Origin of the sequence: Acidovorax sp. 59 (assembly GCF_002754175.1) — a bacterium.
Lineage (GTDB): Bacteria > Pseudomonadota > Gammaproteobacteria > Burkholderiales > Burkholderiaceae_C > Acidovorax > Acidovorax delafieldii.
Map to the genome: position 1 here is coordinate 4,262,189 of NZ_PEET01000001.1, position 55,081 is coordinate 4,317,269.

Annotated in this window: 56 protein-coding genes (2 of these 56 cut by a window edge); 29 read left to right on the forward strand and 27 right to left on the reverse strand. The window is 67.2% G+C overall.

The window, feature by feature from the left end; genetic code table 11:
- The 5 genes from CLU87_RS19495 to CLU87_RS19515 all read left to right on the forward strand — a co-directional run.
- Positions 1 to 70 carry the end of a TSUP family transporter gene (locus tag CLU87_RS19495; protein WP_015012153.1) on the forward strand. The gene continues 689 nt to the left of window position 1, outside the view, so only the last 70 of its 759 coding nucleotides appear in the window; its start codon lies off the left edge, out of view; the stop codon is at positions 68 to 70.
- A gap of 261 nt (positions 71 to 331) precedes the next feature.
- Positions 332 to 1,096 (forward strand): ABC transporter substrate-binding protein, encoded by a 765-nt coding sequence (locus tag CLU87_RS19500; protein ID WP_056057476.1) that lies wholly within the window; start codon positions 332 to 334, stop codon positions 1,094 to 1,096.
- Positions 1,097 to 1,223: 127 nt separating this feature from the next.
- Positions 1,224 to 2,006 carry an amino acid ABC transporter permease gene (locus tag CLU87_RS19505; RefSeq protein WP_056057473.1) on the forward strand — a complete coding sequence of 261 codons (783 nt, stop codon included), beginning with the start codon at positions 1,224 to 1,226 and terminating at the stop codon, positions 2,004 to 2,006.
- A complete protein-coding gene (locus CLU87_RS19510; RefSeq protein ID WP_099731500.1) occupies positions 2,003 to 2,755 on the forward strand; it encodes an amino acid ABC transporter ATP-binding protein in 753 nt (250 codons plus the stop codon). The genes CLU87_RS19505 and CLU87_RS19510 overlap by 4 nt, the downstream gene beginning before the upstream one ends.
- An 88-nt stretch (positions 2,756 to 2,843) precedes the next feature.
- Positions 2,844 to 3,731 carry a DMT family transporter gene (locus tag CLU87_RS19515; RefSeq protein ID WP_099731501.1) on the forward strand — a complete coding sequence of 296 codons (888 nt, stop codon included), beginning with the start codon at positions 2,844 to 2,846 and terminating at the stop codon, positions 3,729 to 3,731.
- Between the two features lie 85 nt (positions 3,732 to 3,816).
- On the opposite strand, the gene mrdA is transcribed toward CLU87_RS19515, so the two are convergent.
- The 4 genes from mrdA to CLU87_RS19535 all read right to left on the reverse strand — a co-directional run bounded on the left by mrdA (position 3,817) and on the right by CLU87_RS19535 (position 8,600).
- Positions 3,817 to 5,757 carry a penicillin-binding protein 2 gene (mrdA, locus tag CLU87_RS19520; RefSeq protein WP_099731502.1) on the reverse strand — a complete coding sequence of 647 codons (1,941 nt, stop codon included), beginning with the start codon at positions 5,755 to 5,757 and terminating at the stop codon, positions 3,817 to 3,819.
- A gap of 181 nt (positions 5,758 to 5,938) precedes the next feature.
- On the reverse strand, positions 5,939 to 6,457 hold the full coding sequence (gene mreD, locus CLU87_RS19525; protein WP_056057460.1) for a rod shape-determining protein MreD: 519 nt from the start codon (positions 6,455 to 6,457) through the stop codon (positions 5,939 to 5,941).
- 43 nt (positions 6,458 to 6,500) lie between these two features.
- Complete coding sequence (gene mreC, locus CLU87_RS19530) at positions 6,501 to 7,424, reverse strand: rod shape-determining protein MreC (protein ID WP_099731503.1); 924 nt, start codon at positions 7,422 to 7,424, stop codon at positions 6,501 to 6,503.
- 132 nt (positions 7,425 to 7,556) lie between these two features.
- Positions 7,557 to 8,600, reverse strand: coding sequence for a rod shape-determining protein (locus tag CLU87_RS19535; RefSeq protein ID WP_008907364.1), 1,044 nt, complete (start codon positions 8,598 to 8,600; stop codon positions 7,557 to 7,559).
- Between the two features lie 207 nt (positions 8,601 to 8,807).
- Here CLU87_RS19535 and gatC point away from each other — a divergent pair, with 207 nt between their 5' ends.
- Genes gatC through gatB form a run of 3 tightly spaced genes read left to right on the forward strand, consistent with a single transcriptional unit; the run spans position 8,808 to position 12,063 of the window.
- Positions 8,808 to 9,107, forward strand: a complete 300-nt coding sequence (gatC, locus tag CLU87_RS19540; RefSeq protein WP_008907365.1) for an Asp-tRNA(Asn)/Glu-tRNA(Gln) amidotransferase subunit GatC — start codon at positions 8,808 to 8,810, stop codon at positions 9,105 to 9,107.
- 12 nt (positions 9,108 to 9,119) lie between these two features.
- Positions 9,120 to 10,613, forward strand: coding sequence for an Asp-tRNA(Asn)/Glu-tRNA(Gln) amidotransferase subunit GatA (gene gatA, locus CLU87_RS19545; protein WP_099731504.1), 1,494 nt, complete (start codon positions 9,120 to 9,122; stop codon positions 10,611 to 10,613).
- Position 10,614: 1 nt separating this feature from the next.
- Positions 10,615 to 12,063 (forward strand): Asp-tRNA(Asn)/Glu-tRNA(Gln) amidotransferase subunit GatB, encoded by a 1,449-nt coding sequence (gene gatB / locus CLU87_RS19550; protein ID WP_099731505.1) that lies wholly within the window; start codon positions 10,615 to 10,617, stop codon positions 12,061 to 12,063.
- 130 nt (positions 12,064 to 12,193) lie between these two features.
- Here the strand turns inward: gatB and CLU87_RS19555 are convergent, their stop codons facing one another.
- Together CLU87_RS19555 and pyrE are read right to left on the reverse strand one after the other, a co-directional pair.
- Complete coding sequence (locus CLU87_RS19555; RefSeq protein ID WP_056057449.1) at positions 12,194 to 12,871, reverse strand: DUF4124 domain-containing protein; 678 nt, start codon at positions 12,869 to 12,871, stop codon at positions 12,194 to 12,196.
- 26 nt (positions 12,872 to 12,897) lie between these two features.
- Positions 12,898 to 13,596 carry an orotate phosphoribosyltransferase gene (gene pyrE / locus CLU87_RS19560; RefSeq protein ID WP_056057447.1) on the reverse strand — a complete coding sequence of 233 codons (699 nt, stop codon included), beginning with the start codon at positions 13,594 to 13,596 and terminating at the stop codon, positions 12,898 to 12,900.
- Positions 13,597 to 13,606: 10 nt separating this feature from the next.
- Between pyrE and CLU87_RS19565 the strand changes: the two genes are divergently transcribed.
- The 8 genes from CLU87_RS19565 (at position 13,607) to CLU87_RS19600 (ending at position 21,863) form a co-directional block, all read left to right on the forward strand.
- Entirely contained in the window at positions 13,607 to 14,410 is an 804-nt protein-coding gene (locus tag CLU87_RS19565; protein WP_056057754.1) for an exodeoxyribonuclease III, read from the forward strand.
- Between the two features lie 25 nt (positions 14,411 to 14,435).
- Positions 14,436 to 16,343: a GspE/PulE family protein gene (locus tag CLU87_RS19570; protein WP_056057444.1), complete on the forward strand. Its 1,908-nt coding sequence runs from the start codon at positions 14,436 to 14,438 to the stop codon at positions 16,341 to 16,343.
- A 194-nt stretch (positions 16,344 to 16,537) separates the two neighbouring features.
- Positions 16,538 to 17,086: a molybdopterin-dependent oxidoreductase gene (locus CLU87_RS19575; protein WP_143227300.1), complete on the forward strand. Its 549-nt coding sequence runs from the start codon at positions 16,538 to 16,540 to the stop codon at positions 17,084 to 17,086.
- Entirely contained in the window at positions 17,067 to 18,713 is a 1,647-nt protein-coding gene (locus CLU87_RS19580; protein ID WP_056057438.1) for a diguanylate cyclase, read from the forward strand. The genes CLU87_RS19575 and CLU87_RS19580 overlap by 20 nt, the downstream gene beginning before the upstream one ends.
- A 23-nt stretch (positions 18,714 to 18,736) precedes the next feature.
- Positions 18,737 to 19,099, forward strand: coding sequence for a response regulator (locus CLU87_RS19585; protein ID WP_233193823.1), 363 nt, complete (start codon positions 18,737 to 18,739; stop codon positions 19,097 to 19,099).
- A 1-nt stretch (position 19,100) separates the two neighbouring features.
- Positions 19,101 to 19,715 (forward strand): chemotaxis protein CheC, encoded by a 615-nt coding sequence (locus CLU87_RS19590; RefSeq protein ID WP_099731508.1) that lies wholly within the window; start codon positions 19,101 to 19,103, stop codon positions 19,713 to 19,715.
- A 161-nt stretch (positions 19,716 to 19,876) separates the two neighbouring features.
- On the forward strand, positions 19,877 to 20,515 hold the full coding sequence (locus CLU87_RS19595) for an MBL fold metallo-hydrolase (RefSeq protein ID WP_056057330.1): 639 nt from the start codon (positions 19,877 to 19,879) through the stop codon (positions 20,513 to 20,515).
- A 244-nt stretch (positions 20,516 to 20,759) separates the two neighbouring features.
- Complete coding sequence (locus CLU87_RS19600; RefSeq protein ID WP_099731509.1) at positions 20,760 to 21,863, forward strand: GGDEF domain-containing protein; 1,104 nt, start codon at positions 20,760 to 20,762, stop codon at positions 21,861 to 21,863.
- Positions 21,864 to 21,891: 28 nt separating this feature from the next.
- On the opposite strand, the gene CLU87_RS19605 is transcribed toward CLU87_RS19600, so the two are convergent.
- Complete coding sequence (locus CLU87_RS19605; protein WP_099731510.1) at positions 21,892 to 22,743, reverse strand: M48 family metallopeptidase; 852 nt, start codon at positions 22,741 to 22,743, stop codon at positions 21,892 to 21,894.
- Between the two features lie 130 nt (positions 22,744 to 22,873).
- Between CLU87_RS19605 and CLU87_RS19610 the strand changes: the two genes are divergently transcribed.
- From CLU87_RS19610 to CLU87_RS19620, 3 genes are all read left to right on the forward strand, one after another.
- Entirely contained in the window at positions 22,874 to 24,268 is a 1,395-nt protein-coding gene (locus tag CLU87_RS19610) for an AmpG family muropeptide MFS transporter (RefSeq protein WP_056057321.1), read from the forward strand.
- A 150-nt stretch (positions 24,269 to 24,418) separates the two neighbouring features.
- Positions 24,419 to 25,141, forward strand: a complete 723-nt coding sequence (locus tag CLU87_RS19615) for a response regulator (RefSeq protein WP_056057318.1) — start codon at positions 24,419 to 24,421, stop codon at positions 25,139 to 25,141.
- Positions 25,142 to 25,182: 41 nt separating this feature from the next.
- Positions 25,183 to 26,439 (forward strand): ATP-binding protein, encoded by a 1,257-nt coding sequence (locus CLU87_RS19620; protein WP_099731511.1) that lies wholly within the window; start codon positions 25,183 to 25,185, stop codon positions 26,437 to 26,439.
- 23 nt (positions 26,440 to 26,462) lie between these two features.
- On the opposite strand, the gene CLU87_RS19625 is transcribed toward CLU87_RS19620, so the two are convergent.
- Positions 26,463 to 27,707, reverse strand: a complete 1,245-nt coding sequence (locus CLU87_RS19625; RefSeq protein WP_099731512.1) for a YbfB/YjiJ family MFS transporter — start codon at positions 27,705 to 27,707, stop codon at positions 26,463 to 26,465.
- 72 nt (positions 27,708 to 27,779) lie between these two features.
- Between CLU87_RS19625 and CLU87_RS19630 the strand changes: the two genes are divergently transcribed.
- On the forward strand, positions 27,780 to 28,664 hold the full coding sequence (locus CLU87_RS19630) for a LysR substrate-binding domain-containing protein (RefSeq protein ID WP_099731513.1): 885 nt from the start codon (positions 27,780 to 27,782) through the stop codon (positions 28,662 to 28,664).
- 32 nt (positions 28,665 to 28,696) lie between these two features.
- The gene (locus CLU87_RS19635) at positions 28,697 to 29,818 is read left to right on the forward strand and encodes a nitronate monooxygenase family protein (protein ID WP_099731514.1); all 1,122 of its coding nucleotides are present in this window, start codon (positions 28,697 to 28,699) and stop codon (positions 29,816 to 29,818) included.
- Positions 29,819 to 30,023: 205 nt separating this feature from the next.
- On the opposite strand, the gene CLU87_RS19640 is transcribed toward CLU87_RS19635, so the two are convergent.
- From CLU87_RS19640 to radA, 7 genes are read right to left on the reverse strand one after another with little or no spacing between them, the layout of a single operon-like run.
- A complete protein-coding gene (locus CLU87_RS19640; RefSeq protein ID WP_099731515.1) occupies positions 30,024 to 30,998 on the reverse strand; it encodes a glycosyltransferase in 975 nt (324 codons plus the stop codon).
- Between the two features lie 12 nt (positions 30,999 to 31,010).
- Entirely contained in the window at positions 31,011 to 32,294 is a 1,284-nt protein-coding gene (locus tag CLU87_RS19645) for an O-antigen ligase (protein WP_099731516.1), read from the reverse strand.
- Entirely contained in the window at positions 32,291 to 33,106 is an 816-nt protein-coding gene (locus tag CLU87_RS19650) for a glycosyltransferase family 2 protein (protein WP_099731517.1), read from the reverse strand. The genes CLU87_RS19645 and CLU87_RS19650 overlap by 4 nt, the downstream gene beginning before the upstream one ends.
- A gap of 3 nt (positions 33,107 to 33,109) precedes the next feature.
- Positions 33,110 to 33,316, reverse strand: coding sequence for a zinc-finger domain-containing protein (locus tag CLU87_RS19655; RefSeq protein ID WP_056057299.1), 207 nt, complete (start codon positions 33,314 to 33,316; stop codon positions 33,110 to 33,112).
- Between the two features lie 5 nt (positions 33,317 to 33,321).
- Positions 33,322 to 34,260 (reverse strand): branched-chain amino acid transaminase, encoded by a 939-nt coding sequence (locus tag CLU87_RS19660; RefSeq protein WP_056057294.1) that lies wholly within the window; start codon positions 34,258 to 34,260, stop codon positions 33,322 to 33,324.
- Between the two features lie 39 nt (positions 34,261 to 34,299).
- On the reverse strand, positions 34,300 to 34,734 hold the full coding sequence (locus tag CLU87_RS19665) for a hypothetical protein (protein ID WP_056057291.1): 435 nt from the start codon (positions 34,732 to 34,734) through the stop codon (positions 34,300 to 34,302).
- A gap of 49 nt (positions 34,735 to 34,783) precedes the next feature.
- Entirely contained in the window at positions 34,784 to 36,163 is a 1,380-nt protein-coding gene (radA, locus tag CLU87_RS19670; RefSeq protein ID WP_056057287.1) for a DNA repair protein RadA, read from the reverse strand.
- A gap of 113 nt (positions 36,164 to 36,276) precedes the next feature.
- On the opposite strand from radA, the gene hpaI reads away from it, so the two are divergent.
- The 3 genes from hpaI to CLU87_RS19685 all read left to right on the forward strand — a co-directional run bounded on the left by hpaI (position 36,277) and on the right by CLU87_RS19685 (position 38,819).
- On the forward strand, positions 36,277 to 37,107 hold the full coding sequence (hpaI, locus tag CLU87_RS19675; protein WP_099731518.1) for a 4-hydroxy-2-oxoheptanedioate aldolase: 831 nt from the start codon (positions 36,277 to 36,279) through the stop codon (positions 37,105 to 37,107).
- A gap of 34 nt (positions 37,108 to 37,141) precedes the next feature.
- Entirely contained in the window at positions 37,142 to 38,119 is a 978-nt protein-coding gene (locus tag CLU87_RS19680; RefSeq protein WP_099731519.1) for a 2-dehydropantoate 2-reductase, read from the forward strand.
- A 76-nt stretch (positions 38,120 to 38,195) separates the two neighbouring features.
- A complete protein-coding gene (locus CLU87_RS19685; RefSeq protein ID WP_099731520.1) occupies positions 38,196 to 38,819 on the forward strand; it encodes a glutathione S-transferase family protein in 624 nt (207 codons plus the stop codon).
- A 75-nt stretch (positions 38,820 to 38,894) separates the two neighbouring features.
- Here CLU87_RS19685 and CLU87_RS19690 read toward each other — a convergent pair whose 3' ends face one another.
- Positions 38,895 to 40,475, reverse strand: a complete 1,581-nt coding sequence (locus tag CLU87_RS19690) for an ABC transporter substrate-binding protein (protein ID WP_099731521.1) — start codon at positions 40,473 to 40,475, stop codon at positions 38,895 to 38,897.
- Between the two features lie 88 nt (positions 40,476 to 40,563).
- Positions 40,564 to 41,172: a LysE/ArgO family amino acid transporter gene (locus tag CLU87_RS19695; protein ID WP_099731522.1), complete on the reverse strand. Its 609-nt coding sequence runs from the start codon at positions 41,170 to 41,172 to the stop codon at positions 40,564 to 40,566.
- A gap of 77 nt (positions 41,173 to 41,249) precedes the next feature.
- Here CLU87_RS19695 and CLU87_RS19700 point away from each other — a divergent pair, with 77 nt between their 5' ends.
- The gene (locus tag CLU87_RS19700) at positions 41,250 to 42,137 is read left to right on the forward strand and encodes a LysR family transcriptional regulator ArgP (protein ID WP_099731523.1); all 888 of its coding nucleotides are present in this window, start codon (positions 41,250 to 41,252) and stop codon (positions 42,135 to 42,137) included.
- A gap of 37 nt (positions 42,138 to 42,174) precedes the next feature.
- Here the strand turns inward: CLU87_RS19700 and CLU87_RS19705 are convergent, their stop codons facing one another.
- Complete coding sequence (locus tag CLU87_RS19705) at positions 42,175 to 42,984, reverse strand: siderophore-interacting protein (RefSeq protein WP_099731524.1); 810 nt, start codon at positions 42,982 to 42,984, stop codon at positions 42,175 to 42,177.
- Between the two features lie 71 nt (positions 42,985 to 43,055).
- On the opposite strand from CLU87_RS19705, the gene CLU87_RS19710 reads away from it, so the two are divergent.
- Positions 43,056 to 43,547: a MarR family winged helix-turn-helix transcriptional regulator gene (locus tag CLU87_RS19710; protein ID WP_099731525.1), complete on the forward strand. Its 492-nt coding sequence runs from the start codon at positions 43,056 to 43,058 to the stop codon at positions 43,545 to 43,547.
- Positions 43,548 to 43,639: 92 nt separating this feature from the next.
- Here the strand turns inward: CLU87_RS19710 and CLU87_RS19715 are convergent, their stop codons facing one another.
- Positions 43,640 to 44,509: a hypothetical protein gene (locus CLU87_RS19715; protein WP_099731526.1), complete on the reverse strand. Its 870-nt coding sequence runs from the start codon at positions 44,507 to 44,509 to the stop codon at positions 43,640 to 43,642.
- Between the two features lie 135 nt (positions 44,510 to 44,644).
- Positions 44,645 to 45,760, reverse strand: coding sequence for an alanine racemase (gene alr / locus CLU87_RS19720; protein WP_099731527.1), 1,116 nt, complete (start codon positions 45,758 to 45,760; stop codon positions 44,645 to 44,647).
- Positions 45,761 to 45,913: 153 nt separating this feature from the next.
- Here alr and lplT point away from each other — a divergent pair, with 153 nt between their 5' ends.
- The 3 genes from lplT (at position 45,914) to CLU87_RS19735 (ending at position 48,883) form a co-directional block, all read left to right on the forward strand.
- The gene (lplT, locus tag CLU87_RS19725; RefSeq protein ID WP_056057261.1) at positions 45,914 to 47,218 is read left to right on the forward strand and encodes a lysophospholipid transporter LplT; all 1,305 of its coding nucleotides are present in this window, start codon (positions 45,914 to 45,916) and stop codon (positions 47,216 to 47,218) included.
- 201 nt (positions 47,219 to 47,419) lie between these two features.
- Positions 47,420 to 48,319 (forward strand): DMT family transporter, encoded by a 900-nt coding sequence (locus tag CLU87_RS19730; protein WP_099731528.1) that lies wholly within the window; start codon positions 47,420 to 47,422, stop codon positions 48,317 to 48,319.
- 75 nt (positions 48,320 to 48,394) lie between these two features.
- Positions 48,395 to 48,883: a glutathione peroxidase gene (locus CLU87_RS19735; RefSeq protein ID WP_099731529.1), complete on the forward strand. Its 489-nt coding sequence runs from the start codon at positions 48,395 to 48,397 to the stop codon at positions 48,881 to 48,883.
- Between the two features lie 220 nt (positions 48,884 to 49,103).
- Here the strand turns inward: CLU87_RS19735 and CLU87_RS23205 are convergent, their stop codons facing one another.
- The 7 genes from CLU87_RS23205 to glcF form a co-directional block, all read right to left on the reverse strand.
- The gene (locus CLU87_RS23205) at positions 49,104 to 49,679 is read right to left on the reverse strand and encodes a hypothetical protein (protein ID WP_143227301.1); all 576 of its coding nucleotides are present in this window, start codon (positions 49,677 to 49,679) and stop codon (positions 49,104 to 49,106) included.
- 340 nt (positions 49,680 to 50,019) lie between these two features.
- A complete protein-coding gene (locus CLU87_RS19740; RefSeq protein WP_099731530.1) occupies positions 50,020 to 50,754 on the reverse strand; it encodes a YafY family protein in 735 nt (244 codons plus the stop codon).
- Between the two features lie 59 nt (positions 50,755 to 50,813).
- Complete coding sequence (locus tag CLU87_RS19745; protein ID WP_099731531.1) at positions 50,814 to 51,458, reverse strand: glutathione S-transferase family protein; 645 nt, start codon at positions 51,456 to 51,458, stop codon at positions 50,814 to 50,816.
- Positions 51,459 to 51,480: 22 nt separating this feature from the next.
- Positions 51,481 to 51,972: a GyrI-like domain-containing protein gene (locus CLU87_RS19750; protein WP_099731532.1), complete on the reverse strand. Its 492-nt coding sequence runs from the start codon at positions 51,970 to 51,972 to the stop codon at positions 51,481 to 51,483.
- A 234-nt stretch (positions 51,973 to 52,206) separates the two neighbouring features.
- A complete protein-coding gene (locus tag CLU87_RS19755) occupies positions 52,207 to 53,160 on the reverse strand; it encodes a ProQ/FINO family protein (protein ID WP_199170851.1) in 954 nt (317 codons plus the stop codon).
- A 92-nt stretch (positions 53,161 to 53,252) separates the two neighbouring features.
- Entirely contained in the window at positions 53,253 to 53,900 is a 648-nt protein-coding gene (locus tag CLU87_RS19760) for a cold shock domain-containing protein (RefSeq protein ID WP_233193824.1), read from the reverse strand.
- Between the two features lie 40 nt (positions 53,901 to 53,940).
- Positions 53,941 to 55,081, reverse strand: partial view of a glycolate oxidase subunit GlcF gene (gene glcF / locus CLU87_RS19765; protein WP_099731534.1) — the 3' portion only. 113 nt of this gene lie beyond the right edge of the window; the window shows 1,141 of its 1,254 coding nt (coding positions 114-1,254); its start codon lies off the right edge, out of view — the gene reads right to left on this strand; it ends in the stop codon at positions 53,941 to 53,943.

Genomic DNA, 55,081 nt, shown 5'->3' on the forward strand with positions numbered 1-55,081 from the left:
GCGGGGCATCTTCATCGTGGTGGTGAGCACCCTGATCCTGAAGACGGGGTACGACGCTTTTCTGCGGTAGGCCTGCACGTCCCCCACCAGATGTCGGTTGCCAGGGTGGCACCCAACTTGCAACGCCCTGCAAGGCCTACCACCAGGGCGCTCCGAGGTCATCGGGGTTGCCCTGCATGGCCCGAATGTGAACGCGCGTCCTATAATTTCCGCACGTTTCCGTTTGATGACGAGGCCCATCGCCAATGGCGATGTCCGCATCCACCCGCTCCGGCCTGCCTACCCGCAGGCCGGATTTTTTGTACCTGAACCACCCCCACAGGAACCTGTCATGCAATTTTTCAAGTCTGCCGTTGTCACCGCCGTGGCGCTGTGCGCTGCCCTCGCCGTCCAGGCCCGCACGCTGGACGAAGTCAAGAAGGATGGCAAGATCATCGTGGCCACCGAGGGCCAGTTCGCTCCCTTCAACTATTTCGAAGGCACCAAGCTGACGGGTTTTGAGGTGGAAGTGGCGGAGCTGGTGGTCAAGAAGATGGGCCTGAAGCTCGAATGGAAGACCCTGGGCTTTGACGCCCTGCTGACCGGCCTGGGCCAGAACCGCTGGGACGCCGTGATTGCCTCCCACGGCGTGACCGACGAGCGCTCCAAGGCCGTGACCTTTGCCAACCCCCATTACTGCTCGGGCGGCATCATCGTGGCCATGGACGACAAGATCCGCAACGCCAAGGACCTGACCGGCAAGGTCGTGGCCGTGCAAACCGGCACCAGCTACCTGGAGCAGGTCAAGAAGGTCAGCGGCGTGAAGGAAGTGAAGAACTTCCCGCAAGACACCGACGCCCAGCGTGCCCTGATCTCCAAGCGCGTGGACGCCTGGGTCAGCGACAAGTTCGTGGCCAAGGAAGCCGCTGCCAAGAACGCCAAAGCCGGCTTCAAGCTGGGCGACATGCTGTTCATCGAGCGCATCGCCCCCGCCATGGCCAAGGGCAACACCGGCCTGGCCGATGCCTGGAACAAGGCGTTCACCGAAGTGCTGGCCGATGGCAGCTACGCCGCCGTCTCCAAGAAGTATTTCAACGAAGACGTGCGCTGCAACTGATGTGATGGCACATGGGGTGCGCAGAGGGCTCGGGCCTGCTGCGCACCCTTTGCCGTTTCTGGTGGCGGGTGCATGATCGCCCTGCCCCAGTCCGATTTCCAACCAAGACCTTCTGGTCGTCTGATCCATGCTTCTCGCTCTTTGGCCACAAAGCTGGTCCCGACAGCAGCGCAGCAATGCCACGCTGGTCGCTGCACTGGTGGTGATGGTGCTGGCCCTCTCGTTGCTAGGCCAATTGCTGTCGTTCTTCCCTGACCCCATCGGCCCCAATGCCCAGGCGTTTTCTGAAGGTGCGCGCACCACGCTGTGGCTCACGCTGGTCAGCGGTGCCGTGGGCCTGGTGCTGGGCACAGCTGCGGCGCTGGCTCGCACCGCCCGCTGGACGCCCGTGCGCTGGATTGCTGGCGTGTACATCTGGGCCATTCGCGGCACACCGCTCTTGGTGCAGATCCTGTTTGTGTACTTTGCGCTGCCGGTGCTGGTGCCAGGGCTGAACCTGCCCGACTTTGCCGCCGCCGTCGTGGCGTTGGGACTCAATGTGGGCGCCTACAACGCCGAAGCGCTGCGCGCGGGCCTGCTGGCCGTGCCACGCGGGCAGACCGAGGCCGCCCGGGCGCTGGGCCTGGGCCGCATGCATGTGTTCATGGACGTGGTGTTTCCGCAGGCGTTCAAAATTTCATTGCCGCCGCTGGTGAGCAACTTTGTGGCGCTGCTCAAGGACTCTTCTCTGGCCTACGCCATCGGCGTGGTGGAGCTGACCAACGTGGGCAACCGCATCCAGTCGGCCACGTTCCAGCCCATCGCCACGCTGACCACGGTGGCCATCACCTACCTGCTGCTGACCACACTGGTCACACAGATCTCCAACGCCGTCGAGTACCGCTTTGACGTGGAGGGCCGCAACCAATGAACTCCAACGTTCCACCCAAGCCCTACATCGTGGCCGAGCGCGTGTGCAAGTCGTTTGGCGCGCACCAGGTGCTCAAGGACGTGTCCACCGTGTTCCACACCGGCGAGGTGACGGTGATCATTGGCGCCTCGGGCTCGGGCAAGAGCACCCTGTTGCGCGCCATCAACCGCCTGGAGCCCCACGACAGCGGGCGCATCACCATCGACGGCGTGGAGGTGTGCGACGACCTCACCACCCTGCAGCGCCAGCGCTGCGAGGTGGGCATGGTGTTTCAGCAGTTCAACCTGTTCGGCCACATGAGCGTGCTGGACAACGTGACGCTGGCGCCCCGCCGCATTCGCCGCACCCCGCGCACCCAGGCCAATGACGAGGCCATGCAGCTGCTGCGCCGCGTGGGCATGCAGGACCATGCGCACAAGTACCCCTGGCAGCTGTCGGGCGGGCAGCAGCAGCGGGTGGCCATTGCACGGGCGCTGGCCATGGCTCCAAAGGTGATGCTGTTTGACGAGCCCACCTCGGCGCTCGACCCCGAGATGGTCAAGGAAGTGCTGGACGTGATGCGTGGCCTGGCCCGTGGTGGCATGACCATGATCGTGGTGACCCACGAAATGGGCTTTGCGCGCGAGGTGGCCGACCGGGTGATGTTCTTCGACCAGGGTCGCATCGCGCACGATGCGCCGCCGCAGGAGTTCTTCAGCAACCCGGCCAACGACCGCATCCGCGCGTTCCTGGGCCAGGTCAGCCACTGAGCCCCGTCCGCACCGGACTGCACTGCAACGCAGAGGCCGCCGGGCAACCGGCGGCCCTTTTTTCTTTTTGGTATTTAGGAATTTGTCGATGCGTACTGAACGCTGGGGCCTGATAGCCCTGCTGGCTGTGACCGTGGTGTGGGGCACCACCTTCCCGGCGATGAAACTGCTCTCGGCGCACCTCGACGCACTGCAGATCATCTGGCTGCGGTTTGTGATCGCACTGCTGGTGCTGGCGCCGCTGTGGCGCGGCATGCTGCGCCACGAGCGGCGCTGGGGCTGCGCGCTGGGGTTGCTGCTGTTCCTGGCGTTCTGGCTGCAGATCGAGGGCCTCGCACGCACCAGCAGCAACCGCAATGCCTTTGTCACCGGGCTCAACGTGCTGGTGGTGCCGCTGATCGCGATGGCAGCACTGGGGCGGCGCTACGGCTGGCGGTTGTGGGGCGCCTGCGTGATGGCGCTGGCAGGCATGGCGCTGATGTTCCACGAGAACGAGCCCTGGAACCTGGGCGATACGCTGACGCTGGCCAGCACCGTGTTCTATGCGCTGTACATCCTGGCGCTGGAGGAATGCGCGCGCCGCACGGCCGCACAGCCCCTGCGGGCCACCCGCATGGCCGCCGCACAGGCCACAGTGATGGCACTGGCCTCCACTGCGCTGTTGCTGGTGCAAAGCGGCAACATGGACTGGCTGCACTCGGCCGCCCAGCTGCCGGTGAACGCCTTGCTGGCCTTGCTGTACCTGGGCCTGCTGGCCAGCGTGGTGGTGGTGACGCTGCAGGCCTGGGGCCAGCAGCGCGTGGACGCCATGCGCAGCGCCATCGTGTTCGGGCTGGAGCCGGTGTTTGCCGCACTCACGGCGTGGATGTTGCTGGGCGAGCAGCTGGGCTGGGCCGGGCTGAGCGGGGCGGCGCTGATTGTGGCAGCGCTGGTGTTCAGCCAGCTCCAGCCGTCACCGCGCGCCGCCGGTGCCTAGCAGGCGCTTTTGAAGCAAAAACAGCTTGTAGCGCTAGTCGATATTGCGTCAACAGCTATTAATTCAATAGCAATCCAGTGCCAGATCAAGGAGTGACCAACGGCACCTCGCTGGCCTTGCGGGGCTTGCCCATGGGCGCACTGGCCAGGCCCTTTTGTACGGCGGCGATGTCTTCTTCGCTGGGGTACTCGCCCAGCAGCCAATAGTCAAACACGCGCCGCGCAATCGGGGCGGCGTGGGCAGCCCCAAAGCCTGCGTTCTCCACAATGGCGGCCAGGGCGATGGTGGGGTTCTCGGCCGGGGCAAAGGCCGCAAACAGCGAGTGATCGCGCTGGTGCTCCTCCAGCGCCTTGGCGTTGTACTTCACGTTCTGGCCCATGGTCACGGCCTGGGCGGTGCCCGTCTTGCCGGCCGAGGTGTAGGGCGCGCCCATGAACACCCGCGTGCCTGTGCCGCCCTTGTTCACCGCCACCAGGGCATTGCGCACCAGCTCCACGTTTTTGGCCTGGTAGCCCAGGTTGATGCCAGGGGGCTGCACGATCTCGGTGATGGCGCCGGTGACCGCATTCTTCACCGCCTTGGCCATGTGGGGGCGATAGCGGATGCCCCCGTTGGCCAGCGTGGCCTCGGCCAGTGCCAGCTGCAGCATCGTGAAGTTGTTGTAGCCCTGCCCAATGCCCAGCGACACCGTTTCGCCCGGGAACCAGCGTTTCATGTCGGCGCGTTTGTAGGTGTTGCGCTTCCACTCGGTGCTGGGCAGCGTGCCCCGCACTTCGCCGTTGAGGTCGATGCCCGTGGACTGGCCGAAACCCAGCGGCTTCATGAAGTCGTGGATGGCATCCACACCCATGTCCACGGCCAGCGAATAAAAGTAGGTGTTGCTGGAGAACTGGATGGCGCGGTGCATGTCCACGCCCCCCAGCCCGCCCTCGTGGCTGCGGAAGGTGTGGCCGCCGAAGGTGTAGAACCCGGGGTCGTTCACCACCAGGCTGGGCGAGCGCTTGTTCAGCTGCAACGCCGCCAGCGCCATGAAGGGCTTGTAGGTGGAGCCGGGCGGGTAGGTGCCGCGCAGGGCGCGGTTGAGCAGCGGCTTGTCGATGGACTCATTGAGCGCGGCCCAGTTTTCGGCATCAATGCCTTCGACAAACAGATTGGGGTCGAAGGTGGGCTTGCTCACCAGCGCCAGGATTTCGCCATTGCGCGGGTCGATCGCCACCAGCGCTCCGCGGCGGCTGCCATACAGCTCTTCGATGAGTTTTTGCAGCTTGATGTCGATGGACAGCATCACGCTGTCGCCGGGGGTGGCGGCGTGGCTGGAGAGCTTGCGCACGGCACGGCCACCCGCCGAGGTTTCCATCTGCTCCACACCGGTCGCGCCATGCAGGGCCGACTCGAAACTGTGCTCGATGCCGAGCTTGCCGATGTACTCCGTGCCCCGGTAGTTGGCCTCGTCCTCCGAGTCCTGGATGCGGGCCTTCTCGGTCTGGTTGATGCGCCCGATGTAGCCAATCGCATGGCTGGCCACGTCGCCCAGCGGGTAGTTGCGAAACAGCCGCGCCTTGATGTCCACACCCGGAAAGCGGTAGCGCTGGGCGGTGAAACGCGCCACCTCCTGATCCGTCAGGCGGGTGCGGATGGGCAGGGATTCGAAGTTGCGCGACTCTTCCATGAGCCGCTTGAAGCGGCGGCGGTCACGCGCCTGGATGTCCACCACCTTGGACAGGGCATCGATGGTCTCGTCCAGCACGCCGGCACGCGAGGGCGTGATCTCCAGCGTGTAGGCCGAATAGTTGGTGGCCAGCACCACGCCGTTGCGGTCCAGGATGAGCCCCCGGTTGGGCACAATGGGCACCACGGCCGTGCGGTTGCTCTCCGCCTGGGCTGCCAGGTCCTCATGGCGCACCACCTGCAGGTACACCAGGCGCGCCGCGACCAGGCAGAACGCCGCCATCACCACCAGGCCCACCACCAAGGCGCGCACCCGGAACCGCGAGGCGTCGGCTTCGCTGCTGCGCACCTCGGTCATGGCCTCACCCCTGAAAACACGGCCCAGAAGCTGGCTGCCTGTGTGACTGGCGCGGCCCAGGCCAGGGGACGCCGAGCAAGGGTCACCCCGCCGCGAGCGCGTCGCCGACCTTCCCGCAGCGCACAGCACTGCGAGAGAAGGGGGAGACAGCGCGGTCGCTCAGGGGGTTGTTGCCTCATGTTCACAACGGCCGGTTCTGGTCTTTGTCGGGCGGGCGGCGCTGGGGCGCCAGCAGCACCCAGCTGGCCAGGGGCCACAGCAGCGCCTCCAGGAACGGGGCCAGAAAGCTCCAGAACCCCGGGAAAATTCCGCCCGCCGCCATGCGCAGCAGCAGCTCGATGGCATGGGCAACGGCAAACAGCGGAAACACCTGCAGCGCTTGCGACGGCACACTGAACCACAGCAAACGGCGGTGGATGGCGATGGCTCCGAACGACAGCACAGTGTAGGACAGCGCATGCTGGCCCAGCAGCGCAGACTGGCTCACGTCCATGCACAGGCCCAGCACAAAGGCCGCCCCCATGCCAATGCGCAGCGGCTGGTGCACGCCCCAGAACACCAGCAGCACCATCAGCAGATCAGGCATCCACACCACGCGGCCCAGCGGCAGCATGTTGATGGCCAGACCCGCAGCCAGACTGGCCCAGATGAACACCGGGTTCACCGGCATCAGCAGGGGCTCACCCCGCGGCATGATCATCGCGGGCCTCCTTGTGTCGGGGTCATCGGGGCAAGGCGGCGGCTCATTTGCGGCCCCCGCGTTTGTTCGCGGGCGCGGCGGGGGCCGCATCCGGGCGAGGCAATTCGTTGTCGGCCAGGGGCTTGAGCACCACCACATGGCGCGCACCCTGCACCTGCGCCAAAGGCACGCAGTAGATGCGCGCAAACGCGGAGTCGGCACGGCGCTCCACCTTCACCACGCGCGCCACGGGCAGGCCCGGCGCATACAGGCCGTCCACGCCGCTGGTGGTCAGCAGGTCGTCTTCGCGGATGTCCGCGTTGGCGGGCATGAAGCGCAGCTCCATGCCACCACCATGGCCCGCCACCGGGTCGCCATAGGCCACGCCACGCACGCCGGTGCGGATGTTCAGCACCGGAATCGCCTGGTCACGGTCCACCAGCAGCGTGACTTCGCTGACCAGCGGAAACACACGGGTGACCTGGCCCAGCACACCAGCCTCGTCCATCACCGGAGCGCCCAGCTCCACGCCGCCCAGCTGCCCCCGGTCCAGCACCACACGGCGCGTGTAGGGGTCTGCGGTGTCGTAGATGACTTCGGCCGCCTGTGCGGGGGTCTGGAGCCGGTCGCGCAGCTCCAGCAGTTTGCGCAGCCGCTGGTTTTCCATGGCCAGCTGGTCGGCTTGGTTGGCGCGCTGGCCCATCACGGTCATCTTCTTGCGGGCGGCATCCAGGTCTTCTTGCGCGGTTTGCAACGACTGGAAATAGCTGCGCCCGTGGCTGGCGAACTCCACCGGCTGCAGCATGAGCCACTGCACCGGGTACAGCACCGTGGCCACGGCCTGACGGAAGGGGCCGGTAATCTGGAAGCGTACGTCGGCCACCATGAGGAACAGCGCCAGCGCACTGAACACGGCCAAACGCGACAGGGCCGAAGGGCCCTGTTTGAAGAAAGGGGGAGCGCTGCGCTCCAGAGTACCCAAGGGCATGGTGCGCAGCGGTCAGGATCTGCCGCGGGGAGCGTGCTCCACGGGCGGGTGCTCAGAAACAAGCATTGGAGCAGGTGCAGTCATGCAATTCAGAGCGCAAAAAAAGTGCCTGCAGCATACAGGCCTGCCGACTTACTCGCTCGTGAAAATGCTGCCCAGGCGGTCCATGCGCTCCAGGGCGATGCCGCAGCCGCGCACCACGCAAGTCAGCGGGTCTTCGGCCACCAGCACGGGCAGGCCGGTTTCTTCGGCCAGCAGGCGGTCCAGGTCGCGCAGCAGCGCGCCGCCGCCGGTGAGCATCATGCCGCGGTCGGCAATGTCGGCGCCCAGCTCGGGGGGGGTTTGTTCCAGCGCGTTCTTCACGGCCGAGACGATCTGGTTCAGCGGGTCGGTCAGGGCTTCCAGCACTTCGTTGGACGAAATGGTGAAGCTGCGTGGCACGCCTTCGGACAGGTTGCGGCCCTTGACTTCCATCTCGCGCACCTCAGAGCCCGGGAAGGCCGAGCCGATGTTCTTCTTGATGGCTTCGGCGGTGGGCTCGCCGATCAGCATGCCGTAGTTGCGGCGGATGTAGCTGATGATGGCTTCGTCGAACTTGTCGCCACCGACGCGCACACTGCCCTTGTAGACCATGCCGCCCAGCGAGATCACGCCCACTTCGGTGGTGCCGCCACCGATGTCCACGACCATGGAGCCGCTGGCTTCCGACACCGGCAGGCCCGCGCCAATACCGGCGGCCATGGGCTCTTCGATCAGGTAGACCGCCGTGGCGCCCGCGGCCTCGGCCGCATCCTTGATGGCGCGGCGCTCGACCTGGGTGGAGCCGCAGGGCACGCAGATGATGATGCGCGGGCTGGGGGTGAACAGCGTGCGCGGGTGCACCATCTTGATGAACTGCTTGATCATCTGCTCGGTGATCACGAAGTCGGCGATCACGCCGTCCTTCATCGGGCGGATGGCTTCGATGTTGCCGGGCACCTTGCCCAGCATGGCCTTGGCCTCGTGGCCTACGGCCTGGATGACTTTCTTGCCATGGGGCCCGCCTTCGTGGCGGATGGCGACAACGGAGGGCTCGTCGAGCACGATGCCTTTGTCGCGGGCGAAGATGAGGGTGTTGGCTGTGCCAAGGTCAATGGCCAGGTCGGTGGAGAAATACCGACGGAAAGCTCCGAACATTCAAAAATCCTCTCGGGCACGGCATGCGCGTCGGCCTGCCATCGCCAGGTATTCAGGGGGGTGTTTATGGGCTTTTTTCACGCAATTGACTCCCATTCCAGGAGCTTTGCGGCAAAGCCGGGATAATACCCCATCCCCTGTGAATAACTCCCTCCGGCGCAGCCCGGATCACAGCTTTACTTCTGGTTTCTCTAGATTCTCCTCCCTATGGCACTGACCCCCCAGGACATCGGCCGCATTGCCAACTTGGCGCGGCTTGAGCTGACGCCCTCCGAAAGTGAGCGCATGCTCACGCAGCTCAATGGCTTCTTTGACATCGTGGAACAGATGCGGGCTGTGGATACCTCGGGCGTCACGCCCCTGGCCCACCCCGTCGCAGCTATCCAGGACGTGGCCCTGCGGCTGCGCGAGGACGTGGCCAGCGAGCCCAACCAGCGTGAAGCCAACCAGCAAAGCGCCCCCGCCGTCGAACGAGGCCTGTTCCTCGTGCCCAAAGTGATCGAGTAAGAGCCCCGCCGCATGACTTCCACCGCATTGCATGACCTGGGCGTGGCCCAGCTGGCCACCGAGCTGCGCGAGCGCCGCGTCTCGGCCGTCGAGGCCGCCCAGCATTTCCTCGCCCGCGCGCAGGCCCACCAGAACCTGGGCGCCTACGTGGCCGTGAACCCGGACATCACCCTGGCCCAGGCCCGCGCCCAGGACGCCGCCATTGCCGCAGGCACCGCCGGCCCGCTGGCGGGCGTGCCAATCGCGCACAAGGACATCTTTGTCACCAAAGGTTTCCCCAGCACCGCAGGCTCGAAGATGCTCGCGGGTTACCAGTCGCCCTTTGATGCCACCGTGGTCACCAAGCTGGCCGACTCTGGCGCCGTGACGCTGGGCAAGCTCAACTGCGACGAGTTCGCCATGGGCTCGGCCAACGAGAACTCCGCCGTCGCCCCCATGGGCTTTGACGCCCCCGCCCCGGTGCGCAACCCCTGGGCCACAGACCGTATCCCCGGCGGCTCGTCCGGCGGCAGCGCCGTGGCCGTGGCCGCGCGCCTGGCCCCGGCCGTCACCGGCACCGACACCGGCGGCTCCATCCGCCAGCCCGCGTCGTTCTGTGGCATCACCGGCATCAAGCCCACCTATGGCCGCGCCAGTCGTTACGGGATGATCGCGTTTGCCTCCAGCCTCGACCAGGCCGGCCCCATGGCCCGCTCGGCCGAAGACTGCGCGCTGTTGCTGTCCGCCATGTGCGGCCCGGACCCGGACCGCGACTCCACCAGCCTGGACGTGCCCGCAGAGAACTTCAGCGCCAAGCTCAACGACAGCATCGATGGCCTGCGCATCGGCGTCCCGGCCGAGTTCTTTGGCGAAGGCCTGGCGCCCGATGTGCGCGCCGCCGTAGATGGTGCCCTGAAGGAATACGAGAAGCTCGGCGCCAAGCTCGTGCCCATCAGCCTGCCGCGCACGCAGCTGTCCATTCCGGTCTACTACATCATTGCTCCGGCCGAGGCGTCGTCCAACCTCTCCCGCTTTGACGGCGTGAAGTTTGGCCACCGCGCCAAGGACTACACCGACCTGGTGGACATGTACAAGAAGACTCGCGCCGAAGGTTTTGGCGACGAGGTCAAGCGCCGCATCATGATCGGTGCCTATGTGCTGAGCCATGGCTACTACGACGCCTACTACCTGCAGGCGCAGAAGATCCGCCGCATGATCGCCGACGACTTCCAGAACGCGTTCAAGAGCTGTGACGTCATCGCCGGCCCCGTGGCCCCCACGGTGGCCTGGAAGCTGGGCGACCACGGCAACGACCCGCTGGCAGACTACCTAGCCGACATCTTCACCCTGCCCGGCTCGCTGGCCGGCCTGCCCGGCATGAGCGTGCCCGCCGGTTTTGGCGAGGGCGGCATGCCCGTCGGCCTGCAGCTGCTGGGCAACTACTTCCAGGAAGCCCGCCTTCTGAACGCTGCGCACCGCCTGCAGCAAGCCACCGACTTCCACCTCCGCCGTCCGGAGGGCTTCTGACATGACCGCCAAACTGATCCATGGCTACGAAGTCGTCATCGGCTTCGAAACCCACACCCAGCTCGCAACCCAGAGCAAGATCTTCAGCCGTGCTCCCACCGCCTTTGGCGCCGAGCCCAACACGCAAGCTTGCGCAGTGGACCTGGCCCTGCCCGGCACCTTGCCGGTGATGAACCGCGAAGCCGTGGCCTGCGCTATCAAATTGGGACTGGCCCTCGGCTCCCACATTGCGCCCGTGAGCATTTTCGCGCGCAAGAACTACTTCTACCCCGATCTGCCCAAGGGTTACCAGATCAGCCAGTTCGAGATCCCGGTGGTGCAGGGCGGCGAGGTCGAGTTCTTTCTGGGCGACGAGAAGAAGACCGTGCGACTGGTGCGCGCCCACCTCGAAGAAGACGCCGGCAAATCGCTGCATGAAGACTTCATCGGCCAGAGTGGTATCGACCTGAACCGCGCGGGCACGCCGCTCCTGGAGATCGTGACCGAACCCGACATGCGCTCGTCCGAAGAGGCCGTCGCGTATGCCAAGGAGCTGCACAAGATCGTCACCTGGATCGGCATCTGCGACGGCAACATGCAGGAGGGCAGCTTCCGCTGCGATGCCAACGTGTCCGTGCGCAAGCCCGGCCAGCCGCTGGGCACGCGCCGCGAGATCAAGAACCTGAACTCGTTCAAGTTCATGCAGCAGGCCATCGACTACGAAATCCGCTGGCAGATCGAGCAGATCGAAGACGGCCACACGATCCAGCAGGCCACTGTGCTGTTCGACCCCGACACGGGCGAAACGCGCGCGATGCGCACCAAGGAAGACGCGGCGGACTACCGCTACTTTCCGGACCCCGACCTGCCTCCGCTACACATTTCAGAGCAGTGGGTGCAGGATGAACGTGCGCAAATGGCCGAATTGCCTCGTACCATGGCCGCACGTTTTGTGGCGGACTATGCCCTGCCCGAGTACGACGCCACCACGCTCACGCAGAGCAAAGCCATGGCGGCATACTTTGAAGCAGCCGCCAAAGCCTGCAGCCAGCCCAAGCTGGCCAGTAACTGGATCATGGGAGAGGTGTCGCGCCGCCTGAATATGGCGGAGACCGGTATCGAGCAAGCTCCTGTGACTGCAGCGCAGCTGGCCGCATTGATCGGCCGCATTGCCGACGGCACGATCTCCAACAACGCCGCCAAGCAGGTGTTTGATGCGCTGTGGACCGGAGAGTCGACCGAAGTGGATGCCGTCATCGAATCCAAGGGCCTCAAGCAGATGAACGACTCCGGCGCGCTGGAGAAGATCATCGACGAGGTGATTGCGGCCAACCCCGACAACGTGGCGCAGTTCCGTGCGGGCAAGGACAAGGCCTTCAACGCGCTGGTCGGCCAGATCATGAAGGCCAGCAAGGGCAAGGCCAATCCGACGCAGGTCAACGAACTGTTGCGCGCCAAGCTGGCGGGCTGACGCGCAAGCCGACTGGCAACAACACCAACAACAAAGGGCCGCGAGGCCCTTTGTTGTTTAGATCGTCTCAAATGGGGTGGTGGACGTCGTAGGCCAAGGGCAAGGGAATTGCGCCCCGCCCGCGCGGCCCTCACCGCGTGGCGGCTGGAGCGGAGGCGTCGCTGGCAGGCGTTGTGCCCGGCAGCGGCATGCGCTGCGCATCCCACAGCTTGCGCAGCTGGGCCAGCTCCACGTCAAAGCGCTGGTGCACGCGGCGCTTTTCCTGGTCCTGCCCGGCAATGAAGCGCTGCTGCTCGGCAATGCTGTCTTCGTTCTCGGCAATCTTGCGGCGCAGCGCCATGGGGGCTTTGTTGGGGTCCTTCTTGTAGAACTCCATCTCCACATCGAAGGCTTTGCGCTGCTGGGCCAGTTCGACCAGGCGCTTTTCGGCGGTGGCGGTCACGTCATCGACGAGCTGAATGGCCGCAGCGCGCTCCACATCGTGCGTGGCCTTGTCGGGATAGCGGGCCGTCAGCGCGCGCTCGCGGCGGCGTTCTTCCAGCTCGCGGGCACGGGCTTCGGCCTCCTTGCGGCGCTGCGCCTCTTGCGCGGCGCGTTCCTGCTCGGTCAGCGAGGGGCCAATTTGCCGCCGCACGATGCCCGAGGGCCCGAGTTCCCGCTGCTCGCGGTCGAGGCATTCGGCGATCGGACGGTCGGCCGTCAGACGCCGGCCATTGCGGTCCACGCAGGTGTAGATGCCGCCGGATGTCCCGGGGGCTTGCGCCCGCGCCCAATCAGCGCCCAGGGTGGCCAACAGAACCCCGCCCATGATCCACGCCGATTTGCTCAAACCATCTACCCCTCGTTGACGCCGTAACGCTGGCGGTAGGCCAGCACCTTTTCGTGGTGGGAACGCATCCCCTCTTCCCCATTTTTCTCAAGAAAGAGCAATAAGTCTGCCAGCCGTGAAATGGCACACACCTGCATGCCCAGTTGGTTGCGCACGTACTGCACGGCGCTGTGGTCCACATCCTGGCCATTCTCGGTGGCTTTCTCCTGGCGGTCCAGCGCAATGGCCACTGCGTGGGGCGTGGCGCCGGCGGCGCGGATGATGGCGATGGACTCGCGGGCGGCCGTGCCGGCCGACATCACATCGTCCACGATGAGCACCCGGCCCTTGAGAGGCGCTCCCACCAGGGTCCCACCCTCGCCGTGGTCCTTGGCCTCCTTGCGGTTGTAGGCAAAGGGCACGTTGCGGCCCAGGCGCGCCAACTCCACCGCCACGGTGGCAGCCAGCGGAATGCCCTTGTACGCGGGGCCAAACACCATGTCGAATTCGATGCCGCTGGCCAGCAGGGCTTTTGCATAGAATTCCGCGAGCCGGCCGATCTTGCGGCCGTCGTCAAACAGTCCGGCGTTGAAAAAATAGGGGCTCAGGCGCCCGGCCTTGGTCTTGAATTCGCCAAACCGCAGCACGCCCGACTCGACGGCAAAACGGACGAAATCCTGCGCCAGCTGGCCCTGTTCGGGGGTTTGCACGCCAACATCCACCATGGGGAAATCCTTGTTCAAGTTAACCAGCCTCAATCTCAATGGCATCCGCTCGGCCACCAGCAAAGGCGTGGAAAGCTGGATGGCAGCCACGCGGCCGGATTGTATTTGTGTGCAGGAAGTGAAGGCCCAGGCCGCCGACATGGCCAACCGCTTCGAGCGCCTGGCCGACCTGCAAGGGCACTTCCACTTTGCCCAGAAAAAAGGCTATTCGGGCGTCGGCATCTACACGCGGCACGTGCCGTCGGATGTAGTCATTGGCTATGGATCGACCGAGTTCGATGCAGAAGGCCGATACGTCGAGCTGCGTTTTGATACGCCCGCCCGCAAGCTGTCGATCATCAGTGCGTACTTTCCCAGCGGCTCGTCGGGCGAAGAGCGGCAACAGGCCAAATTCCGCTTTCTGGCGGAGTTCCACCCCCACCTCATGCGCCTGAAGGCCGAGCGCGACTTCATCCTGTGTGGCGACATCAACATTGCGCACCAGCAAATCGACCTCAAAAACTGGCGCAGCAACCAGAAGAACAGTGGTTTTTTGCCCGAAGAACGCGCCTGGATGACAAAGTTGTTGCACACAACTGATGAAGGCGGCGGCATCATAGACGTTTACCGTCAGTTACAACCTACCGCCACCGACACCGCCTACACCTGGTGGAGCAACCGCGGCCAGGCCTATGCCAACAACGTGGGTTGGCGGCTGGACTACCACCTGGCCACCCCTGCGATCGCGGCGCTGGCGCGTGCTGAACATATCTACAAGGGCGAAAAGTTCTCGGACCACGCACCTATTACGGTGGACTACGCACTGACCCTCTGAGCCCTGCCCCAGCCCCTCTGCCCCGATGACCGACGCCAGCACCTCCGCCCCGCCTCCCGCCCACAGTTTCCGCCCCCAGAGCGCCGAGGCGCTGTGGCGTCAGATCTCCACCCCCCACCCCACGGTGGGCAAGGCCCGGCACCTGGGCGAGGCGCTGGTCCACGCGGGGCTGCTGTCCACGCCGGACCTGGCAGAGGGCCTGCAGGCGCAGCAGGAGGAGCGCGGCAATGGCGTGCAGCGGCCCATCGGCCAGATTCTGGTGGACCGGGGGGCACTCACCCAGGACCAGTTGCGCAGCGTGATTGCCACCTGGCTGGGTGAATACACCGTGCACCCCGGCGACATCACGCCCGAAGCGCCGGCCCTGGCACTCATCCCCCGTGCCGTGGCCGAGCGCGAATCCGTGCTGCCCCTGATCGCACGCGAGGACGCGCTGGTGCTGCTGATGGCGGACCCCTGGGACCGCGTGCTGATCGACGAGATCCGCTTTCTGACCCAGCGGCGGCTGATCCCGCTGCGCGCAGCGCCCGGCACGCTGATGCCCGCCATCCACAAGGCCTACCGCACCCGCCCTGCCGACGCGGGCGGCGCGGCAGCCGGCGCACGCGCCACCTCGCAGGAGTTGCTGACCAACCTGGCCACTGCGTCGCCAGACGCAGACACCGAGCAGGCCGACGTGATCAGCGAGTCGGACAACACCCTGGTGCGGCTCATCAACTCGGTGATTGACGAAGCCATCAGCCACCGTGCGTCGGACATCCACATTGAGACCGAGCCCGCCCCGCACAACGTGCGCGTGCGCCTGCGCATCGATGGCGACCTGGTGCCTTACCTGGAGCTGCCCGCGCGCTACCGCTTTGCGATGGTGGCACGCATCAAGATCATGGCCAGCATGGACATCTCGGAGCACCGCAAACCGCAGGACGGCAAGATCGACTTTGCCCGCTTTGGCGGCCCGCCGGTGGAGCTGCGGGTGGTCACGGTGCCCACCTCGCGCGGACTGGAGGACGTGGTGCTGCGCCTGCTGGCAGGCGCCAAGCCCCTGCCGCTGGAGAACATCGGCCTGAGCCAGCCCAACCTGCTGGCGCTGCGCGCGGTGGTGCAAAAAAGTTATGGCCTGGTGCTGGTGTGTGGCCCCACGGGCTGCGGCAAGACGACCACGCTGCACTCGGTGGTGCGCGACATCAACACCGCAGGCCGCAAGATCTGGACGGCCGAAGACCCCATCGAGATCACGCAGGAGGGCCTGCGCCAGGTGCAGGTGAACCCACGCATCGGCTGGACCTTTGCCGCCGCCATGCGCACCTTTTTGCGCGCTGATCCAGACGTGATCATGATCGGCGAGATGCGCGACGAGGAGACGGCACGCATCGCCATCGAGGCCTCGCTCACCGGGCACCTGGTGCTGTCCACCCTGCACACCAACTCCGCGCCCGAGAGCATTGCGCGCCTGCTCGAAATTGGCCTCGACCCGTTCAACTTCTCGGACTCGCTGCTGGCCATCCTGGCGCAGCGCCTGGTGCGGCGCCTGTGCACCGCCTGCCGCGAGCCGCGTGTGGCCGACGACGACATGCTGGCGGGCCTGGCGTCGCAGTACCTGGAGAGTGGCACACATAACACCGCTGAGGCGCGCCAGGCGCAGATCGGACGCTGGCGCCAGCAATACGGCGGCGCCCAGGGCGAGCTGCGGATGTGGCGCCCCGTGGGGTGCGCCAAATGCGAAGGCCACGGCTACCACGGTCGCCTGGGCATCCACGAGCTGATGATGAGTGACGAAGCCATTCGCCAGCACATCCGCCACCGGGCCCCGGCTTCGGACATCCGGCACTCTGCGCTCACCGCCGGCATGCTCACCCTGCGCCAGGACGGCATCGAAAAGGTGTTGCAGGGCCTGACCGACATGAGCGAAGTGGTGGCGGCGACCAACCTGTAGCCTTCAGCCCCGGCAGTCACTCACAAGCCCCCAAAAACCGTCAACAATTGTCAAAACCACCCATCTCGCGGCAATTTTCCGTTGGACGGCAGTCGGTTTTCCTGCTTTCACGGGCATAGTCAAGCCGTGCCAGCTACCGCACCTGGAGCCATTCCAGGCCCCCGGGGCGCTGGCTGGATGTGAAAGTGGTGACGATGTTGTTCCGATTCCTGGCTGCCCTGCGGGCCCGCACAGACGCCACCCTGGTGGCCCTGCTCGGACCTTTGAGCCTGTGCCTGCCGCTGTGGGCCCACCCCGCCCCGCTGTGCCCAGCCCCCCAGGGCCGCAGCGTGCTGCAACTGCAGCCTGCCGGCGACGGTCAGGCGCAGGCCTGCGACCTGCAGGCCCTGGAGCGACTGCCAGCGCTAGACATCACCACCGCCCTGCCTCCCGCGCTGGGCATGGCGGGTACACACCGCTGGACCGGTGTGCCGCTGCGCCACCTGGTGGAGCAGCTCGGGGGCGGCGAACGCAGCCGCATCGTGCTGATGGCCCTGAACGACTATGCCGTCGTGATCCCCTGGAGCGACCTGCTTCGCTACAACCCCGTGCTGGCCTACCGGCGCGACGGCCAGCGCATGGGCATCCGCGACAAGGGGCCACTGATCCTGATCTACCCGTTTGATGCCCACCCCGCTCTGCAACAGGGCCAGGACTACGTCAACCGCACCATCTGGCAGGTCCATGCTGTCTCCATCCGCTAAGCAGCAGCCCGCCGCCAGCAACACACGTACCACCCACCGGCTGCTGGCCCTGGTGGTGGCCATGGCTTTGGGCACCTCTGCGGCCCTGTGGTGGACGCTGCGCCAGGCCCAGGACCTTGCGCAGCCCCACCAGCAAAACGACCTCTGGTACATCGCCAGCGTACACAACGAACTGGCGCGGGTGAGTCTGCTGGCGCGCCAGCTGCGGGCCCGGGAGGCCAGCGCGCAAGACCTGGTCGACCGGCTGGACGTGCTGTACAGCACCCTCGACACCAGCGGTCGCGGACCGCGCGTGAGCACCCAGCTGCGCGAGGCACTGCCGGACACCGCACAGGGCCTGGACGGGTTGCGCACTCAGGTGGAGCGCTGGTCGTCGCAGGCCAGCGGCAGCGCCAACGAGCCCGGCAGCACCGCGGCGCGGCGCACGCAGGCGACGGCCGCACCCACCCAGGCGCTGCGCGTGGCCGAAGACATCACCCGCCAGTCCGACGCGCTGCTGGAGCGCCTGCGCCAGGCGGTGGCCACCGTGCACCTGTTCAGCACCCAGCAGACAGACCAGGCGCGCCAGCAGTTGCACCAGCGCTTCATCGTGCTCAGCGTGGTGCTGAGCGCTCTGCTCGTGGGCACCACGCTGCTGATTGCCCGGCTGGTGCAGGACGCACGCGCCGCCAAAGCCGCATCGCGGCAGCTGGCGCAAACCAACCGGGAGCTGGAAGACCGCGTGGCCCGGCGCACGCGCAAGCTCGAAGAAAGCCGCGCGCTGCTGGGCTTCATCCTGGACACCAGCCCCAGCGACGTGCTGCTGGCCGAAGTCGAGAGCGGTCGCGTGCATTTCATCAACCACCGGCTGACCGAGCGCCTGGGGCTCAAAACCGCTCCTCAGACCCTGTTTCTGCCCGACCTGCTGCACGACCCCGACACACGCCAGCGCTTCATGCAGACCCTGGACCAGTACGGGCAGGTCGATGCCATGGAGGCGCAGATCGGCACCCATGCCCCGCGCTGGAGTTCACTGTCGGCCCGCCTCATCGACGTCGAGGGCCAGCTGGCACACCTGCTGTGGGGCTTTGACATCAGCACCCACAAGGCCCTGGAGGCCCAGCTGCGCGAACTGGCCACGCGCGATGCGCTCAGCGGCCTGCTGAACCGCCGGGCCTTCATGGAGCGCAGCACCGCCCTGTTCGACCACTGCCGCCGCCATGGACAACCTTGCACCGTGCTGATGATCGACATCGACCACTTCAAGCGCATCAACGACCGGTACGGCCACCAGATGGGCGACACCGCCATCCGCGCCTGTGCCGAGGCCATCGGCCAGGCCCTGCGCGAGGCCGACCTGCTCGGCCGCCTGGGCGGGGAGGAATTTGCCGCGCTGCTGCCCCATGCCAGCGCCGACAGCGCACGCCAGGTGGCCGAGCGCATCCGGGGCGCCATCGCACAGCTGGGCCTGGCGTCGCCTGCAGGGCACCCGGTCACGTTCACCATTTCCATCGGCATGGCTTCCAGCGAGCGCCACCACACAGGCATCGAGCCGCTGATGGCCGATGCCGACGCGGCGCTCTACCGCGCCAAGGCCGCCGGCCGCAACCGGGTGCTGACCCACGAGGCGGCGCACCCCGCACTCTGACCTTAACCAACGACACAACAACCATGAGCCTGCGCCTTTTGATTGTGGATGACAGCCGCATGTCCCGCCTGATCCTGCAGGGCCTGGTGCAACAGGCCCACCCCGACTGGACCATCGTACACGCCAGCAGCGGCGAAGAAGCCTTGCAGCTGGCGCGCGAGAACCCCGTGGACCTGGTTTCCATGGACTTCAACATGCACGGCATGAACGGCCTGGATGCCGCACTGGCGTTGCGCCAGTTGCTGCCCCGGGTGCCCGTTGCCATCCTCACGGCCAATGTGCAGAACGCCGTGCAGGAGCGCATCGAGGAAGCGGGTATGGTGTTCATTGCCAAGCCCATCACCGCCCAAGCCGCCCAACAGCTCATCGCCCTCGCAGGAGCCTGACATGCCCATCCAGCTAGACGCCGAACAGATCGATGCACTGAGCGAGATCTTCAACATCGGCGTGGGCAAGGCCGCCGCCGCCATGGGCAGCCTGCTGCGCGACGAGGTGCTGCTGTCGGTGCCGCATGTCAGCGTGTTCACCGTGAGCGAGGCGGCGCAGCAACTGGGCACCCAGGGCCACCCCATGTATGGCGTGCGCCAGCCGTTTCGCGGCGTGCTCAATGGCGATGCCCTGCTGATCTTTCCAGGCCACCGCAGCCTGGAGATCGTGCGCATCGTCGCCGGACAGAACGTGCCCAGCGAAGACCTGAACGCCATCGAGCAGGATGCGCTGACCGAGGTGGGCAACGTGATGCTCAACGCCTGCATCGCCGCCTTGTCCGACCTTCTGGGCCACGAGTTCGAACTGAGCCCGCCACGGTTCGACATGGGCGACAGCCGCACCATCCTGGGCACCCGCATCCAGAACCACCTGGTGGTGTTCCTGCACATCCGCTTTGAGCTGCTGAGCAGCCAGATCGAGGGCTTTGTGGTGTTCGTGCTCAACACCACGTCGCTCGAGGGCCTGCGCACCGCCGTGAACCGGCTGCTGGGCCGGCCTGTGGACGCAGACTGAGGCCCCAAGCAGCCGCCAAGGGACGGCGGGCGCTGCACAGGCCCTGTGCGAAACTCGCGGCTGTTGCCTTCCGGCCCTGCCGTCGCCGCGCCAGCCCGCTATCGCCCCCTGGGAGAAAGCGGCCCCAGCGCGATGGGCGATGGGTTTACTGCCTCCATCCCATGCTCCGCTACCTCACCGTCCCCGTCACTCCTTTCCAGCAGAACGCCTCCATCGTCTGGTGCGACGCCACCCGGCAGGCCGCCGTGATCGACCCGGGCGGAGACCTGGACACCTTGCTGGCCGCGGTGGAAGAGCACGGGCTGACGCTGTCCCAGATCTGGCTCACCCACGCGCACATTGACCACGCCGGCGGCACGGGCGAGCTGGCCCAGCGCCTGTCGCTGCCCATCGTGGGCCCCCACCCGGGCGACCAGTTCTGGATCGACGGGCTGCCGCAGCAAAGCGCCATGTTCGGCTTTCCGCCCGCGCAGCACTTCACCCCCACGCGCTGGCTGCACGACGGCGACACCGTGCAGATCGGCAACGAGACGCTGGCCGTGCGCCACTGCCCCGGCCACACGCCCGGCCATGTGGTGTTCCACGCGCCGCAGATTGACCGCGCGTTTGTGGGCGACGTGCTGTTTGCGGGCAGCATTGGCCGCACGGACTTTCCCCAGGGCAACCACCAGCAGCTCATCGACAGCATCACGCAGCGGCTGTGGCCCATGGGCAACCAGACGGTGTTCATTCCTGGCCACGGGCCCGAGAGCACCTTCGGGCGCGAACGGCAAAGCAATCCCTACGTGGGCGGCACCTGAGCACAGACCATCAATGCTCTCTTATTCATAGCATGCCAGGCATATTCCACTAGCGCATCCAGCCGATTGGGCTTGAAATGGGTTGCCGGAGGCCGTCACAGGCCCTGGTCGCGTGCTCCGCGCCGCCGGGTGCCCAGCGGCGATCAGACCCCGGGATACCTGCCAGTTCGCCGCACCCCCGACACCGCCGGGGGCTACGATGGAGCGGTTTGCCACCTCTGCAGGCCGCCCGTGCCCCCGTGCCATGACCCCATCCAACGCGCCGCGCCCCCCGCTTGAACCCCAGCGCGGCTCCAGCCTCGCGGGCAAGGCCTACTGGGCCATGGTGCAGCGGGTTGCGCTGACGGCCGCTGCCATCGACGCGGGCTACATCCTGCTGTTTCTGTGGCTGGGCTCGATGCCGCTGGCGGCCGTGAATGTGCTGAGCATCGCCATGTACCTGGGCGCCTACCGGCTCATCCAGAAGCGCTACAACACCGCTGCACTGCCCCTGATCTGGCTGGAGGTGATCGGGCACTCGGCCCTGGGCTCGCTGCTCATCGGCTGGGAGAGCGGCTTTCACTACTACCTGCTGATGTTCATCCCCGCCATCGTGATCGCCAACACGCGCGGCTATGCCGCGCCCATGGTGCTGGCCCTGCTGGCCTACTACCTGGGCCTGCACATGCTGAGCGACGCCGTGGGGCCGCTGGACCCGCTGCCCGCGCACAGCGTGAAGATCGTGAACTGGGTGCACATCTGCGTGGTGTTTGCCATGTCGGCAGCGCTGTCGGCGTTCTACCGCCGCACCATCCTCATTGCCGAGGCGCGCCTGCGCAAGCAGGCCACGCGCGACCCGCTGACCGGCCTGGCCAACCGCAGCCACTTTGACGCGCAGGCCACCGAGGCGCTGGAGCGCAGCCGGCGCAGCGGTGTGCCAGTGACGCTGCTGCTGTGCGATGTGGACCACTTCAAGCGCGTGAACGACCAGTACGGCCACGCCGTGGGCGACCAGGTGCTGGTGGCCATGGGCCAGGTGCTGGCCGACAACCTGCGCGAGGGCGATGTGCTGGCGCGCTGGGGTGGCGAAGAGTTTCTGGCACTGATGCCCGCCAGCCCGCTGGACGCCGCCAGCGCCACGGCCGAGCGCATCCGTGCCGCTGTCGCCCGGGCACCGCTGCCCGTCGGCCCCGAGCCCTTGGCCCTGACGCTGTCGTTTGGCGTGGCCCTGGTGCACGGGCCCGACGACCTGCAGGCCGCCATTGCCCGCGCAGACCAGGCGCTGTATGCCGCCAAACACGCGGGGCGCAACCGGGTGCAGCTCGCGGGGGAAGACGCCGCCAGCAGCACCCTGGCGGCTCAGTCTTAGAGGCTGAGGGCCTGCGGAATCTCGCAGGTCAACCGTTGCGGCGCGCGGCCTCGTACAGGCCTTGCACCTTGGGCACGTTCTGCTCCAGCTCGCGAATGCGCGCGGGGCCCGATGGGTGGGTGGACAAAAACGCCAGCCCGCCTTGTTTGCTGCCGCTGGCATTGCCCATCTTCTGCCACAGGCTCACGGCGGCCGACGGCTGGTAGCCCGCGCGCGCGGCCAGCTCCAGCCCCACCAGGTCGGCTTCGCTTTCGTCCGAGCGGCTGAACTGCAGCGTGAGCAATTGCCCGCCCAGGCCCGCAGCCGCCTGCCCCAGGTCGCCCAGCCCCAGCAGCTGCGAGCCCAGTCGCAGCGCCAGGTTAGTGCCCTGCGTCTTGGCAATGCGCTCGCGTGCGTGCTCACGCAGCGCATGGGCCATCTCGTGGCCCATGATCATCGCGGCCTCGTCGTCGGTGAGCTTGAGCTGGTCGAGGATGCCGGTGTAGAACGCAATCTTGCCGCCGGGCATGCAAAACGCATTGATCTGCGAGCTGCCGATCAGGTTGACCTCCCACCGCCACTGGCGGGCGCGGTCGTTCCAGGGCATGGCGTACGGGATCAGCCGCTTGGCGATGGCGTGCAGGCGCTGCAGCTGGGGGTGGTTGTCGGGCGCCAGCGCGCGCTTGGCGCGGGCCTGCTCCAGCATCTGGCGGTACTGCTGGGCGGCAGACTGCTCCAGCGTCTCGGCGGGCACGAGCTTGCGCAGGCTGGATGCCGAACCCACGTCCACCTGCGCCAGCACCGGCGTGGCCGCAGCGGCGCCCGCTGCCAGCAGGAACGCGCGGCGTGCGGACCAGGGGGACGACGGCGCGACGGAAGGAGCGGGGCAGAGAAGACACATACAAGGCAATCCCAGAAGGAATAATGAGCAGCGCTGGCACACAACACACCAGAGCCTGCCGCGCAGATGGAGGCTGACAGGATGGCTACAAGGGTGCGTCGGCGATGATAGACAAAACCCCCGCTCGCCCATGTCAGACACCTCCACATCTTCCACCCCCAGCCTCGCTCCCGCTACCGCCCCGGACAAGCCCCCGCGTACCCCCTGGCTGCAAACCCTGCGCGTGTACCTGGAGCCCGCCAGCCTGCGCATGCTGACGCTGGGTTTTTCGGCCGGGCTGCCGCTGCTGCTGGTGCTGGGCACACTGAGCTTTCGCCTGCGCGAGGCGGGCATCGACCGCAGCACCATCGGCTACCTGAGCTGGGTGGGCCTGGCCTACGGCTTCAAGTGGGTGTGGGCGCCGCTGGTGGACCGCATGCCCATCCCGGTGCTCACGCGGCTGCTCGGGCGGCGGCGCAGCTGGCTGCTGCTGGCACAGCTGGTGGTGGTGGCGGGACTCATCGGCATGGCGCTGGCCGACCCGCGCCTCACACTGGGCCCCATCGTGTGGTGCGCGCTGGCCGTGGCGTTTGGCTCGGCCACGCAGGACATTGCGCTCGATGCCTTCCGCATCGAATCGGCCGACGCCAACCACCAGGCCGCGCTGGCGGCGTCGTACCAGACGGGTTACCGCCTCGCGATGATCTGGGCCGGAGCCGGTGTGCTGTGGATTGCCGCGCGCTCCGAGGTCGCGCCCGCGGCCGGCCAGGCCGTGGCCCTGGGTGCCGCGGCGTACCAGAACGGCGCCTGGCAGGCGGCCTATCTGGCCATGGCGGCGTCGATGGCCGTGGGCGTGGTCACCGTGTTGTTTTCGCGTGAGCCCGCGCCCGTGGCGCTGCCCCCCGCCAAGAACGCTGCCGAGTGGATCCAGGGCGCACTGGTGGCCCCGTTTGCCGACTTCCTGCGCCGCTACGGCTGGCATGCGGCGCTCATCCTGGCGCTGATTGCCGTGTACCGCATCAGCGATGTGGTGATGGGCATCATGGCCAACCCGTTCTACGTGGACATGGGCTACACCAAGGACGAAGTGGCCGCCGTGACCAAGATCTACGGTGTGATCATGACGCTCGCTGGCGCCTTCGTGGGCGGCGTGTTGTCCATGCGCTTTGGCGTGATGCGCATCCTGATGCTGGGCGCCATCCTGAGCGCCGCCAGCAACCTGCTGTTTGCCTGGCTGGCGGGCCACGGGCACGACGTGACGGCGCTGATTGCCGTGGTGTCGGCCGACAACCTAGCCAGCGGCATTGCCTCGGCCGCGTTCATCGCCTACCTGTCGAGCCTGACCAACGTGAGCTACTCGGCCACGCAGTACGCGCTGTTCAGCTCGATGATGCTGCTGCTGCCGAAGTTCGTGGCGGGCTTCTCGGGCGACTATGTGGATGCGTTTGGCTACGCCCAGTTCTTCACCTCCACGGCACTGCTGGGGCTGCCGGTGCTGGTGCTGGTGTGGCTGGCATCGCGCATCCAGAAGGTCGGTGGCGCCTGATTCATATGCCCAGAAAGCTACCAAATCAATAGCAATTTCTGAAGCCTCTCGCCACCCGGTTTACCGGAACTTTACGGGGGCTTCAACACGGGGAGACGGCTGGGCCGGACCATGAAGACAGTTTCAAAGCCTCGCTACTACACTGCCCCCATGAGCTCCCAACTGCTGATGATCGAAGACGACGCCCGCCTCGCGCAGATGGTGGGCGAGTATCTGGGCCAGTCGGGCCTGCAGGTCACGCACCGTGCCGATGGCAAGAGTGGCCTGGCGCAGCTGCAGGGCCCTGATGCCGGGCCGCTGCCCGACCTGGTGATCCTGGACCTGATGCTGCCCGACATGGATGGGCTGGAGGTATGCCGCCGCATTCGCTCGCTGCAGGGCAACGCGGCGCAGGTGCCGGTGCTCATGCTCACCGCCAAGGGCGACCCCATGGACCGCATCATCGGACTGGAGCTGGGTGCTGACGATTACCTGCCCAAGCCCTTTGAGCCCCGCGAGCTGCTGGCCCGCATCCGCGCCATCCTGCGCCGGCGCACGGATGGTGGCGGCGCGGCCGCCGCCACCCAGGTGCTGCGCTTTGGCACGCTGGAGATCGACCGCGACGCGCGCACCGTGACCGTGGCGGGGCAGCTGGCGGACCTCACCTCCTACCAGTTCGACCTGCTGGTGGCATTGGCCGAGCGCGCGGGCCGGGTGCTCACGCGCGACCAGATCATGGAGGCCGTGCGCGGCCGCGAGCTGGAGGCGTTTGACCGCTCCATCGACGTGCACATGGGCCGCATCCGCGCGGCCATCGAGGCCGACGCCAAGAACCCGCGCCGCATCCTCACGGTGCGCGGTGTCGGTTATGTGTTTGCCAAGCAGCAAGATTGACCGCTGACGCAGGCCCCGCTGCCTGCGCTGTCGCCCCACGCATGTCCTTGTCCAACCCTTTTTCCCGCCGCCTTTATCTGCGCATCTGGCTCGCCGTGGTCGGCGGCATGGCAGTGCTGACGCTCACCGTGGGCTGGGCCTGGCGCATTGCCGAGGAACAAAAGGCCCAGAACAACCAGCCGTTTGTGCCGCCTTCGCGCGAAATGGCGGTGCGCGACCCGGGGGGCAACCTGGTGCTGCGCGGCATGGCCACGCGCCAGCCGTCCGAGCCGGGCGAGGTGGTGGAATTCCACATCGAGGCGGAAAACGGCCAGATCTTCACCCTGCAGATGGCGCCCCGCCAGCCCCGCATGGGCCGCAACGGCGGCCGGTCCGGGGGGCCCGGCCAGGACGAGGCGGCTTTCTGGACCCGCCCGCCCTTCGGCTTCTTGTGGCTGCTGGGCATCGTGGGTCTGGCGGTAGCGGTGGGCGTATACCCCATCATCCGCCGCCTCACGCAGCGGCTGGAGGCCTTGCAGCGCAGCGTGAAGAAATTTGGCGAAGGCGACCTGTCGGTGCGGGTGCCCGAGCAGGGCCAGGACGAGGTGGCCGACCTGGCGCGCCAGTTCAACGCAGCGGCAGAGCGTGTGGAAACCCTGGTCAAGTCGCACAAGTCGCTGCTGGCCAATGCCTCGCACGAGCTGCGCTCGCCCCTGACCCGTATCCGCATGGGGCTGGAGCTGATGGGTGGCCAGCAGCCTTCCCCCGCCTTCCGCGAAGAAATCCTGCGCAACATCGCCGAGCTGGACCAGCTGGTGGACGAGATCCTCCTGGCCAGCCGGCTCGACGCGCGCGAGGCCGACGTCGGCACCGTGGAACTGGTGGACCTGATTGGCCTGGCCGCCGAGGAATGTGCGCGCGTGGACGCCGACCTGGACGTGAGCGCGAGCCCCGATTCGCTGGAGGTGCGCGGCGTGGCGAAGCTGCTGCGCCGGGCGATCCGCAACCTGCTGGAAAACGCACGCCGCTACAGCACCGGCGAGATCACCGTGGTGGTGCACCGCCGCCAGGGCCGCGCCGAGGTGCATGTGTGTGATCACGGCCCGGGTGTACCACCCGGCCAGCGCGAGCGCATCTTCGAGCCCTTCTACCGACTGCCGGGCGCCAGCGAGCGCGCGGGCGGCGTGGGCCTGGGGCTGGCGCTGGTGCGGTCGATTGCCGGCCGCCACAACGGCACCGTGCACTGCCAGGACCGTGCTGACGGCGACAGCGGCGCGTGCTTTGTGCTGGCGCTGCCGCTGGCACCATCCACGCACTGATTGGCGCCTGCATTCGCGTGCGCTCAGCGCGCTGCCGGGCGGGGCGCCAGGGGCCAGCGCCAGGCCATGGCGGCATATAGCACCGCACCCACACCGAGCGCTGCGGCGGCCACAGCCAGCCCGTAGACAAAGCCCTGCCCCTGCGTGGCCGCGTGGTGCAGCATCCATGCCACCATGGGCGGGCCCACGATCTGACCGATGCCGTAGGCCGCCGTGAGCAACCCCGGAAAACTGTCGCCCGCCGCAGGCCACACGCGCCGCGCCTCCTGCAGGGCATAAAAGGTGATGGCAGTGAACGGCAAGCCCAACAGCAGGCTGCCCAGCGCAAACCCCGCAGGCCCCGGCCACACCAGGCTGAGCGCGATAGCCCCGGCCTGCACCACGTAGGCACCCATCAGCAGCCAGCGCCGGTCCCACGCGGCCGGGGTGCGGGTGGATAACGCCGCGCCCAGCGCCACGCCAGCACCAAACAGCGGCCAGAACAGGTCGGGCCAAGGCGACCCCGCAGGCAAGGCAGCGCGCGCAATCACGGGCAAAAAGGTGGCCGTGACGATGTAGCCCAGCCCTGCGAGCCCATAGGCCAGCGTGAGCCCCGTGCGCGCCCAGACCCCGTGGCCGGGGGTGGAGCCGTCCACCACCGGGCCGGAGGCTGCGGCCAACCCGGGCATCGCCACACCCCGCAGCACGGGCCAGATGGCAGCGCACAGCCCCACACTCAGCAGTCCGAACACCGCCCAGCCCGCCGCAGCGGGCCACTGCAGCGCCACCATGGCACTGGCCGACAGGCCGGTGAGCACGATGCCCAGCCCCGGGCCACAAAAGATCAACCCACCCAGCGCGGGCTGGCCTAGCGCCACCAGCCGCAGCATGCACCACACCGAGACGTTCAAGAACACCAGCGCACTGGCAACCCCGGCCGCAAACCGCAGCGCGGGCCAGGTGCCCGGCAGCGGCAGCGCCATGCCCAAGGTGAGCAGCACCGTGGCCGCGAGCCCCCAGCGCGCCAGCCGCGCCGCATGCCACCGCTGCCGCGCACGGGGCGCCACCCAGGGCAGCGCCATGCAGGCCAGCGCCCCGATCAGGTACCCGAGGTAGTTGGCTGTGGCCAGCCAGCTGCCGCCGGCCAGCGTGACCACGCCGTCGTGCAGCATCATGGGCAGCAGCGGGGTGAAGGCAAACCGGCCCACGCCCATCGCCACCGCCAGTGCGGCCATGCCCGCCAGTGCTACAGCCAGGGGACGGTCTTGGGGGGCGACGCGCGGTTCCATGCAGGCGGTTTCCAGTCTATGATTCTGTTTTGAGATTTATTTTCTATTAATCATCTCACAACAAGAATATTTATGGATCTGGCAGCGCTCGAAATATTCCGCGCCGTCGCGCTGGAAGGCAGCGTGACCCGCGCGGCCGAACGGCTGGGCCGCGTGCAGTCCAACGTGACCACGCGCGTGCAGCAGCTGGAGGAGCAACTGGGCGCCACGCTGTTCCTGCGCGAGGGCAAACGCATGGTGCTGACGCCTGCCGGGGAGGCGCTGCGCGGCTATGCCGACCGCCTGCTGGCGCTGGCCGAAGAGGCTCGCCAGTCGGTGCACCCCGGCCAGCCCGGCGGCCGGTTGCGCCTGGGCGCCATGGAAAGCACGGCCGCCGCACGCCTGCCGCAGCCGCTGGCCCGGCTGCATGCGCAGTGGCCCGGGCTGGTGCTGGAGCTGTCCACCGCCCCCTCGCGCCAGCTGGTGGAGCAGGTGCTGGCCCACACCATCGACTGCGCACTGGTGGCCTGGCCGCCGCCGGGCATCGACGCCGACGCGCCGGTGGAGCGCACCGCCGTGTTTGCCGAGGCCCTGCTGTTGGCCCTGCCTGCCGACCACCCGCCCGTGCACACGCCCCAGGACCTGCAGCTGGACACCTTGGCCGCCTTCAGCCCCGGCTGCACCTACCGCCGCATGGGCGAGGCCTTCATACAGCAAAAGGACGGCAGCCCGCCGCGCGTGCTGGAGCTGGCCTCGTACCACGCCATCCTGGCCTGTGTGGCCACCGGTCGCTGCGCGGGCGTGGTGCCCCAGGCCGTGATCGACCTGATGCGCGAGCCGCCTGCGCTGCGCCTGGTGCCCCTGGCCACCTGCGACACGGTGCTGGTGCACCGGCGCAGCTACCAGTCGCCGGCGCTGGACGCGCTGCGGACCGCACTGACCTCCGGCGAAGCACACCGCCGCGCCGCATCGACCTGACCCCTCCCCCACAGATCGCACAAGGAGCCCCCATGCCCGCCGCCTTCACCACCCACCTGGGCCTTGCGCTGCCCATCATCCAGGGCCCGATGACCGGGTCGGACACGCCCGCACTGGCCGCCGCCGTGTCCGAGGCCGGCGGCCTGGGCATGTTGGGCTGCGGCATGCGCTCGCCCGTCGCCATGGCCGAGGCCGCCGCCGAAGTGCGCCGCCGCACCGACCGGCCCTTTGGCATGAACCTGTTTGTGCAGGCCACGCCCACACCCGACGACGCCACGGTGCAAGCTGCGCTGCAGCGGCTGGCGCCGTTCTACGCGGAGTTCGGCCTGGTGCCCGAGCGGCCTGCACAGTGGTGTGAGGACTTCGCGGCACAGTTCGACGCCCTGGTGGCCGCACGCCCGGCCGTGGCCAGCTTCACCTTCGGCATCCTCACGGCGGCGCAGGTGGCCAGGCTACAAGCCGTAGGCAGCTACGTGATCGGCACCGCCACCACGCTGGCCGAGGCGCAGGCCTGGGCCAGCGTGGGCGCGGATGCTGTCTGCGCCTCCGGCATGGAAGCCGGGGGGCACCGGGGCACGTTCCTCACGCCCACACAGCCCGGCGCCACCGGAGCGGCACCATCGCTGGCCGACTTTGCGGCCAGCATGGTGGGTACGCTGCCGCTGGTGGCGCAGTGCGTGCAGGCCCTGTCCATCCCGGTTATCGCTGCGGGCGGCATCATGGACGGGCGCGGCATTGCGGGTGCGCTGGCGCTGGGCGCCCAGGCGGTGCAGATGGGCACGGCCTTCCTGACCTGCCCCGAGTCGGCGATTGGCCTGGCGTACCGCGAGGCCCTGGCACGCGCCCAGGCCACCGACACGCGCACCACCCGCATCTTCTCGGGCCGGCCAGCACGCGGCATCGTCAACCGCATGATGCAAGCCCTGCAGGCCGACGAGGCCACCGTGCCGCCCTACCCTGTGCAGAACGCACTGACGGGCGCGCTGCGCCGCGCGGCCGCCCAGGCGGGCCAGGCCGACTGCCTGTCGCTGTGGGCGGGCCAGGGGGTGGCCCAGGTGCGGCCTATGCCAGCGGCGCAGCTGGTGGCGTTGTTGGCCCAGGAGTGGCAGCAGGCCACCGCGCCGCGTGGCGACTCCACTATCGGCTGTCAATAACTATCATTTGTATAGCAGCAGGGGCATATTGAACTAGCGCTTGGGGCCAAAAACGCCCCAGAACCTGCGCAGTAGCCTCCCCGATATGAGCAGGGCGTTAAAAACTAACGCGCCGTGAAACCCGTGCCACCGTGGAGCTGGCTTTGCCAGGCCACGGGTGGCGTCCCCTGGGGGGAAGGCGCCGAAGGCGACTCAGGGGGGCGTCTCAGCCTCTCCAGGGCAGTTCGCGCGCAGGGCCCTGGATCACGGGCGGCTGGGCATTGAGGGTTTCGCCCGCCAGCACCCGTTCGTACATGCGCAGGTAGTTGCGGGCCATGCGCTCGGCGCCAAAGTGCTCCACCACATGCTGGTGGCAGGCGCGCGGGTCAAAGCGGTTGCCCCGCACCGCCTCGGCCAGCACCGAGGCCTGGTCGGACAGCACACCGCAGTGCACGGGCACCAGCTCGGGCAAGGCGCCGTAGGGGGTGGAAAACACGGGGCAGCCGAAGTACAGGCTCTCGATCACGGCCAACCCGAACGGCTCGTGCCAGCGCACCGGAAAGATCAGCCCGCGCGAGGCGTTGAGCAGGCCCGTCTTCTGCGTGCCGCCCACCATGCCGTGAAAGTGGATCTTGCGCGACAGCGTCCAGCGAAAGCCGCGCTTGAAGTTGATGCGGTTGCCGCCCAGCACGTCCAGCTCCACCCCGGCCATCTTGGCCACCTTGATGGCGCCGCGCACGTTCTTCACGCCCCAGGCCGCCTTGCCCAGGAAGTGGTAGTGCGAGCGCGGGCGGTCAAAGTCCACCGGGCCATAACCCGCCCAGTCCAGCCCGTTGTAGACGAATTCGCTGGAGCCGTAGCGCGCCGCATGGTCGCGCGACAGGAACACCGTGTTGCGGGGCAGCGGCTTGGGCTTGCGGGCGTTGCCGTGTTCGGTCACCAGGTAGGGCTTGGACAGCTCGGAGCGTGGGTTGAACTGGAAATGCGTGATGTCCACGTCGGCCGGGATCTGGCCCTCCCAGGCCTCGTCAGGCCGGATGGGCAGCACCTGGCCGAAGTCGCAGGTCGAGCCCTCGGGCACCAGGTAGCTCACGCGGTGGCCCTGCTGCACCAGCGTCTTGCCCAGGTCCCAGATCACGCGCTCGGTGCCGCCGTAGCCATACACCGGGATGGGGGAGTTGTTGACCAGCAGGATGTGCATGGCAGAGGTCCTTCAGGAAAGAGCGGCGGCCTGCCCGGGCGCCTGCAGCCGCTGGCGCTCGCGGCCTTGCAGGATGGCCAGCACCAGCATGCCCATGAACAGGTAGAACATGGTGCCGCTGTTGTGCCCCAAAAACACCTGGGTCGTGCCAAAGCCCATGTAGGACACCGGCAGCAGCACCCCGATCATGCGCAAGCACAGGCCCTCGGTATCCAGCACGCTCGCACTCCCCGGGAACACGCGCCGCCGCGTGGGCCAGAACAGCACCAGGGGCACACCATAGAAAAACAGCAAGACCACCACGCCGGGGATGCCGCGCTTGGCAAAGATGTCCAGCACCTCGTTGTGGGCATGGCTGAACTGCAAAACAATCGGGTGGGCCTCGCCGGCAGCCACCCGCCGCTGCTTCTCGGCCTCGTAGCCGTAGCGGCCCCAGCCGGTCCAGGGGCGGTCCAGGCCCATGCGCCAGGCCAGGCCCCAGTGCGCCAGGCGCTGGCCCACCGAGCTGGCCGCGTCGCCCCGCGACTCGTACTGCGTGATCTCCTGCCGCGCCTCGTCCACCCGCAGGCGCACCTCGTTGGCCTTGAAGGCCATCAGCCCGGCCGCGCCCGCCACGACCAACACGCCGCCCACAAGGGCCAGCTTGCGCTGACCACAGCGGGCCTGCAGCCAGGCGCACAGCAGCAACGCCAGCGGCAGCACCACCCAGCCCCCGCGCGACTCGGACAGCAGCGATCCCTCCAGGCCCAGCAGAATGCCCACCGCCCAGCCCGCACGCTGCCAGGGCTTCCAGCGGTCCCACAGCACCAGCAGCGCGACCGAACACATCAGCCCCAGCAGCAGGCTGAGCCCGCCGTACTGGATGGCGTTGGTAAAACCATTGGCGCGCGGCAGGTGCAGCACCATGGCCTGGTACAAACCGATCAGCCCCGCGCCACAGGCGCCGACGGCGATACCGGCCCAGAGCCAGCGCACCCGCGGGGGATAGGCCAGCACGTACAGCAGGCACGGCAGCGCCAGCAGGTACTTGGCAGGCCGGTCCAGGTTGGACCAGCTGCCCTGGGCCGGGTCAAAGTCGAGGGCCCAGACCGTGCCCATCGCCACGATGGAGGCCAAAAGCAGCCAGGCATCGCGCCCCGGCCGACGCCGCAGCCACACCCCGGCGGTGCCCAGGCTGCACAACAGCAGTACCACCGCCCCCCAGGAATAGCCCGAGCGCACCCACAGCGCCATACCCGGCACCATGAAGGCCGCCGCGCCCGACAGGCGCACAAAAATTTCGTCAGCTTTGGTCAACGGCGCACGCTCTCGCTCAGTTGCTGGTGGTCGTACTCCAGGGCGGCGTACCGGAAGAACGCCTCCAGTGCCACAAACAGACAATACAGAAAACCCGCCCCGCCACACAAAAAACCCAGCCGAAACACATACAGGCGCAGGAACATGCTGGTGCCCGAGGCCAGGCCCCGCACCACGCCGCCCTTCTTGCCTGCCGCCGCCCGCTTGGCGGCACCGAGCATGGCGTACTGGGTGAGCTTTTCCAGGCTGCCGCGCACCGTGGTGCGCGAGTAGTGCAGCAGCCGCGCTTCGATCAGGCGGCGCGGCACGGCGCCACCGCCCGGTAGCGGCAACAGTTCGGCCTGCTCGTGCACCACACCCGTGAACTCGCGGACCATGGCGCGCACGAACAGGCGCTCGATCTGCGACTGGGAGCGGAAGTGCTTGAGCTCGTGCCCATACGCCACCATGCGCCAGCGAATGGTCCACACAGCCTGCGCGCCAGAGCGCACGATGGCCTGCAGCTCCTGGGCGAACGCCGGCGTCATCACCTCGTCGGCGTCCAGAAAGAAGATGTAGTCGCCCCGCGCATGGGCCAGCAGCCGGTTGCGCTGCACGGCAAAGCCTTTCCAGTCGGGATAGTTGTGGACTTCGGCGCCCAGGCGCTGGGCGATGGCCACGGTGTCATCGGTGCTACCGCTGTCCACCACCAGCAACTGGTCGGCAAACGCAGCGCTTTGCAGGCAGGCTTCGATGCGGTGCGCCTCGTTGAGGGTCAGCACCGCCACGGTCAACGTGGGCGGCGGCGTAGCGCCGCCGACTGCAACCGGCATCAATCAGTGACCAGCGTGTACGTGCTCACCGGCCTTCAGGCGGTACACCGTGCCACAGTAAGGGCACTTGGCTTCACCCGTGCGGGCCACGTCCAGGTACACCTTGGGGTGGCTGTTCCACAGCTTCATGTCGGCCTTGGGGCTGGGACAGAAAACGCCGCCTTGGGCGTTCAGGTCTTTGGCCAGGAGTTCAACGGTTGCTTGCGACATGTTCTTCAGACCTTGCTCAGCCAGTGGGCGTATTTCGGATTGCGGCCACCGACGATGTCGAAGAAGGCGCTTTGGATTTTTTCGGTGATCGGGCCGCGCGATCCGCTGCCCAGCTCGATGCGGTCGAGTTCGCGGATGGGCGTGACTTCAGCGGCCGTGCCGGTGAAGAAGGCCTCATCGGCGATGTACACCTCGTCGCGCGTGATGCGCTTTTGCACGATCTCCAGGCCCAGGTCCTTGGCGATGTGGAACACGGTGTTGCGGGTGATGCCGTTCAGGGCACCGGCCGACAGGTCGGGCGTGTAGATCACGCCGTTCTTGATCACAAAGATGTTTTCGCCCGCACCTTCGGACACAAAACCCGAGCTGTCCAGCAGCAGGGCTTCGTCGTAGCCGTCGTCCGTGGCTTCCATGTTGGCGAGGATGGAGTTGGTGTAGTTGCTCACCGCCTTGGCCTGCGTCATGGTGATGTTGACGTGGTGGCGGGTGTAGCTGCTGGTCTTGACGCGGATGCCGCGCTTGAGGCCTTCCTCGCCCAGATAGGCGCCCCAGGCCCAGGCAGCGACCATCAGATGAATCTGGTTGCCCTTGGGCGAAACACCCAGCTTTTGCGAGCCGATCCAGGTCAATGGACGCAGATAGCAGGATTCGAGCTTGTTTTCGCGCACCACGGCTTTCTGGGCCTCATTCACCTCTTCCTTGGTGAACGGGATCTTCATGCGCAGGATCTTGGCGCTGTTGAAGAGGCGGTCGGTGTGCTCTTCCAGGCGGAAGATCGCCGTGCCATTGGCGGTGTTGTAGGCGCGCACGCCTTCGAAGGCGCCGCAGCCGTAATGCAGGGTGTGGGTCAGCACGTGGATCTTGGCGTCGCGCCAATCGACCATCTGGCCGTCCATCCAGATCTTGCCGTCACGGTCGGCCATCGAGGGAACTACGGGGCTCATGGGTGTCCTTTGGTTGCTGTGGGTCGCAAAACCAGGATTTTACGGGGCGGCGGGCGGCGCGCCTTCTCCATCAGCGGCAGGGTTGTCCTGGGGGCGGACCAGGGTCCACACCACCAGCTTGCCCTGCTGGAACTCGCAGGTCACGTGCGAGCGGGTGCCGTCGGTCCAGCGGTAGACCTCGGGCTGCACGTTTTCGGCCGACACGCGCTCTCCCAGCGCCTGGGTCATGGCCACCACATGCATGAGGTTCACGCCCTTCGTCAGCCGGGCGTTGAGCATCACGGCGCTGCCCACATACCCGATGGGGCGCTTGGCGGCCTTTTGCATCACACTCATCAGCCGCGTGAAGTGCAGCAGGCCCCACATGAGCAGCCCACCGGCCACGGCAGCCACCCCGGCCCAGCCGTAGGCATAAAAACCAAACCCGATCAGGGCCACCGCCCCCAGGGGCACCAGGATATTGCGCAAGTTCATAGGTCGAGATTGTCTTATGGCGCCATGGACATGGCGCTGTGGGCATTGCTTACAGACCGCGCACCACGTTCATGGCCTCTTCCACCCGCTCGACGGCGTGGATGGTCAGCCCTTCAATGGGTTTTTTGGGCGCATTGGCCTTGGGCACCACGGCCACGCTGAAACCCAGCTTGGCGGCTTCCTTCAGGCGCTCCTGCCCCCGGGGCGCAGGCCGCACCTCACCGGCGAGCCCCACCTCGCCAAACGCCAGAAAGCCGCGCGGCAGCGCCTTGCCCCGCAGGCTGGAGGTGATGGACAACATTACCGCCAGGTCGGCGGCCGGTTCGCTGATGCGCACGCCCCCCACCGCATTCACAAACACGTCCTGGTCCATGCAGGCCACCCCCGCATGGCGGTGCAGCACGGCCAGCAGCATGGCCAGGCGGTCCTTGTCCAGGCCCACCGACAGGCGCCGGGGGCTGGGGCCGCCACTGTCCACCAGGGCCTGGATCTCCACCAGCAGCGGGCGTGTGCCCTCCAGCGTCACCATCACGCAGCTGCCGGGCACGGGCTCGGAATGCTGGCTCAAGAAGATGGCGCTCGGGTTGCTCACGCCCTTGAGGCCCTTTTCGGTCATGGCGAACACGCCAATCTCGTTCACAGCGCCAAAGCGGTTCTTGATGGCCCGCACCAGGCGGAACTGGCTGTGCGTGTCGCCTTCGAAGTACAGCACCGTGTCCACCATGTGCTCCAGCACGCGCGGCCCCGCCAGCGCACCTTCCTTGGTCACATGGCCCACCAGAATGACAGCAATGCCCGTGCCCTTGGCCATGCGCGTTAGGTGCGCTGCGCATTCCCGCACCTGGGCGACGGAGCCCGGCGCGCTGGTGAGCTGGTCGGAATAGGTGGTCTGGATGGAGTCGATGACCACCACGGCGGGCTGCGTGGCCTCCACGGTCGCCAGAATCTTTTCAAGCTGGATCTCGGCCAGCAGCTGCACCTGGCTGCCGTCGATGCCCAGGCGCCGCGAACGCAGCGCCACCTGCGCTCCGCTCTCCTCACCCGTCACATACAGCGTGGGCAGTCCCGCGCGCTGCAGCGCGTCCATGGCCTGCAGCAGCAGGGTCGATTTGCCAATGCCCGGATCGCCCCCGATGAGCACCACGCCCCCTTCCACAATGCCGCCGCCCAGCACGCGGTCCAGCTCGTCGATGCCGCTGGGGGTGCGGGCCACGTCCTGGGCCTCGATGGCGGCCAGCGGCAGGACGGGCTGCGCGTTGGCCAGGCCCGCGTAGCCTTGCGGCGTGCTCAGGCGGTTCTTGCCCGGCCCGGCCTCGGCCACCTGCTCGATGAGCGTGTTCCAGGCGCCGCAGGACGGGCATTTGCCCAGCCAGCGCGGGCTGGTGCCGCCGCACTCGGTGCAGGTGAACGTGGTTTTTTCTTTGGCCATGGCAGGTGTCGGTGAGGCGCCCCGATGCAGGGGCAGCCGACTATAGCGGCCATGCCCACATCGATCCGCCGCAGCCCGTACGATGGCGGGCTTGGCACCGCACGGAGTTGACATTGCAGACACCCACCAACCGCTTCAAACAGGCCATGGCCCAAGGCCAGGCGCAAATCGGCCTCTGGCTCGGGCTGGCCAACGGCTACAGCGCCGAAATCCTCGCGGGCACCGGCTACGACTGGCTGCTGGTCGATGGCGAACATGCGCCCAACGACCTGCGCTCCATCCTGCACCAGCTGCAGGCCATCGCCAGCGCCACCAGCGCCCTGCCGCCAGGCGTGCAGGCGCCCCACCCCATCGCCCGGGTGCCGGTGGGTGACACGGCCCTCATCAAACAGTACCTGGACATCGGCGCACAGACCCTGCTGGTGCCCATGGTCGATACGCCCGAGCAGGCCCAGCAACTGGTGCGCGCCACGCGCTATGCGCCCGAAGGCGTGCGCGGCATGGGCAGCGCACTGGCCCGCTCGTCGCGCTGGCAGGCTTACCCGCAGTATGTGCACGAGGCCAACCAGCAGATCTGCCTGCTGGTGCAGGCAGAAACGGTGGAAGCCATGGCCCACCTCGATGCCATTGCCGCCACGCCCGGGGTGGACGGCGTGTTCATCGGCCCGGCCGATCTGTCGGCCTCCATGGGCCACCCCGGCAACCCAGGGCACCCTGACGTCCAGGCCGCCATCCATGACGGCATTGCGCGCATCCTGCGCGCAGGCAAGGCGCCGGGCATCCTGGCCACCACCGAATCACAGGCGCGCCAGTGGCTGGCGGCCGGCGCGCTGTTTGTGGCCGTGGGCGTGGACACCATGCTGCTGGTGAGTGCTGCGCAGGAGCTGCTGGCACGCTACCGCAGCGCGACCAACGCCGCCCCCGCCCGGCCCGCAGGCTACTGAACTTTTCTTCTTTCAGACTCAAGGACAGACATCCATGAAAGCATGTATTTACGGCGCCGGCGCCATCGGCGGCTGGCTGGGCGTGGCCCTGGCGCAAGCGGGCCACACCGTCAGCATGGTGGCGCGGGGCGACACACTGCGCGCCCTGCAGGCCGAGGGGCTGCGCATGCGGCGCGCCGACGGCTCGCTGGCGCAGGTGCCCGTCACAGCCCACAGCGACCCGGCCGCACTCGGCGTGCAAGACCTGGTGGTGGTCGCCGTCAAGGCCCCGGGCCTGCCCGACGTGGCGCGTGCCATGGCGCCCTTGCTCGGGCCCGACACCATCGTGCTCACCGCCATGAACGGCGTGCCGTGGTGGTTCCTCGACGGCTTTGGCGGTGCGGCGCAGGGGCATGCCCTTGAATCCGTGGACGCGGGAGGCGTGATTGCCCAGGCCGTCCCGGCGCGCAACGTGGTGGGCAGTGTGGTGCACACCAGCTGCTCGCTGGAGGCTCCGGGTTTCGTCCGCCAGCACTTTGGCAACCGCCTCATCGTGGGCGAGCCGGACGGCAGCCGCAGCCCGCGCCTGCAAGCACTGGCCGACACGCTGCAGCGCGGCGGCATCGATGTGGAAGTGAGCGACTGCATCCAGAAGGACATCTGGTTCAAGCTCTGGGGCAACCTCACCATGAACCCCATCAGCGCCCTCACCGGCGCCACCACCGACCGCATCCTGGACGACGAGCTGGTGCGTGGCTTTGTGAGCGCGGTGATGCTGGAGGCCAAGGCCATTGGCGAAAAGCTGGGCCTGCCGATTGACCAGCAGCCCGAGGACCGCCACGCCGTCACGCGCAAGCTGGGCGCGTTCAAGACCTCGATGCTGCAGGACGTGGAGGCGGGCAAGCCGATGGAGATCGACGCCCTGGTGGGCGCGGTGCGCGAGCTGGGGCAGATCACCCACACGCCCACGCCGCACACCGACGCCCTGCTGGGCCTCACGCGGCTGATGGCGCGCACGCGGGGCCTGTACTGAGTCATTTCAAGCAAAATCGACTGCAGGCGCTAGTGGAATATGCGCAATCAGCTATTTAATTCATAGCAAACCAACCATGACCCAACTCACGCTGTACTACACCCCCGGCACCTGCGCGCAAGCCGTGCGCATCGCTTTGGAAGAAGCGGGCGCCCCCTACGACCTGGTGCGCGTGGACTTCGCCGCTGGCCAGCAACGCACGCCCGAATACCTGGCGGTGAACCCCAAGGGCCGCGTGCCCGCGCTGGCCACGCCGCACGGCACGCTGACCGAAACCCCGGCGCTGCTGGCCTACGTGGCGCAGAGCTTTCCAGAAGCGCGCCTGGCGCCCGCCGACGCGCATGGCTTTGCGCGCCTGCAAGAGTTCCACAGCTACCTCGCGTCCACCGTGCACATCGCCCATGCCCACCGCCCCCGCGCCAGCCGCTGGGCCGATGCGCCCGAAGCCCAGGCAGCGATGCAGCGCAAGGTGCCGCAGAATATGACGGAGTGCTTTCACCTCATCGAAAGCCACTACCTGCCGCAGGCGGACCAGGGCCCCTGGGTGATGGGCGAGCAGTACACCGTGGCCGACGGCTACCTGTTCACCATCGGCACCTGGCTGCACAGCGACGGCGTGGACATCGCCCAGTTCCCGAAGGTGTTTGCGCACACGCAGCGCATGCTGCAGCGCCCCGCCGTGCAGCGCGCAATGGCCTGATACGCCACCTGCAGACACAAAAAAGCCCCGGTGCTTCTGACTCGAAGCACAGGGGCTTTTTGCTGGCAACCGGGATCAGTTCACCTTCAGATACCGCCAGTCGATGCGGTTGTCGGCGCGGTGGATGATGTCCACCTTCTTGGTACCCGCCCACGGAATCACCTGGTTGTACAGCGGGATGTGCGACACCAGCTCATGCTCCTTGATCAGCGCCTGCTCGATCAGGCCGTTGCGCGTGGCGGTGTCCGTTTCCTTCTTCACACGCTCGATCAGCGCGTCCATCTGCGGGTCGGAGAACCGGCCCAGGTTGAAGTTGCCGTCCCCACCCGCGCCCGTCGTACGCACCAGCGACTGCAGGCTGTAGAACGCATCGAACGTGGGCACACCCCAGCCCAGCAGGTAGATGCTGGCTTCGTTGCGCTGGATCATCGGGAAGTAGGTGGCAAACGGCAGCGAGCGCAGCTTGGCCTTCACGCCCACCTTGGCCCAGTGCGAGGTGATGGCCTGGCACAGCTGCTCGTCGTTGATGTAGCGGCCCGCGCTGCAGGCAAAGTCCACCTCAAACCCGTTGGGGTAGCCCGCATCGGCCAGCAGCTTTTGCGCGGCCTTGGGGTCGTAGGGGTAGCGCACGTCGGCCTTCTTGGTCCAGCCGTTGACCTGGTTGGCGATGAGTGTGCCCGTGGGCTGGGCCAGGCCACGCAGCACCACGCGCTGGATGGACTGGATGTCGATGGCCTGGTACAGCGCCTTGCGCACGCGCAGGTCCTTCAGCGGGTTCTTGCCCTTCACGTCCGAGCCGGGCAGCTCGTCGCGGAACTGGTCCAGCCCCAGGAAGATGGTGCGGTACTCGGGCCCTTCGAGCACCTGCAGGTTGGGCGTCTGCTTGATGCGCGCCAGGTCCTGCAGGCTCGGGTCGATCACAAAATCCACCTCACCCGACAGCAGCGCCGCTGTGCGCGTGGCGTCGGCCTTGATGGGGGTGTAGACGATCTCGGTCAAGTTGGTGGGGTACTTGCCCTTGCCCCACCAGTGGGGGTTGGGCTCCAGCACCACGCGCTGGTCGGGCGTCCACTGTTTGAGCTGGTAGGGGCCGGTGCCCAGCGCATTGCGGTGGGCAAAGTTCTCGTCCTTGGTCTTGATGTCCTTGGGCTCGACCGATTTGTTCTTTTCGGCCCAGGCCTTGCTCAGGATGCGCAGCTCGGTGAGCTGGTTCACCAGCACCGGGTTGGGCAGGTCGGAGTGGATGTCGATGGTGTAGGCATCGACTTTTTCCACACGGTCAATGCCCTGGGTGTAGACAGCGAAGTTGGAGCTTTTGGCCTTGGCGCGCTCCAGCGAGAACTTGGCGTCGTCGGCCGTGAACTCGCTGCCGTCGCTGAACTTCACACCCTTGCGCAAGGTCAGGCGCAGCTGCGTGGGCTTGATGAGCTTCCACTCGGTGGCGAGCGAGGGCTCGGGCTTGAAGGTCTTGCTGTTGTATTCCACCAGCGTGTCGTACACCGCGCCGTGCATGGTGTTGTTCACACCCACGTTCTGGGTGTGGATGTCCCAGGTGGAAATGTCCACCGAGCGGGACCAGCGGAAGGTGGCGGACTGTGCAGCCAGGGGCAGCGCGGCGGCAACGGCGGCTGCAAGCAGGAGGTGATTAAAGCGCATGGGTGCAAGGATAGGCAAAAAGGCCAAAAAATGCTGAATGGCCGCACTATCCCCCAAGCAACGCTGCATGGGAACGAACTTATCGTTCTTAGCTTAGAGCCATCACCCCTGCCAGCACCAGCATGGTGGTGGACGTCACCCCGTCCAGCACCCGCCACGCCGCCGATGTGGCAAACAACGGGGCCAGCCAGCGGGCGCCCAGGCCGATCAACAAGAACCACAGCGCGCTGGCCAGCGAGCCACCCGCCGCAAACAGCGCACGCCCCCAGGCCGGGTACGGCGTGGCCATGGTGCCCAGCAGCACCACGGTGTCCAGGTACACATGCGGGTTGAGCCAGGTGAGCGCCACCACCGTGGCCAGCGTGGTGCGCAGGCTGGCGCCGGGGCCGCTGGTGGCCACCAGCAACTGGCCCGGGCGCAGCGCCCGCGCGGCCGTCTGTGCCGCATACATCAACAGGAACAGCGCGCCCGCCCAGCGCATGAACTGCGCCCATTCAGGCCGGGCCAGCAGCACGCCGCCCATGCCCCACACGCCCACCTGCAGCAGTAGCGCGTCCGACAGCGCACACACCAGCACCACGGGCATCACATGCTCGCGCCGCAGGCCCTGGCGCAGCACAAATGCGTTTTGCGCGCCAATGGCCATGATGAGCATGGCGGTGGAAGTGAAACCGTGAACGAAGGCAGTGGAGACCATGGGCACGGATTCTGGCGAAGGGCCTTCGTTGACGCCAGCTATACTTTTTAACGATCCGTCAGAATGGCTAACCACCCATGCAACTCGACTCCGCCCAGCTCAACGCCTTTGCCACGGTGATCGATGAGGGCAGCTTTGAGCGAGCGGCGGCCGTGCTGCATGTCACGCGCTCAGCGGTGTCGCAGCGCATCAAGCTGCTGGAAGAGCGCGTGGGCCAGGTGTTGGTGCGCCGCGCCACGCCCTGCACGCCCACCGAGGCCGGGCAGGCGCTGTACCGCCATGCGCGCGAGGTGGTCTTGAGCGAGGCCGATGCGCTGGCCACCATTGGCGGCGGGCAGCACAGCACCACGCGGCTGGCGATTGGCGTGAATGCCGACTCGCTGGCCACCTGGTTCCCCCACGCCATGGCGCAGGCGGCCGAGGGGCAGGCCATCACCTTCGACATCCATGTGGAAGACCAGGACCATTCGGCCAACCTGCTGCGCGAAGGCCGCGTGATGGCCGCCGTGACGGCCGACCCGCAGCCCGTGCAGGGCTGCCAGGTGCTGCCGCTGGGCACGCTGCGCTACCGCGCGCTCGCAAGCCCTGCGTTCATGGAGCGCCACTTTGCGCAGGGCGTGAACGCCACCACGCTGGCGCAGGCACCCATGCTGGTGTTCAACCGCAAGGATGCGCTGCAGGCGCGTTTTGTGGGTCGCATCACGCGCCGCAAGCTCGCACCGCCCGTGCACTGGCTGCCCGAGGCGCATGCCTTCGTCAAAGCCACGCGCGCCAGCCTGGGCTGGGGCATGACGCCCGACCCACTGGTGGAGGATGACCTGGCAACCGGCGCCCTGGTCGAGCTGATTGCAGGCAAGCCGGTGGATGTGCCGCTGTACTGGCAGTGCTGGCGGCTGAATGTGCAGGCCCTGCAGCACGTGACCGCAGCCGTGCAGCGGGCTGCTGCGCTGACGCTGCTGCGCTGAGAGAAAAGTCGAGAGTGATGTAGCAAGCAAGGGCCGACTACGCAGCGTTCGCCAGGTCCTCGTGGTGGTCCGCCGCGCCGCGCTTCCAGTAGGCGGAGATGCGCATGCGTTTCGCGTCCACGCCCGGCTTGGCCAGCAGGGCGCGGCGCACGGCTGCCATGTCGCTGTGTTCGCCCGCAGCCCAGACAAAGCCCGCGCCGGGCGGCAGCGACAGCGCTTCCACAGCGGCAGGCAGCGCGCTCACCCACAGCAGATCCACCTGCGCCGCGCTCGCCAGCGTGCGCTGGTCGGCCGGGTTGCTCAGCTGGATGCGCACGGTGGCCACCGCGCTGGCGGGCAGCTCGGCCAGGCGGCGGGCGATGGCGGGCAGCGCGGTTTCGTCACCCAGCAGCCAGTGCCAGTCAAACCCGGTGGGCACGACCATGCTGCCGCGCGGCCCGGCAATGCCCACCCACTGGCCCACGGTGGCGCTGGCGGCCCAGTCGGTGGCGGGGCCTGCGTCGTGCAGGGCGACCTCGATGTCCAGCTCGCCCGCAGTGGCGTCAAAACGCGCGGGGGTGTAGTCGCGCAGCACGGGGCGCGGACCGTCAAACACGGGGCGGCCGTCCTGCAGCGTGGGCAAGGTGGGGCGGTCTTGCCCGGGCGAGGGAAGGATGAGCTTGAGATGGTCGTCGAACCCGGCGCTCACAAAGCCCGCCAGCTCGGGGCCGGCCAGGGTCAGCCGCACAAAGCCGGGGCTGACCTGGGTGCGGCGCACCACCTGGAGGTGGCGGCCCTGCAGGGGATGGCGAATGCGCTCGATGGCGAGGGAGGGGGCCGTGGCGGCCAGGGGCAGAGGTGCGTTCATGGCGTAAAATGTTGATTTAATCAACCAAATCATCCGCCATTCAGTTGACTTTGTCAACAGATAGCCACGCCATGCCCCCACGCGCCCGCCCCGATGTGTTTGAAGCCCTGCACGACCTGATGCACGCCTACCGGGCGCGCATGGTGCGCGCGATGACCTCCGTGCACCCGGACCTGACCTTCAATGAAGTGCGCGCGCTGAACTTCATCGGCCGCCACCCTGGCGCCACGCAGAAAGAGCTGGTGCGCCACAGCGGCGCCGACAAGGCCCAGGTGGCACGCATGCTGGGCCTGTTGCAGGACAAGGGCTGGCTGGAGCGCCAGCCGCACGCCGAGGACCGGCGCAGCCTGTGCCTCACGCTGAGCGCCGAAGGCCAGGCGCTGTACCAGGCGCTGCAGACCGCGCGGCAAACCCTGTCGGCCCAGGTGCTGGCGGGCTGCGACGACGCCACCCAGGCACAGCTGCTGGCCCTGCTGGCGCGGGTGCGGGCCAACCTGGATGCGCTGCCGCCCGTGGAGCCCGGCGAGGACTGCGGCCATGGCACGGGCCGGTCCTCGCGCTAGGGGCTCCCCAGGGGGTTTCAGACGCTTTTGGAGAGATTTTTGCCCCAGGCGCTAATACAAGATGCCTGGATAGCTATCAAAACAAGAGCAAATCACCGCCCCTGGATTACCCGCAACGCCTCGGGCAGCGAATGCACATGGGGCAGGAAGTGGTCGATGGTGGCGCCCAGCAGCACGGCGCAGACCAGCGCGCCCAGCAGGGGCTTCCAGGTCAGCCGCACGGCGGCGCTGAGCCAGCCCTCGCGCTCCACTCCCACGGCGGCGCGGGCCGTGGCCACTGAAAAGGCGATCTCCACCGCCACCGTGAGCAGCACATCCCAGCCAAAGAACAGCATGGCGAGCGAGCCCGCACCCAGGATCAGCGCCGCGCCGATGAGAAAGATGGCCACCACGGGCACGACCACCACGGCGTCCTCGTCGGCGCTGCCCAGCGCATCGGCCGCGCCCCCGGCAATGTCGCCCAGCACGCTGGAGTCGCTGCTGGAACCCCCGCTGGACAGGCCCTGCGTCCACCCGCCCCCAAAGTCCCCCGATGCGCCACCGCCGCCAAAGTTGCCACCGCCCGTGCGCGGCAAGGGCACCTGGCCGCCCCCGGAGGGGCCATTGCCACTGGGCCAGGAGATGTCGGGCAATTCCACACTGCTGCCGTCGCCCGACGACCCGTCCCGCCGCACCAGCCGCGCTGCCCAGGCGCGCAGCACCAGCAGATAGCCGACGTAACCCACCGACAGCGTAATCAAGTACCGCAGCGCCAGCGAATCCACGCCCAGCACCATCTGCAGGTGCGAGGTGGCCCACATCAGCAGCAGCGTGAAGCTGCCGATCAGCAGCCCGTGCCAGCGCAGGCTGTAGCGCTGCTGCAGGGTGCGCGCGACCGCGCCGTGGTGCGGCATGCGCACCGAGCGCCAGGTGGAGCTGCCTTTTTTCTTGGAACCGGAGGAGTTGCTGCGGGGTGTGGCCATGGAAGGAGCGCGCTGGCGCGGTGGCAAACAGACGGCGCCATTTCACACCAGTTTCAGGCCGCGCCCCACGCCGGCGGGCCCTGCGGCGTGAACTTGTGCGCGAACCGCGCCCTGCCGCACGCCAATGAGGGGGCTTCAGGCCCCGCCGTCCACCACCACCGGCACGCGCTGCGCCAGGGCGCACATCAGCTCGTAGCCCACGGTACCTGCTGCCTGCGCCACCTCGTCGATGGACAACACCACGCCATTGCTGGCGCGGCCCCAGAGCGTGACCTCGCTACCAAAGCCCACCTCCACACCCGCTTGCTGCAGCGGCGTGAGGTCCACGGTCACCATGTCCATGCTCACCCGCCCCACCAGGCGCGTGCGCACGCCGTTCACCAGCACCGGCGTGCCGGTGTCGCAGTGGCGGGGGTAGCCGTCGGCGTAGCCACAGGCGGCGATGCCAATGGTGAGCGGGCCGTCGGCCGTGAAGCGCGAGCCATAGCCCACGGTGTCGCCCGCCTGCAGCTGCTGGGTGGCGATGAGGCGCGTGGACAGCGTCATGGTGGGTTGCAACCCCCAGTGGCCGGCATGGTGCTCGGGGAAGTCCGGCGCGCTGCCATAGACCACGATGCCCGCGCGCACCCAGTCGGCGCGCACACCCGCATCCTGCGCGTGGCGCAGCGTGGCAGCACTGTTGCTCAGGCTGCGCTCGCCGGGCAGGTCCTGCGCGGCGGCGTTGAAGGCCGCCATCTGGTGCGCAATGCCACGGGGGCCGTCGGCGTCGCTGAAGTGGGTCATGAACGAAATCTCGTCCACCTGCGGCAGCGCGTTGAGCCGGGCCCAGGCCGTGCGGTAGCGCTCGGGCGTGAAACCCAGGCGATTCATGCCCGAGTTCATCTTGAGGAACACGCGGTGCGGCACCTGCGTCTTGTGGGCGGCCAGCATGTCGATCTGCTCGTCGCAGTGCACGGCATGCCACAGGCCCAGGCGCGAGCACAGTTCCAGGTCGCGCGGCTCGAACACGCCTTCAAGCAGCAGGATGGGGCCGCGCCAGCCCAGGTGGCGCACGCGCTCGGCCTCGGCCAGGTCCAGCAGCGCAAAACCGTCGGCCCCGCGCAGGCCCTCGAACACCCGCTCGATGCCGTGGCCGTAGGCGTTGGCCTTGACCACCGCCCAGACCTTGGCGTCGGGCACCGACTGGCGCACGCGCGCGAGGTTGTGGTGCAGGGCGGTGGTGTGGATGGTGGCTGCAATGGGACGGGGCATGGGAGGGACCTGGTGGCTCGAGATTTACCGGGAATACGCGCAGGATTCTGGCACTGTGGCCGTTTATCCGCGTGATATAACCGCCTGTCCCCTGCTACGACTCCTCACATTTACCAGGGTATCAGCCCAGCTGATGCTCCCACCAGCCATTCGATGAAGCGCGGTTTTTACACCATCATGTCGGCGCAGTTTTTCAGCTCGCTGGCCGACAACGCACTCTTCGTAGCCGCTGTGGAACTCCTGCGCACCGGAGGCGCCCCCGAGTGGCAGCGCGCGGCCCTGGTGCCCATGTTCGCATTGTTCTATGTGGTGCTGGCGCCCTTCGTCGGCGCCTTTGCCGATGCGTTGCCCAAGGGCAAGGTCATGTTTGTCAGCAACGCCATCAAGGTGGCGGGTTGCCTGATGATGCTGTTTGGCTCGCACCCGCTCATGGCCTACGCCGTGGTGGGGCTGGGTGCTGCGGCCTACTCGCCCGCCAAGTACGGCATCCTGACCGAACTGCTGCCCGCGTCCCAGCTCGTCAAGGCCAACGGCTGGATCGAGGGCCTGACCATTGCATCGATCATCCTGGGCGTGCTGCTGGGCGGCCAGCTGGTGGGGCAGCAGCTGTCGGGCATGCTGCTGGGCTTTGACTTCCCCGTGATCGACACCGGCGTGGACACCCCCGCCGAGGCCGCCATCGCGGCGCTGATCGCTGTCTATGCACTGGCTGCCTGGTTCAACACCCGCATCCCGCACACCGGGGTGGAGATGCGCCCCCTGCGCGCCGACCCGTCACGCAGCGTGGTGGCCAACGCGCTCAACCTGCTGCCCGACTTCTGGGCCTGCAACAGCCGCCTGTGGCGCGACAAGCTGGGCCAGATCTCGCTGGCCACCACCACCCTGTTCTGGGGCGCCGGTGGCAACCTCAAGTTCATCGTGCTGGCCTGGGCCGCCGTGGCCCTGGGCTACAACACCACCCAGGCCTCGGCCCTGACCGGCGTGGTGGCCATCGGCACCGCCGTGGGCGCCGTGGTGGCATCGATGCGCATGCGCCTGGACATGGCCACCCGCGTGATCCCGCTGGGCATTGCGATGGGCTTGCTGCTGATCCTGATGGTGTTCATCAGCAACATCTGGCTGGCCATTCCGTTCCTCATCGTGCTGGGTGGCCTGGGCGGCTATCTGGTGGTGCCCATGAACGCCCTGCTGCAGCACCGGGGCCACAACCTCATGGGCGCGGGCCGGTCGATTGCCGTGCAGAACTTCAACGAGCAGGCCTGCATCCTGGGGCTGGGGGCGTTCTACAGCCTGTCGCTCAAGCTCGGCCTGTCGGTGTTCGGCGCCATCACCACCTTCGGGCTGGTGGTGGCGGGCATCATGTGGGTCATCCGCCGCTGGCACCAGCGCAACTGCGTGAACCACCGCGACGAAGTGAATCACCTGCTGGACATCGCGCGGCACGATACGCACCATTGACTCCTGATTGCGAAGCCCCCCTGTGCGGCTTCGCCGCTTCCCCCGAGGGGGACGCACCCAGTGGCCTGGCAGAGCCAGTTCCACGGGTGCACTGGCGAGGAGCCGCCCCGGTTTTGAGTGTTATGCCATGGCGCCAATTGCTACATAATTTATAGCTGTCAGCGCATATTCCACTAGCGCCACCGCCTGTTTTTGCCTTCAATGCACTCTCCACTCCCCTTTGCCGCCCTGCTGTTCAACGCCTTTGTCTGGGGGCTGGCGTGGTGGCCGTTCCAGCACATGCACCAGGCGGGGCTGCACCCCTTGTGGGCCACGGCCTGCATGTATGCGGTGGTGCTGCTGGCGCTGCTGGCCTGGCGCCCCGGCATCTTGCAGCAGGTGCGCGCGCATCCGCAGCTGTGGCTGCTGGCGCTGGCCTCGGGCCTGAACAACGTGGCCTTCAACTGGGCAGTGACGATTGGTGACGTGGTGCGCGTGATCCTGCTGTTCTATCTGATGCCCGCCTGGGCCGTGCTGCTGGCCTGGAAGGTGCTGGGCGAACGCCCTACCCCTGCGGCGCTGCTGCGCCTGGCGCTGGCTTTCTGCGGCGTGGTGCTGGTGCTGCTGCCCGAGGGCGCACCTGCTTCGCGCCTGCTGCAGAACCTGTCGCTGGCCGACGCTCTGGCGCTGCTGGGCGGTTTCATGTTCGCGCTGACCAACGTCACGCTGCGCCGCCTGCACACCGTGCCGGGGCCCGCGCGCATGTTCTCGATGTTTGGCGGCTGCATGCTCATGGCGCTGGCCGTGGCCAGCATTGGCCTGCAAGTGGGCGTGGTGGAGCCCTTCCCTGCCGTCAATGCCACCTGGGTCGTCACCGGCCTGCTGCTGGCCGGGGTGCTGATGCTGGGCAATTGGGCGCTGCAATTTGGCGCCGCCCGCCTGGCGGCGGGCACCACGGCGCTGGTGATGCTGTCGGAGGTGATGTTTGCCAGCGTGTCGTCGGCCCTGCTGGGCGCGGCCACGCTGAACACGCGCACCGTGCTGGGCGGGGCGCTGATCCTGCTGGCTTCGCTGCTGGCGGCGCTGCAGTTCCGCCGACCGGGTGCTGCGGGCCCTCATTGATGGATTGACCCGCCTGCGCACAGGCCTCTGCAGCTGGGGCTACGATGGCCCGTCATCCCCACCCGGAGAACCCGCATGTCCACCAGCATCTACGACTTTGAAGCCCTGCAGATGAACGGCCAGGCCGTGCCCCTGTCGCAATACCGCGGCAAGGTATCGCTCATCGTGAACACCGCCAGCGCCTGCGGCTTCACGCCCCAGTTCGGCGGGCTGGAAGAACTGCACAAGGAATACGCAGACAAAGGCCTCGTCGTGCTGGGCTTCCCTTGCAACCAGTTCGGCGCCCAGGACCCCGGCAGCAACGACGAGATCGCCAGCTTCTGCCAGCTCAACTACGGCGTGAGCTTTCCGATGATGGCCAAGATCGACGTGAACGGCGCCAACGCATCGCCCCTGTACCAGTGGCTTACCGCCGAGGCCCCGGGCCTGCTGGGCAGCAAGGCCATCAAGTGGAACTTCACCAAGTTCCTCGTCGGCAAGGACGGCCAAGTGATCCGTCGCTACGCGCCGCAGGATGCGCCGAAGAAGCTGGCGGGGGATATTGAGGCGGCGCTGGCAGGCTAAGAGAGCACGCCCGGTGACGCTGCGTCACTACCGGAACGATTGGCCCTGGGTATTCGCGGCTTTTTTACGCATCTTGGCTCAACAGCCGTTCTCGGCCAGGAGCGGTCTGTCGCGACAGATTAAAGCGGATGCTCAACGTGTCCGTACGCCCGACAAATTAGGCCTCATCGCGCAGCTCAAAAACATTCATTGCAATCTGTCGCAGAGGCACCAAGTGTCTTCACTTCCGCAGTGGCGTTAACCTCTCCATTCTCAGTGGAGCAGCTGACGCAAAGTGATAAATGACCGCCCCGTTTTCCAAGTCGGTGAACTGCACATCGATTGCTCCGGCGGTCCGAGACGCCTCTTTCGCGAATGCAGCTCCGTCCTCTAGAACGATCTGTTCAGGCCAGTCTTTGCCAGGTAGAGCACGGAAGCTCATAAGAGAAGCTGTGCCAAAACGAACCTTCACCATGCAACCGGATGGTTTGCAGTCCATCGCACCTGCTCCTCGCAGCCGCTTTTCGATAGTCAAAGCAACCTTCACAGGCCGTCGGGGGTCATTGCGTACTGAGATGTATCCGTAGTTGGTCAATTTCGTCTCGGCGGGACGTGGCAACGTGTTCCGGCTCATAAGCGTAGCCTCTGGCTGGAGATCGCCCGTATGAAGATCCGGCTGCTGCGCGTATGCCCACTCGCGCTGCGTCGGAAATTCTTGGCTCGATTGTGCGAAGCTCGCCCGGACTGAGCCCACGAGCACAGTGGAAGCAATCAGTGGTGCGACGAGCCAAGCGCGTGTTCGATCGGATGTTTTCATGGGCGTGCGTGATTGTGCAAGACGGCCACTGTGAGTTCTAACGTGATGTATCCCGCGAAATCTGCGGAATAAACTGGACCATGCGGGATATTCAGGGCACGACCCCAGCCGGAAGTGGCTTGCAGCATAGGGTTTGCAAAGGGTGGCTTGTTTGAATGTCCAGGTATAAAAATCCGGGAAACCCGGCAGGCGTCAACTCGGCAAACTATAGCTTGTCGGGGCAGAGACCGGGATTTCCAACAGCAGCGCGGCTAGTCAATGGCAGCTCACGGGTGGCGCTTCTGAACGGCGGCTCAGGGCCCATTTCAGTCGTCGGCCCACATTCCTTGCGCTCCATCCCCTAAGAAACTTCCATCTGCCCCGGCGCAGTCGCCCACTCCACCGACCGCCCCTCCATCTCCCCCTCCACTTTGCGCAGCAGATCCGCCAGGGTCTTCCCAGGCTCCTGGCGGAACTGCTCCTCCAGCACCGCCAGACCCACGATGCGGTCGATGCGAAAGCCGCGAAAGTCGTTGCGCAGCTCGCACCAGGCCGACAGCGTCCAGACCTTGCCCCAGTAAAAGCAGCCCAGCGGCCGCAGGCGGCGCAGACTGGGGCGGCCGTGCACGTCGGCGTAGTCGATCTGAACCATGTGGCGGCTGTGCACCGCCTCGCGCAGCGCCTGCAGGTGGGACTGCACGCGGGGGTCGAGCCCTACCGAGGGCGCGTACAGCGCCTGCGCCTCGGCCGCGACCCGTGCCGCCGGGGGCAGCACGGACAGTATCTTGCCCAGCGCCATCTCCACCTCGCGGGCCAGGCCGGCGTCCAGCCAGGCCTGGGCCAGGCGTGCCGCCGCCACCAGGGCATTGGCTTCACCCTGGCTGAACATCAACGGCGGCAGCTCGAAACCCGCGCCCAGGCGGTAGCCCACACCGGCCTCGCCCTCAATGGGCACGCCCTGGTGCTGGAGGTCCGCCACGTCGCGATAGATGGTGCGGGCCGAGACTTCGAGCCGCTCGGCCAGGAAGGCGGCGGTGGACAGGCGCCGCCCCCGGATGAGCTGGACGATCTGGAACAGGCGGTCAGCGCGGCGCATGAATGTGGCCCAGGGAATGGGCTGCCGCCGACCGCTTGGGCCGTATCAGGTCGTAGAACTCAGCCATGGCCTTTGCTCTGCTGCACCAGCGCATCGTCGATCTGGGCAGCGCGCGCGAACGCGGGGCGCTGCATGAACGGCTGCGCATACCGCTCGAACGCCGGGCGGCGTTCGATGGTGCCGAACTGCATGCCCCAGATCAGGTGCGCGCCCACGTACAGGTCCACCGCGGTGAAATGGTCGCCGCAGAGGTACGGCCCCTGGCTCACGGCCTGCTCCAGGGTGTTCATGACATCGGCGTAACTGCCGTAGCCCACCATGGCCGCGCGTTCGGCGGGTGCCAGCAGGTTCAGCGCCTTGGCAGTGGCGGCGCTTTCCAGCGGACCGGCGCAAAAGAACAACCAGCGGTAGTACGCAGCGCGTGCCGGCGTACCCACAGCCGGGGCCAGCGATTTGTCAGGGAACAGGTCGGGCAGATAGGCGCAGATGGCCGCCACCTCGGTGACCACCACTTGCCCATGCCGCAGTGCAGGCACCTTGCCCATGGGGTTGATGGCCAAGTAGTCGGGAGCCTTCATGGTGGTGCCGTATTCGAGCAGCACGGTGTCGTAGGGCACACCACATTCCTCCAGCATCCAGCGCGCGGTACGGCCTCGGGACATGGGATGGGTGTAGAACGTCAGGGCGGCAGAAGATGTGTTCATGGAGGCTCCTGGTTCGGTGAGGTCATGCACGCGGCGCACCGGGGGCGATGCCGATATGGATGGCCACGCGGTCCGGGCCTTCATACAGCTCGAAATCAGTGCCAAATCGCCGGGGCAGCTGGGGGTGGGCCGCAAAGTAGCGCCAGACCTCGCCCCAGGCATCGATCACCATCTGCGGCATTGTGCCGTGGCCATGGAACACCAGATAGTCGCCCGCCTGCACCGCGATCTGCACGGCCCCTGGCACCGAGGTGACGGGCGGTGGCACAGCCACGCCAGCAGTGACATCAAAGGCGCCGTGTTCGTCGGATTCGTAGTCGCTGTAGACGCCGAAGATGCGGCCATCCTCACCACGGCCGGGCAGGTTGCGCTCCCAGCTCTGGCTGAAAAAGCGGTCCCAGAGACCTCCAATGCGGGCGGTGGCGGGGTCCATCTCGTCGCGGTTGCGGGTGCGTACCGTCAGTCCAGTGACATGAAACGCGGCAACCGGGGTCATGGTGGGGGTTGTTGTCATGGTCAAGCTCCTCTCTGTGTCGGGCCCGGCATGGTGCAGCCCGGCTGCTGACAACATGGTGTCAGTAGCCTGTCTGCAGCATTGCAACAAGCCGTGACACGCGCCGACGCAGACGGAGCCACGCCGCAGGGCCCCATCTCGGCCGACGAGAAGACGACGGAAGCCGCTGCCAGCACGCCATGACCAGCGAGGGCAGAGGGAGCGTTGTGCCGCCCCCCGCTCAGCACGGGCCGGTCAGGCTGCGGCGGCGGAGTCGCCAGGCTCTGCGGCGGGAGCAGCAGATACCGCAGCCGCTGCAGAAGCCGCGGCAGCCGCCCGCCGGCGGGCGCGCTCCAGCTGCTGCCCCACCGTGCGGGGCACCATGCCGTACATATCGGCAAAGGCGTCCAGGGTCTGGCCGCTGGCCTCAAAGGCGCGCAGCAAGGCTTCATCCTTGGCGTTGCGGGCCGACCATTCGGCAAAGGCTTCTTCCAGAATGGCGTTGGCGGCTTCGTCGCGGCTCAACACCAGTTGGGTATATGCCTCGCGCGTGAGGCCCGAGGCCTCGAACGCAGCCATCATGCGGTTGCGCAGCTTGGGCAGCAGGTCTTCGGTGGCACGCGCCTTCTTGCGGCGGTAGACCTCCAGCAGCGCATGGTGCACATGCTCGGGGGCCATGTCTTCCACAGGCTGGCCCTGCAGGTCGTGGCGCTTATCGCCTGCCGCCACGCTTTGCAGATAGCGCGTGGAGCGGGTGTGCAGGCCCAGCGCCACCTTGAGCGCCTCGCGCTCGAACAGCTCGGGGTGGGCCGCCAGGATGTCCTGGAAGATGCCGCGCTTGAGCGGACGGAACACGGCGCCAAACAGGTGGGGGTAGAGCCCTGCCAGCTGCTCCAGCGCGGGGTGCACGCGCTGCGGCGCGCGCGTGCCTGCGCCCGGGCCACCTGCGGGCGCTGCAGCGTCTGCCGCACCGTCGGCGCTTGCACGGCCCTGCGGCGCCTGGCGCCCTCCGGGTTTGCGGCGGTTGCGGCCACCCCGGCGCGAGCCGTCCTGGCGCCGCTGGGGCGCGCCGGCTTCGGCCAACGCAGCAGGTTCAGAGGCCGCCACAGCGACCGCAGCAGCCTCGGTCGGCACAGGCGCTGCCTGGGGAGCGGCAGGCGCTACGGGTGCGGTTTGGGGTTGTTCTTGTGCGGACACGGAGTCGGTCATGGCGGTGCAGTTCGGGGGCAAATGAGAGACGACAAAGCCCTCGATCATGCCAGTGTTGGGGGTACAGCAGCCAAACGGCCTTGGCAAGCGAGCTACTTTGCAAGCGGATGGGTGCACCACTGCTGCTCACAGGGAACGCCGTCGCCGTTCCCGTCCATCTTGGTCCCAGGGCAGTTCTGCAGGAAGAACTTGGCCTCGGAGCAAGATGTCATCTGCGAGCAGTATTGGCGACCGTCACAGCGATACAAGGTGGTCAATGTTTGCGCCGGGGCGGCGGGGGCGCGCTGCTGTGGTGCCTCCAGAGCCTGCGCCGCCGCTTCTGAACGGGCCACAGCAGCTCGCTGCGTACGCCGGTCAAAGTGCCAGTAGGCCCCAGCCAGAAGCGCGCAGGCCACCACAAAGACAACGATGCGTGTGGGCAGCCCTCTGGATTCAGGGGACTCGCGGCCGATGTCGCGGCGCGCACGGGGCGGGGCAGCGGTAGGCGAAACCGGGGCGGGCCGGTCACGGCGCACCCGAACCGCCTGCTTCTTGCCATCCTTGTTCAGCGAGATCTCGAAACTCAGCGCTTCATTCAGTTGCGGCCGCAGGCCGTCGCGCGCAAATGCAGAGATGTGCACAAACACATCCTGGCCCGCAGGGGTAGGCGTGATGAAGCCAAAACCCCGGTCATCGTTCCACCGCGTCAGCGTCCCCTCGAAGCGCATGGCCTCCCCTTTCTTGGCTGGTTGGGGCGCCATGGTAGCGGCTGGTCACACGGCCAGCCCCGAGGCTGCGAGGTCACTGCCCCAATAGCGCCTCGTCCAGCACCTCCACCCAGTGCCGCACAGGCGTCCCCGTGCCGCTTTGCAGATGGGTGATGCAGCCGATGTTGGCCGACAGGATCATGTCGGGCGGCAGGTTGCCGAAGGCCTCGCCGAGCACACCGAGCTTGCGGTCGCGCAGCTGGTAGGACAGGTCGGGGTTGAGCACCGAATAGGTGCCCGCCGAGCCACAGCACAGGTGGGCATCGTTGCGCGCGGTGCGCAGTTTGAAGCCCAGCTGGTTCAGGTGCGCCTCCACCCCGCCGCGCAGCTTCTGGCCGTGCTGGAGCGTGCAAGGGGGGTGGTAGGCGTACAGAGTGTCCGGCTGGTTGACCCTGCCCTGCAGCTTGGCGGCCAGCTCGGGCAGCATGGCGGGCAGCAGCTCCGACAGGTCGCGCGTGAGGCTGCTGATGCGTTCGGCCTTGGTCGCGTACTGTGGGTCGTCCTTCAGGATGTGACCGTATTCCTTGACGGTGACGCCGCAGCCCGAGGCGTTCATGACGATGGCCTCGACCCCACCTGCGGCCACCAGCGGCCACCAGGCGTCGATGTTGGCGCGCATCTCTGCCATGCCGCCAGCCTGGTCGTTGAGGTGGAATTTGACGGCGCCGCAGCAGCCCGCCTTGGATGCGATCACGGTCTGGATGCCTACCGCGTCGAGCACGCGGGCGGTGGCCGTGTTGATGTTCGGCATCATGGCCGGTTGCACGCAGCCCGCCAGCATGAGCACCTTGCGCGCATGTTCACGCGTGGGCCAGGCGCCGGCGTCCTGCGGTGCGGGCACCTTGGCCTTCAGCGCCTCGGGCAGCAGGCCGCGCACCATTTGCCCTGCCTTCATGGCAGGGGCGAACAGCGGCGAAGGCAGGCCCTCCTTCAGCGCCCAACGCAGAGCTTTTTCGCCCACGGGGCGGGGCACTTTTTCATCGACGATCTTGCGACCGATGTCCACCAGGTGGCCGTATTGCACGCCGCTCGGGCAGGTGCTTTCGCAGTTGCGGCAGGTGAGGCACCGGTCCAGGTGCATCTGGGTCTTGCGCGTGGGCTCGGCGCCTTCGAGCACCTGCTTGATGAGGTAGATGCGGCCGCGCGGGCTGTCCAGCTCGTCGCCCAGCAGCTGG

Bases quoted from the DNA above. Each gene is read 5' to 3' on its own strand.
- CLU87_RS19500 (WP_056057476.1), top strand. From the start codon at position 332: ATGCAATTTTTCAAGTCTGCCGTTGTCACCGCCGTGGCGCTGTGCGCT.
- CLU87_RS19505 (WP_056057473.1), top strand. From the start codon at position 1,224: ATGCTTCTCGCTCTTTGGCCACAAAGCTGGTCCCGACAGCAGCGCAGC.
- CLU87_RS19510 (WP_099731500.1), top strand. From the start codon at position 2,003: ATGAACTCCAACGTTCCACCCAAGCCCTACATCGTGGCCGAGCGCGTG.
- CLU87_RS19515 (WP_099731501.1), top strand. From the start codon at position 2,844: ATGCGTACTGAACGCTGGGGCCTGATAGCCCTGCTGGCTGTGACCGTG.
- mrdA (WP_099731502.1), bottom strand. From the start codon at position 5,757: ATGACCGAGGTGCGCAGCAGCGAAGCCGACGCCTCGCGGTTCCGGGTG.
- mreD (WP_056057460.1), bottom strand. From the start codon at position 6,457: ATGATCATGCCGCGGGGTGAGCCCCTGCTGATGCCGGTGAACCCGGTG.
- mreC (WP_099731503.1), bottom strand. From the start codon at position 7,424: ATGCCCTTGGGTACTCTGGAGCGCAGCGCTCCCCCTTTCTTCAAACAG.
- CLU87_RS19535 (WP_008907364.1), bottom strand. From the start codon at position 8,600: ATGTTCGGAGCTTTCCGTCGGTATTTCTCCACCGACCTGGCCATTGAC.
- gatC (WP_008907365.1), top strand. From the start codon at position 8,808: ATGGCACTGACCCCCCAGGACATCGGCCGCATTGCCAACTTGGCGCGG.
- gatA (WP_099731504.1), top strand. From the start codon at position 9,120: ATGACTTCCACCGCATTGCATGACCTGGGCGTGGCCCAGCTGGCCACC.
- gatB (WP_099731505.1), top strand. From the start codon at position 10,615: ATGACCGCCAAACTGATCCATGGCTACGAAGTCGTCATCGGCTTCGAA.
- CLU87_RS19555 (WP_056057449.1), bottom strand. From the start codon at position 12,871: ATGGGCGGGGTTCTGTTGGCCACCCTGGGCGCTGATTGGGCGCGGGCG.
- pyrE (WP_056057447.1), bottom strand. From the start codon at position 13,596: ATGGTGGATGTTGGCGTGCAAACCCCCGAACAGGGCCAGCTGGCGCAG.
- CLU87_RS19570 (WP_056057444.1), top strand. From the start codon at position 14,436: ATGACCGACGCCAGCACCTCCGCCCCGCCTCCCGCCCACAGTTTCCGC.
- CLU87_RS19575 (WP_143227300.1), top strand. From the start codon at position 16,538: ATGTTGTTCCGATTCCTGGCTGCCCTGCGGGCCCGCACAGACGCCACC.
- CLU87_RS19580 (WP_056057438.1), top strand. From the start codon at position 17,067: ATGCTGTCTCCATCCGCTAAGCAGCAGCCCGCCGCCAGCAACACACGT.
- CLU87_RS19585 (WP_233193823.1), top strand. From the start codon at position 18,737: ATGAGCCTGCGCCTTTTGATTGTGGATGACAGCCGCATGTCCCGCCTG.
- CLU87_RS19590 (WP_099731508.1), top strand. From the start codon at position 19,101: ATGCCCATCCAGCTAGACGCCGAACAGATCGATGCACTGAGCGAGATC.
- CLU87_RS19595 (WP_056057330.1), top strand. From the start codon at position 19,877: ATGCTCCGCTACCTCACCGTCCCCGTCACTCCTTTCCAGCAGAACGCC.
- CLU87_RS19600 (WP_099731509.1), top strand. From the start codon at position 20,760: ATGACCCCATCCAACGCGCCGCGCCCCCCGCTTGAACCCCAGCGCGGC.
- CLU87_RS19605 (WP_099731510.1), bottom strand. From the start codon at position 22,743: ATGTGTCTTCTCTGCCCCGCTCCTTCCGTCGCGCCGTCGTCCCCCTGG.
- CLU87_RS19610 (WP_056057321.1), top strand. From the start codon at position 22,874: ATGTCAGACACCTCCACATCTTCCACCCCCAGCCTCGCTCCCGCTACC.
- CLU87_RS19615 (WP_056057318.1), top strand. From the start codon at position 24,419: ATGAGCTCCCAACTGCTGATGATCGAAGACGACGCCCGCCTCGCGCAG.
- CLU87_RS19620 (WP_099731511.1), top strand. From the start codon at position 25,183: ATGTCCTTGTCCAACCCTTTTTCCCGCCGCCTTTATCTGCGCATCTGG.
- CLU87_RS19625 (WP_099731512.1), bottom strand. From the start codon at position 27,707: ATGGAACCGCGCGTCGCCCCCCAAGACCGTCCCCTGGCTGTAGCACTG.
- CLU87_RS19630 (WP_099731513.1), top strand. From the start codon at position 27,780: ATGGATCTGGCAGCGCTCGAAATATTCCGCGCCGTCGCGCTGGAAGGC.
- CLU87_RS19635 (WP_099731514.1), top strand. From the start codon at position 28,697: ATGCCCGCCGCCTTCACCACCCACCTGGGCCTTGCGCTGCCCATCATC.
- CLU87_RS19640 (WP_099731515.1), bottom strand. From the start codon at position 30,998: ATGCACATCCTGCTGGTCAACAACTCCCCCATCCCGGTGTATGGCTAC.
- CLU87_RS19650 (WP_099731517.1), bottom strand. From the start codon at position 33,106: ATGCCGGTTGCAGTCGGCGGCGCTACGCCGCCGCCCACGTTGACCGTG.
- CLU87_RS19655 (WP_056057299.1), bottom strand. From the start codon at position 33,316: ATGTCGCAAGCAACCGTTGAACTCCTGGCCAAAGACCTGAACGCCCAA.
- CLU87_RS19660 (WP_056057294.1), bottom strand. From the start codon at position 34,260: ATGAGCCCCGTAGTTCCCTCGATGGCCGACCGTGACGGCAAGATCTGG.
- CLU87_RS19665 (WP_056057291.1), bottom strand. From the start codon at position 34,734: ATGAACTTGCGCAATATCCTGGTGCCCCTGGGGGCGGTGGCCCTGATC.
- radA (WP_056057287.1), bottom strand. From the start codon at position 36,163: ATGGCCAAAGAAAAAACCACGTTCACCTGCACCGAGTGCGGCGGCACC.
- CLU87_RS19680 (WP_099731519.1), top strand. From the start codon at position 37,142: ATGAAAGCATGTATTTACGGCGCCGGCGCCATCGGCGGCTGGCTGGGC.
- CLU87_RS19685 (WP_099731520.1), top strand. From the start codon at position 38,196: ATGACCCAACTCACGCTGTACTACACCCCCGGCACCTGCGCGCAAGCC.
- CLU87_RS19690 (WP_099731521.1), bottom strand. From the start codon at position 40,475: ATGCGCTTTAATCACCTCCTGCTTGCAGCCGCCGTTGCCGCCGCGCTG.
- CLU87_RS19695 (WP_099731522.1), bottom strand. From the start codon at position 41,172: ATGGTCTCCACTGCCTTCGTTCACGGTTTCACTTCCACCGCCATGCTC.
- CLU87_RS19700 (WP_099731523.1), top strand. From the start codon at position 41,250: ATGCAACTCGACTCCGCCCAGCTCAACGCCTTTGCCACGGTGATCGAT.
- CLU87_RS19705 (WP_099731524.1), bottom strand. From the start codon at position 42,984: ATGAACGCACCTCTGCCCCTGGCCGCCACGGCCCCCTCCCTCGCCATC.
- CLU87_RS19710 (WP_099731525.1), top strand. From the start codon at position 43,056: ATGCCCCCACGCGCCCGCCCCGATGTGTTTGAAGCCCTGCACGACCTG.
- CLU87_RS19715 (WP_099731526.1), bottom strand. From the start codon at position 44,509: ATGGCCACACCCCGCAGCAACTCCTCCGGTTCCAAGAAAAAAGGCAGC.
- alr (WP_099731527.1), bottom strand. From the start codon at position 45,760: ATGCCCCGTCCCATTGCAGCCACCATCCACACCACCGCCCTGCACCAC.
- lplT (WP_056057261.1), top strand. From the start codon at position 45,914: ATGAAGCGCGGTTTTTACACCATCATGTCGGCGCAGTTTTTCAGCTCG.
- CLU87_RS19730 (WP_099731528.1), top strand. From the start codon at position 47,420: ATGCACTCTCCACTCCCCTTTGCCGCCCTGCTGTTCAACGCCTTTGTC.
- CLU87_RS19735 (WP_099731529.1), top strand. From the start codon at position 48,395: ATGTCCACCAGCATCTACGACTTTGAAGCCCTGCAGATGAACGGCCAG.
- CLU87_RS23205 (WP_143227301.1), bottom strand. From the start codon at position 49,679: ATGAAAACATCCGATCGAACACGCGCTTGGCTCGTCGCACCACTGATT.
- CLU87_RS19740 (WP_099731530.1), bottom strand. From the start codon at position 50,754: ATGCGCCGCGCTGACCGCCTGTTCCAGATCGTCCAGCTCATCCGGGGG.
- CLU87_RS19745 (WP_099731531.1), bottom strand. From the start codon at position 51,458: ATGAACACATCTTCTGCCGCCCTGACGTTCTACACCCATCCCATGTCC.
- CLU87_RS19750 (WP_099731532.1), bottom strand. From the start codon at position 51,972: ATGACAACAACCCCCACCATGACCCCGGTTGCCGCGTTTCATGTCACT.
- CLU87_RS19755 (WP_199170851.1), bottom strand. From the start codon at position 53,160: ATGACCGACTCCGTGTCCGCACAAGAACAACCCCAAACCGCACCCGTA.
- CLU87_RS19760 (WP_233193824.1), bottom strand. From the start codon at position 53,900: ATGGCGCCCCAACCAGCCAAGAAAGGGGAGGCCATGCGCTTCGAGGGG.